General features: G+C 69.6%; 39 protein-coding genes. 20 read left to right on the top strand and 19 right to left on the bottom strand.

Annotation, left to right across the window (positions count from 1 at the left end; all coding sequences use genetic code 11):
* Positions 1 to 468: 468 nt before the first annotated feature.
* Both VLK66_RS17455 and VLK66_RS17450 read right to left on the bottom strand, forming a co-directional pair.
* Complete coding sequence (locus tag VLK66_RS17455; RefSeq protein WP_325310737.1) at positions 469 to 4,053, bottom strand: hypothetical protein; 3,585 nt, start codon at positions 4,051 to 4,053, stop codon at positions 469 to 471.
* Positions 4,053 to 4,928 carry an ABC transporter ATP-binding protein gene (locus tag VLK66_RS17450; protein ID WP_325310736.1) on the bottom strand — a complete coding sequence of 292 codons (876 nt, stop codon included), beginning with the start codon at positions 4,926 to 4,928 and terminating at the stop codon, positions 4,053 to 4,055. The genes VLK66_RS17455 and VLK66_RS17450 overlap by 1 nt, the downstream gene beginning before the upstream one ends.
* A gap of 186 nt (positions 4,929 to 5,114) precedes the next feature.
* Here VLK66_RS17450 and VLK66_RS17445 point away from each other — a divergent pair, with 186 nt between their 5' ends.
* The gene (locus VLK66_RS17445) at positions 5,115 to 5,321 is read left to right on the top strand and encodes a hypothetical protein (RefSeq protein ID WP_325310735.1); all 207 of its coding nucleotides are present in this window, start codon (positions 5,115 to 5,117) and stop codon (positions 5,319 to 5,321) included.
* A gap of 85 nt (positions 5,322 to 5,406) precedes the next feature.
* On the opposite strand, the gene VLK66_RS17440 is transcribed toward VLK66_RS17445, so the two are convergent.
* Entirely contained in the window at positions 5,407 to 5,730 is a 324-nt protein-coding gene (locus VLK66_RS17440; RefSeq protein ID WP_325310734.1) for a hypothetical protein, read from the bottom strand.
* A gap of 591 nt (positions 5,731 to 6,321) precedes the next feature.
* Positions 6,322 to 7,641 (bottom strand): DUF5723 family protein, encoded by a 1,320-nt coding sequence (locus VLK66_RS17435; RefSeq protein WP_325310733.1) that lies wholly within the window; start codon positions 7,639 to 7,641, stop codon positions 6,322 to 6,324.
* Positions 7,642 to 7,885: 244 nt separating this feature from the next.
* Between VLK66_RS17435 and lepA the strand changes: the two genes are divergently transcribed.
* The 5 genes from lepA to VLK66_RS17410 all read left to right on the top strand — a co-directional run bounded on the left by lepA (position 7,886) and on the right by VLK66_RS17410 (position 13,375).
* Entirely contained in the window at positions 7,886 to 9,685 is a 1,800-nt protein-coding gene (lepA, locus tag VLK66_RS17430) for a translation elongation factor 4 (protein WP_325310732.1), read from the top strand.
* Positions 9,686 to 10,097: 412 nt separating this feature from the next.
* Complete coding sequence (locus VLK66_RS17425) at positions 10,098 to 10,604, top strand: zinc-ribbon domain-containing protein (protein WP_325310731.1); 507 nt, start codon at positions 10,098 to 10,100, stop codon at positions 10,602 to 10,604.
* A 229-nt stretch (positions 10,605 to 10,833) separates the two neighbouring features.
* Positions 10,834 to 11,508 (top strand): FkbM family methyltransferase, encoded by a 675-nt coding sequence (locus VLK66_RS17420; RefSeq protein WP_325310730.1) that lies wholly within the window; start codon positions 10,834 to 10,836, stop codon positions 11,506 to 11,508.
* The gene (locus VLK66_RS17415; RefSeq protein WP_325310729.1) at positions 11,508 to 12,374 is read left to right on the top strand and encodes a glycosyltransferase; all 867 of its coding nucleotides are present in this window, start codon (positions 11,508 to 11,510) and stop codon (positions 12,372 to 12,374) included. Before VLK66_RS17420 ends, VLK66_RS17415 begins: the two co-directional genes overlap by 1 nt.
* A complete protein-coding gene (locus VLK66_RS17410; RefSeq protein ID WP_325310728.1) occupies positions 12,371 to 13,375 on the top strand; it encodes an ROK family protein in 1,005 nt (334 codons plus the stop codon). Before VLK66_RS17415 ends, VLK66_RS17410 begins: the two co-directional genes overlap by 4 nt.
* Positions 13,376 to 13,725: 350 nt before the next feature.
* Here VLK66_RS17410 and VLK66_RS17405 read toward each other — a convergent pair whose 3' ends face one another.
* Entirely contained in the window at positions 13,726 to 13,896 is a 171-nt protein-coding gene (locus tag VLK66_RS17405; RefSeq protein ID WP_325310727.1) for a hypothetical protein, read from the bottom strand.
* 324 nt (positions 13,897 to 14,220) lie between these two features.
* On the opposite strand from VLK66_RS17405, the gene VLK66_RS17400 reads away from it, so the two are divergent.
* On the top strand, positions 14,221 to 15,186 hold the full coding sequence (locus VLK66_RS17400) for a carbohydrate kinase family protein (protein WP_325310726.1): 966 nt from the start codon (positions 14,221 to 14,223) through the stop codon (positions 15,184 to 15,186).
* Positions 15,187 to 15,241: 55 nt separating this feature from the next.
* Here VLK66_RS17400 and VLK66_RS17395 read toward each other — a convergent pair whose 3' ends face one another.
* Positions 15,242 to 15,478, bottom strand: coding sequence for a hypothetical protein (locus VLK66_RS17395; protein WP_325310725.1), 237 nt, complete (start codon positions 15,476 to 15,478; stop codon positions 15,242 to 15,244).
* Positions 15,479 to 15,727: 249 nt separating this feature from the next.
* Here VLK66_RS17395 and VLK66_RS17390 point away from each other — a divergent pair, with 249 nt between their 5' ends.
* From VLK66_RS17390 to VLK66_RS17345, 10 genes are all read left to right on the top strand, one after another.
* Positions 15,728 to 16,684, top strand: a complete 957-nt coding sequence (locus tag VLK66_RS17390) for an ATP-binding protein (RefSeq protein ID WP_325310724.1) — start codon at positions 15,728 to 15,730, stop codon at positions 16,682 to 16,684.
* Positions 16,685 to 16,764: 80 nt separating this feature from the next.
* Entirely contained in the window at positions 16,765 to 17,229 is a 465-nt protein-coding gene (locus VLK66_RS17385) for a peptidylprolyl isomerase (RefSeq protein ID WP_325310723.1), read from the top strand.
* A gap of 5 nt (positions 17,230 to 17,234) precedes the next feature.
* Complete coding sequence (locus VLK66_RS17380) at positions 17,235 to 17,828, top strand: hypothetical protein (RefSeq protein WP_325310722.1); 594 nt, start codon at positions 17,235 to 17,237, stop codon at positions 17,826 to 17,828.
* Entirely contained in the window at positions 17,821 to 19,023 is a 1,203-nt protein-coding gene (locus tag VLK66_RS17375) for a PLP-dependent aspartate aminotransferase family protein (protein WP_325310721.1), read from the top strand. Before VLK66_RS17380 ends, VLK66_RS17375 begins: the two co-directional genes overlap by 8 nt.
* Before the next feature lie 126 nt (positions 19,024 to 19,149).
* Positions 19,150 to 20,295 carry a Shedu immune nuclease family protein gene (locus VLK66_RS17370; RefSeq protein ID WP_325310720.1) on the top strand — a complete coding sequence of 382 codons (1,146 nt, stop codon included), beginning with the start codon at positions 19,150 to 19,152 and terminating at the stop codon, positions 20,293 to 20,295.
* A 139-nt stretch (positions 20,296 to 20,434) separates the two neighbouring features.
* Positions 20,435 to 21,478 (top strand): YpdA family putative bacillithiol disulfide reductase, encoded by a 1,044-nt coding sequence (locus tag VLK66_RS17365; RefSeq protein WP_325310719.1) that lies wholly within the window; start codon positions 20,435 to 20,437, stop codon positions 21,476 to 21,478.
* 334 nt (positions 21,479 to 21,812) lie between these two features.
* The gene (locus VLK66_RS17360) at positions 21,813 to 23,024 is read left to right on the top strand and encodes a hypothetical protein (RefSeq protein ID WP_325310718.1); all 1,212 of its coding nucleotides are present in this window, start codon (positions 21,813 to 21,815) and stop codon (positions 23,022 to 23,024) included.
* Between the two features lie 238 nt (positions 23,025 to 23,262).
* Positions 23,263 to 23,469: a hypothetical protein gene (locus VLK66_RS17355; protein ID WP_325310717.1), complete on the top strand. Its 207-nt coding sequence runs from the start codon at positions 23,263 to 23,265 to the stop codon at positions 23,467 to 23,469.
* 165 nt (positions 23,470 to 23,634) lie between these two features.
* Positions 23,635 to 24,576: a GNAT family N-acetyltransferase gene (locus VLK66_RS17350; RefSeq protein ID WP_325310716.1), complete on the top strand. Its 942-nt coding sequence runs from the start codon at positions 23,635 to 23,637 to the stop codon at positions 24,574 to 24,576.
* Between the two features lie 203 nt (positions 24,577 to 24,779).
* A complete protein-coding gene (locus VLK66_RS17345) occupies positions 24,780 to 25,616 on the top strand; it encodes a hypothetical protein (RefSeq protein WP_325310715.1) in 837 nt (278 codons plus the stop codon).
* Between the two features lie 114 nt (positions 25,617 to 25,730).
* On the opposite strand, the gene VLK66_RS17340 is transcribed toward VLK66_RS17345, so the two are convergent.
* From VLK66_RS17340 to acs, 6 genes are all read right to left on the bottom strand, one after another.
* The gene (locus tag VLK66_RS17340) at positions 25,731 to 25,856 is read right to left on the bottom strand and encodes a hypothetical protein (protein WP_325310714.1); all 126 of its coding nucleotides are present in this window, start codon (positions 25,854 to 25,856) and stop codon (positions 25,731 to 25,733) included.
* A gap of 72 nt (positions 25,857 to 25,928) precedes the next feature.
* A complete protein-coding gene (locus tag VLK66_RS17335) occupies positions 25,929 to 28,247 on the bottom strand; it encodes a UvrD-helicase domain-containing protein (protein WP_325310713.1) in 2,319 nt (772 codons plus the stop codon).
* The gene (locus tag VLK66_RS17330) at positions 28,244 to 29,113 is read right to left on the bottom strand and encodes a hypothetical protein (RefSeq protein WP_325310712.1); all 870 of its coding nucleotides are present in this window, start codon (positions 29,111 to 29,113) and stop codon (positions 28,244 to 28,246) included. Before VLK66_RS17330 ends, VLK66_RS17335 begins: the two co-directional genes overlap by 4 nt.
* A 99-nt stretch (positions 29,114 to 29,212) precedes the next feature.
* On the bottom strand, positions 29,213 to 30,709 hold the full coding sequence (locus tag VLK66_RS17325) for an AAA family ATPase (RefSeq protein ID WP_325310711.1): 1,497 nt from the start codon (positions 30,707 to 30,709) through the stop codon (positions 29,213 to 29,215).
* Between the two features lie 223 nt (positions 30,710 to 30,932).
* The gene (locus VLK66_RS17320; protein ID WP_325310738.1) at positions 30,933 to 33,833 is read right to left on the bottom strand and encodes an Ig-like domain-containing protein; all 2,901 of its coding nucleotides are present in this window, start codon (positions 33,831 to 33,833) and stop codon (positions 30,933 to 30,935) included.
* 326 nt (positions 33,834 to 34,159) lie between these two features.
* The gene (gene acs / locus VLK66_RS17315) at positions 34,160 to 36,259 is read right to left on the bottom strand and encodes an acetate--CoA ligase alpha subunit (protein ID WP_325310710.1); all 2,100 of its coding nucleotides are present in this window, start codon (positions 36,257 to 36,259) and stop codon (positions 34,160 to 34,162) included.
* Between the two features lie 272 nt (positions 36,260 to 36,531).
* Here acs and VLK66_RS17310 point away from each other — a divergent pair, with 272 nt between their 5' ends.
* Together VLK66_RS17310 and ahcY are read left to right on the top strand one after the other, a co-directional pair.
* Positions 36,532 to 37,443: a metalloregulator ArsR/SmtB family transcription factor gene (locus VLK66_RS17310; RefSeq protein WP_325310709.1), complete on the top strand. Its 912-nt coding sequence runs from the start codon at positions 36,532 to 36,534 to the stop codon at positions 37,441 to 37,443.
* Between the two features lie 488 nt (positions 37,444 to 37,931).
* Positions 37,932 to 39,401 (top strand): adenosylhomocysteinase, encoded by a 1,470-nt coding sequence (gene ahcY / locus VLK66_RS17305; RefSeq protein WP_349260516.1) that lies wholly within the window; start codon positions 37,932 to 37,934, stop codon positions 39,399 to 39,401.
* A 99-nt stretch (positions 39,402 to 39,500) separates the two neighbouring features.
* Here ahcY and VLK66_RS17300 read toward each other — a convergent pair whose 3' ends face one another.
* The 6 genes from VLK66_RS17300 to VLK66_RS17275 form a co-directional block, all read right to left on the bottom strand.
* Positions 39,501 to 40,319: a GSU2403 family nucleotidyltransferase fold protein gene (locus VLK66_RS17300; protein ID WP_325310707.1), complete on the bottom strand. Its 819-nt coding sequence runs from the start codon at positions 40,317 to 40,319 to the stop codon at positions 39,501 to 39,503.
* Positions 40,316 to 41,476, bottom strand: a complete 1,161-nt coding sequence (locus VLK66_RS17295; RefSeq protein WP_325310706.1) for a hypothetical protein — start codon at positions 41,474 to 41,476, stop codon at positions 40,316 to 40,318. The genes VLK66_RS17300 and VLK66_RS17295 overlap by 4 nt, the downstream gene beginning before the upstream one ends.
* A gap of 221 nt (positions 41,477 to 41,697) precedes the next feature.
* On the bottom strand, positions 41,698 to 42,435 hold the full coding sequence (locus tag VLK66_RS17290) for an SGNH/GDSL hydrolase family protein (RefSeq protein ID WP_325310705.1): 738 nt from the start codon (positions 42,433 to 42,435) through the stop codon (positions 41,698 to 41,700).
* A gap of 110 nt (positions 42,436 to 42,545) precedes the next feature.
* A complete protein-coding gene (locus VLK66_RS17285) occupies positions 42,546 to 43,211 on the bottom strand; it encodes a hypothetical protein (RefSeq protein ID WP_325310704.1) in 666 nt (221 codons plus the stop codon).
* A gap of 202 nt (positions 43,212 to 43,413) precedes the next feature.
* Positions 43,414 to 44,049 (bottom strand): DUF4337 domain-containing protein, encoded by a 636-nt coding sequence (locus VLK66_RS17280; RefSeq protein ID WP_325310703.1) that lies wholly within the window; start codon positions 44,047 to 44,049, stop codon positions 43,414 to 43,416.
* 202 nt (positions 44,050 to 44,251) lie between these two features.
* A complete protein-coding gene (locus tag VLK66_RS17275; protein ID WP_325310702.1) occupies positions 44,252 to 45,442 on the bottom strand; it encodes a P1 family peptidase in 1,191 nt (396 codons plus the stop codon).
* A 163-nt stretch (positions 45,443 to 45,605) separates the two neighbouring features.
* Here VLK66_RS17275 and VLK66_RS17270 point away from each other — a divergent pair, with 163 nt between their 5' ends.
* A complete protein-coding gene (locus VLK66_RS17270) occupies positions 45,606 to 46,313 on the top strand; it encodes a hypothetical protein (RefSeq protein WP_325310701.1) in 708 nt (235 codons plus the stop codon).
* 174 nt (positions 46,314 to 46,487) lie between these two features.
* On the opposite strand, the gene VLK66_RS17265 is transcribed toward VLK66_RS17270, so the two are convergent.
* Positions 46,488 to 47,810 carry a hypothetical protein gene (locus VLK66_RS17265; protein WP_325310700.1) on the bottom strand — a complete coding sequence of 441 codons (1,323 nt, stop codon included), beginning with the start codon at positions 47,808 to 47,810 and terminating at the stop codon, positions 46,488 to 46,490.
* Positions 47,811 to 47,973: the final 163 nt, after the last annotated feature.

Here is a 47,973-nt window from a genome sequence, read left to right as displayed (position 1 = left end):
AGGGGGAGGCGTCCTCCAGAGCGGAACCGGCTGCCGAGCCGAACAGCCTCGCGCAGTTTGCGAGGCTTCCCGTAGTTGTTGCTGCGACTTTAGTCGCCGGTGACCGGCTGCACGCGGAACTTTCCATTCAGGCCGGCCACGTTGAACCTGGGCGTTCACCAAAGATTGCAGGCCGAAGAATCCATAGCTGGCCGCCGCACGTGCGCTGCCGGACCGCACGGTCGATCCCCGAGTCCGGCATGATGGAAGACGAGCACCCCCGCGGCCCGATCAGCCGCGTGGGTGCTCGTTCTCGCTGATGATATCGAATCCGGGAGCAGTCTCGATGTGCCCGGCGAACGTGCTGAACGGGTTATGGATCCTTCGGCCTGCAACCTTCTGCGCGGAAATCGCTTGCGGAGTGGCCGGCCTCAGGATGACGTCGGAAGGGAGGTCCCCGGAACGGCCACACTCCGCGCGGATTCGGGATCAGAAGCGCTTGCGGTTGTCCGTGCGGTCGCGGTCGATGCGGCGCACGAACGGGTCGGCGACGGCGTACGCGGGGCGGGCGGGGAGATCCACGTCCAGGGTGATGCGGCCCCCGGCGACGGGCCGCTTCCCCGCGTACAGGACGCGGCCGGTGGATGGATCGCCATCGAAGATCGCCACGTCGATCGTCTCGCCGTCGATGGGGCGGCGCACCTCGCGATCGCCGGCCGTCTCCGCGGCGGAGGCGGTGATGCGGACGGAGGCGCGGAAGCGGCCGCCGGCCAGGGGTGAGACCGCCGCGCTGTCCACGCGCAGGTCGTAGACGACACGGCGGGCGAGCCACGCGTCCACCAGCGCGCGCTGCCGAGCTGTCCGCGCCTCGGCGAGGAGGGCGTCGCGCAGGTCCAGCGTGGTCGCGGCGCCGCGCGGGCCCGAATCCCGGGCGATCAGCCGCGCGAGCGCCCGGTCGACCGCCGCGCCGCCCAGCAGGTCGCGCAGGCCGCTCATCACCACCGCGCCCTTGCCGTAGTACAGGTACGCCTGGCCGCCGGTCTCCATCAGCGTGGGCTCGCCGTGCGGGTCCTGCGCGCGGCCGGCCAGGTAGCGGTCCTCGTCGAACGCCAGCATCGGCGCCAGCGCGCGCGGGCCGTGCATCTCCTCCACCACAAGCTGTTCGGAGTGCTTGGCCAGCGTCTCCACCAGCGTGGTCGCGCCCGCGACCGGCGCCGGGTCCAGCGTGTGCCCCCACCACTGGTGCGCCACCTCGTGCGCCACGCGGCGTGTCACCAGGTCCACGTCCCCATCCCGCTCGTCCGACAGGAAGCCGCGGTCCTCGGTGAAGAGGACGATGCCGGGGAGGGCGAACCCGCCGAAGCCGGACCACGACGGCACCTCGACGATGCGCAGCGCGTCGTGGGGATACGCGCCGTAGCGCGCGCCCAGCACGTCCAGCGAGCGCGTGGCCGCAGCCAGGATGCGCCCCACGGTGGCCGCGTGCGCGGGGTGATGCCACACCTCCACCTCCACGCCGCCGTGCCGCTCGCGACGGACCGAGTAGCGCGCCGAGACGAAGGCGAAGAGCGGCGTCACCGGTCCCTCGGTGATGTAGCGGAAATGCCGCCGCCCGCCCGACGACCACGCGCGCACGAGCCGCCCCGGCGCGAGCGCCGTCTGGTCGGCGGAGGTGGAGACGGTCGCGTCGAGCGTGATCCACGCCGGGTCCGGCCCCGCCGCGCGGACGGCGGCGCGCGCGGAGTCGGTCGCCGGGAGCGGGGCCTGCTCCGTCCCCGCGCCCGCCAGGCCGAAGCGGCGGCGCGCGGCGGGGTCGCCCAGCTCGTAGCCGGCGCGGTAGCCCAGGGTGGGGAAGGCGGCCGGGCTGGTCAGCAGCGTCCCGTTCGCCGTCACGTCGTAGTCGAAGCCGCCTGCCCGCACGCCGCCGCGGTCCAGCGTCAGCGCGAAGCTCATCTCCCCGCGCGCGCCCGGCGCCAGCGGCCGGTCCAGCCGGAACGCGCGCACGCCGAAGCGCCCGTCCCGCCGCGCCAGGCGGGCGCCGGGGACCGTCACGCGCACATCGATGGCCTCGCGGGGGACGACGACCCAGACGGTGTCGATCGGGCGCGCGGTGCGGTTCTCCAGCACGTACGTTCCTTCGATCCGCGCGCGGCGGGCGGAGGGGTACAGCTCCACCGACGTGCGCACGGCGACGATGGCCGGCTGCGGGACGTCCCGCAGCCGGCGGTACGCGCGCTCGTAGTCCGCGCTCCACCGGGCCCGCGCGCCGCTGTCCTCCCAGGCGTGGGCGACGTTGGTCTGCCAGAAGAGCGCGCCGCCGGTGAGCATCGTCGCCGCCGCGGAGGCGAGGGCGATGCGCGTTCCCGTGCGCCCCCAGCGGCGCGGGAGGTCGACGAGGCGCGAGGCGATCCCCGTCTCCATCCCCCGCCGCCAGACGCCCCAGCCCACGCAGGCCAGGAGGGCCGCCGCGGCGCCCCAGTACAGCATGAACGCCGCGAACGACGCGGGGACGGGGCCGAAGCCGTCCATGGCCGAGTGCGGCGCGGGCGGCGCGGCGCCGAAGCGCAGCATGGGGTGCTCCAGCCCCAGCGCCGCGCCCTGCCGCGCCACCAGCGCCAGCGCCAGCCCGCACAGCATCCCGATCCACCGGTTGGGCGTGAGCGCCTGCACGGCCAGCGCGCCCAGGGCGAAGAGCGCCAGCGGCACCCCGGCGAACCAGAGCAGGGTGAGGTACAGCCCCGGCTCGATCCGCGTGTACCCGTGCGCCAGCTGCACGGCAATGCCGACGGCGATCGCCACCAGCGTCATGGCCAGCGGGAGCGCGCAGAGGGCGGCGGCCCTGGCCAGGTAGAAGACCGCGGTGGGCGCGGGCGTGGCGTCGGCCAGCGGGTCGAAGCCCACCATCCGCTCGCGCCACGCGACCTCGGCGGCGTAGTAGACGATGGCGATGGTGCCGACCAGGAGGAGCGGGAGCTGCACCGCGTCCAGCATCAGCCCGGTCGTGGGCAGCACGCGCGTGCCGTACTCGCCGCCGCCCAGCTCGGCAACGGCCTGCATCGCCGCGACGAAGGCCCACAGCGCGATCAGCGCCGCGAAGGTCCATCCCCGGAGAAGATGGCGCGTCTCCAGCCGCGCGGCCGAGCGCAGCGCCGTCCACGCCGCCCGCGCGCCGCCCGCCGCGGGGGTGACGGCGCGGTAGGCGGCGGACGGCGCGGCTTCGTCCGTCGCCTCGCGGCGGGGACGGCGCGTCCGTCCGCCGGCGGCGACGCGGAAGGCAAAGCGGTGATGCACGAGCGCCAGCACCGCGAGGGCGATCCCCATCCACAGAACGCGGTTGAGCAGGAGATGCCCGCTCAGCGCGACGAGGCGGACGTTGCGCTCGGCGGGGGTCCAGTAGCGCGTCTGCTCGAAGAAGGCGGAGAGGCCGAACGGGTCCAGCAGGGCCGCGCGGGCGAGGCCTTCCGGCGTCGGCGGGGCGGCGCCGGCCATCAGCGGCGAGTCGACCGCCAGCGCGCACACCAGGTACAGCGCGTAGATGGCGACGCCGCCGACGTAGGTGGCCAGCGTGCTGCGCGTCAGCGTGGCGACGGCGAAGAGGAGCGTTCCCGCGAGCAGGAGGTTGGGGATTGCCACCACCACCATCGCCCAGACGTAGGCCAGCGGCCGGACGGGACCGATGCGGGCCGCGTCGAGGGGGACGGCGAGCGGGGCGATCATCATCACCCCCGCCGCGATCGCCATCACCGTGACGGCGGCCAGGATGGAGCCCCCGAAGCGGCCCAGCAGGAAGCGCGTCTTCCCCACCGGCGTGGCGAAGACGATCTCCGTCATCCCGTGCTCCACGTCGCGCAGCGCCGAGCCCGCGCAGAAGAGGGTGAGCACGAAGACCGAGAGGAGCGAGAGCAGCCCCAGCGACTGCGTGACCGAGTACGGCGAGTTGACGGTCACCCCCGGCGGGCCGTAGCCGGAGGCCACCAGCATGGCCGCCATCAGCGCGAGCGCCGCCGCGGCCGCGGCGAAGGTGGCGCGGCGGGTGTGCCAGCGCCATTCGAAGCGCAGGATGTCGCGCAGCATCAGGCCGCCTTCCGCTCGCCCAGCGCGTGGAAGTACACGTCTTCAAGGTCCGGCGCCACCGGCTCGAACGACGCATCCGGCGCGTCGTCGGCCAGCACGCGGAGCCGCGTGCGCCCGGCGTGCAGCTGGGCGGAAAGCACGTGCATCGACTCGCGCGCGCCGGCGACGGCGTGCTTCTCGACCGTCTTCGCCCACACGCGCCCGGCCAGGCCGCCGACCAGCTCGTCGGGCGCGCCCTGGCAGAGCACGCGGCCGCCGGCCAGGATGGCCATGCGCGCGCAGAGCTGGCGCACGTCCTCGACGATGTGGGTGGAGAGGATGACCACCACCTGCTCGCCGATCTCGCTGAGCAGGTTGTGGAAGCGGTTGCGCTCCTCGGGGTCCAGCCCGGCGGTGGGCTCGTCGACCACCACCAGCCGCGGATCGCCCAGCAGCGCCTGCGCGATCCCGAAGCGCTGCCGCATTCCGCCCGAGAAGCCGCTCACCGCGCGCTTGCGGTGCTCCCACAGGTTGGTCTGCGCCAGCAGCGCCTCCACCTGCTCGCGGCGCGCGCGGCGGTCGGCGATCCCCTTCAGCACCGCCAGGTGGTCCAGCAGCTCCAGCGCGGAGACGCCCGGGTACACGCCGAAGTCCTGCGGCAGGTACCCCAGCCGGCGGCGGTGCGCCTGCGGATCGTCGAGAACGGAGGCACCGTCGAAGGTGATGGAGCCGGCGTCCGGCGCCTGCAGCGTGGCCAGCGTGCGCATCAGCGACGACTTGCCCGCGCCGTTGGGCCCCAGCAGCCCGAACAGCCCGCGGGGGATGGAAAGCGAAACGCCGCGCAGCGCCTGCACGCCGTTGGGATAGGTCCGGGTGATGCCGGAAACTTCGAGCATGGGGAGGGGCGGGCGGGGGAGAGGCTCGGAAAGCGCGGCGCGACCGCGAGATGCGGAGAGCTGCGCCGCCGGATGTTTCCTCCCGTACGAGCCGGTTCGGCCCACGGTTTCGGAAGATGGGAATCGGAGAGCGCGTGCCCGTCGAACTTCCGACCGTGGAGATGTCCCCCGGAAAAGGAGCGAGAGATGGCCGCGTACTACGTCAACAAGGTCGCGCAGGCGAATGGCGACCACGAGGTGCACACCTCCTCGTGCAACTGGTTGCCATCCGACGGCAACCGGCTGTACCTCGGCTATTTCAGCACCTGCGGCGAAGCGGTACGCGCGGCGCGGCTGCATTACAACCAGGTGAACGGCTGCTACTATTGTTCGCGGCCGTGCCACACCCAGTGACTGCTTGAATTCCCCGGATTCCCGGAACGAAGCAGGGGCGGCGCCGATGCGCCGCCCCTGCTTCCGTCTCTGCCGCTTCGCCCGGCTACACCGCGTCGCCGCAGTAGAACGAGGTCGACTGGGTGACGCTGGAGGTGCCGTCGTTCACGGTCACGGTGGCGCTGCTCACGCGGTAGGGGTTGCAGTAGCTGCCCCAGTCCACGTAGCCGCCGCTCTGCGACACGTAGAACGTGGACGGGGTGAAGCTGAAGGTGTAGCTCCCCGTGCCGCCGCTGGCCTGCGCCTGGCACTCCATGCGCCCGTGGCCCAGCGAGATGCAGTAGAAGTAGTCGATGCTGAGGGGCGTGGTGGCCGCGGCACCCGGCGCGGGCGCGGCGCCCAGCAGCCCCGCGGCAGCAATGGCACCCACGACGAAACTGCGGATCCGGCGAACAGCCATGGTGATCCTCCTCGGATGGGGTGTGTGAAAACAGGCGTATATAGATTAGGTAAGGAGATGCGTTCCGTCAAATCGCGACTGCGATTCATAGTTTGCGCGCCGGTGCTCTGCACGCGAAGGCCGCTACGGTGATGGTGCTCGCAACGAAGAAGGGGCAACGCCGAAGCGCCGCCCCTACCCTCTCACCGGAGATTTCCTCGCGCCCGGTGCCGGTCACGCGAGAAGTCCGCGAAGGCGGACTGTGTGCCGTTGTAGCCGCGAGTTCACTCGCATTTTCCACGACGACATCTCCGCGCCCACCCCCCGTCTGCTCCTCCCGCCCCGCCGCCCCTCGCGCACCGCCTGCTCCTCCCCGCGCTGCCCGCCCCGATGCATCTCCCCAACTGACGTGCTGGACCGGCTATGGATCCTTCGGCCTGCGAGCACCTGTGCGGAGGCGGGTTCGGCGTGGCCGGCCTCAGGATGACGTCTTTGGGGCGTGAATGGGCATGGATGCGGCGTGTGTGGTTGTTCGGGATGTGGCGGAGGACTCGAACTCCGGATCCCCCGCCGCTCTCACCCTTACCGCGAGCGCCAGTTGCCGCGCGCGCTGAAGCCCACGCTGGCGACCCAGCCGCTGCGGTCCGCGTCGGCGGGCGAGCCGTCGGTGATGTGCGCGAGGGCCACGTTCAGCGGCCCCAGCGAGAGGCCGCCGCTCAGCAGCGTGCCGCTGTCCAGGTTGGTGGACGCGCCCACGCGGGCCGAGATGAACGCCAGCCGCTGCTGCACGCCCACGCCCAGGCTCTTCTCCCACAGCCCCGAGAGCCGCGACTCGCCCAGCGTGCCCTGGTACGCGGCCGAGAGCGTGGTGCGCGAGGGCAGCTCGAGCGCGGCCCCGGCGCGCAGGGTGCGCGGCAGGTCGGTGTCCACGCCCAGGTCCGCCGCCAGCGCGCGCACGTTGGCCGACGCGCTCGCCTCGTTGTACTCGGCCTCGCTGGCGTCGTAGCGGTCCAGCACGCCCTGCAGGTCGCCGGTGCGGTAGTCGGCGCTGGTGAGCGTCACCTGCTTCTGGCTGCGCCCGCCGCCGAAGTTGAAGGTGTTCACCACGTTGCTGACCGCGGCGGAGAGCGTGAGCTGCGGCACCGGCTGGTACGCGGCGCCCAGGTCCAGCCCCACGCCCGCGCCGCCGCGGTCCTTCACCCCCGCGTACGTCACCTGCAGGTCCTGCGGGACGCCCACGTTGTTGCGCACCGTGTCCACCCGCACGATCCCCGTGCGCAGCAGCGCGGTGCCCATGTACACGTGCGCGGTGGCGCCCACCGTCAGCGGGCCGGGAAGAGGCACGGGAAGGCGGCGCCCGTAGCCCACCGCGAAGTCCCACCAGCTGGCGCGGAAGCCCTGCGTTTCCTGCGGGGTGATGTTGTAGCGCCCCGGCTGCGCCTGGAAGCCGAAGAGGAGCAGGTCCACGAAGTCGCGGTCGATGGTGTGGCTGGCCACCGTGTTGAACGAGAACCCGGCCGCGAACGGCCCGATCTGCCCCGACACGGCGGGAAGGCGAACGTCGGCCCGCGCCTCGGTGCCGCCCGGGGGCACGTCGGCCAGGATCTGCTGCTTGCGCTCGTCCGTCTGCTTGCGGTACTGCGCGATGTCCACCACCTCGCCCAGGTCCAGCCCCAGCACGTCGGCGCCGGCGGAAAGGGTGGGGATGGTGAAGCTCCACCCCAGCGTGCCGGGGAGCGCCAGGTTCGCGGGGTTCTGCCAGAGCGACTCGGAGCCGCGGGCGGTGGCCACGTACGCGTTGGCCATCCCCAGCGCGCGCGGCGTCAGCGGCACCTGCGCCGCGGCGGGCACGGCGGCCAGCGCGGCCGCGGCGGACAGCGTTCCGACGACGGATCTCTTCATCTTCCTATGCCTTCCGAAGTTCTCGACCGGGTTCGTGAAGCCGCGGTGGACTTTTCCGCGGCAGCGGTGTATCAGCGGCCGCCCCGTCTCGATCGACGAGACGGTGGCGGCCCGTGAGCGTGCGCCAAAAATACCAGCGCGCGGCAGGTCGCGGTAGCGCGCCCGCTTTTCGGAAAGCGGGCGCGCGGCTATTTTCCACGGCTTGCCACCCGCACGCTTCCCAGCACTGACAGGCAGTCGCCCGTTGCGCATCGACCATATCCGTAACTTCTGCATCGTCGCCCACATCGACCACGGCAAGAGCACGCTGGCCGACCGGCTGATCGAGTCCACGCGCACCCTACAGATGCGCGAGATGAAGGACCAGGTGCTCGACTCGATGGACATCGAGCGCGAGCGCGGGATCACCATCAAGCTGAACGCGGTGCGGATGGAGTACGCCGCCCGCGACGGGCGGAAGTACGAGCTGAACCTGATCGACACCCCCGGGCACGTGGACTTCACCTACGAGGTCTCGCGCTCGCTGGCCGCGTGCGAGGGCGCCATCCTGGTGGTCGACGCCAGCCAGGGGGTGCAGGCGCAGACGCTCTCCAACCTGTTCCTGGCCATGGACGCGGGGCTGGAGATCATCCCCGTGCTGAACAAGATCGACCTCCCCGGCGCCGAGCCGGAGCGCCGCCGCGAGGAGATCGTGGACCTGCTGGGCGTGCACCCCGACGAGGTGATCCTGGCCAGCGCCAAGGCGGGGATCGGGATCGGCGACATCCTGGAGGCCATCATCGCGCGCGTCCCCCCGCCCGAGGGCGACGCCGACGCGCCGCCGCGGGCGCTGATCTTCGACAGCTACTACGACAAGTACGTGGGCGCCGTCCCCTCCATCCGCGTGGTGGACGGGGTGTTCCGGCCGGGGATGCGCATCGCCTTCGGCAGCAACGACTCCGTCTATCCCGTGGACGAGGTCGGCTACCTGCAGCTGGGCCGCTATCCGCTGCAGGAGCTGCGGCCGGGCGAGGTGGGCTACGTGATCGCGGGGATCAAGCGCGTGCAGGACACCCGCTCGGGCGACACCATCCTTGACGCCGCCAACCGCGCCACCGAGCTCCTCCCGGGCTACCAGGAGGTGAAGCCGATGGTGTTCGCGGGGATCTACCCCACCGACACCGAGCAGTACGAGGAGCTGCGCGACGCGCTGGCCAAGCTGCAGCTGAACGACGCCTCGCTGAGCTACGAGCCCGAGACCTCGCTGGCGCTGGGGTTCGGCTTCCGCTGCGGCTTCCTGGGGCTGCTGCACATGGAGATCATCCAGGAGCGGCTGGAGCGCGAGCACGACCTGGACCTGATCACCACCGTTCCCAACGTGAAGTACAACGTGGTGATGACGGACGGGAGCGACCTGTGGATCGAGAGCCCCAGCGCGCTTCCCGACCCCACCAAGATCGACCACATCGACGAGCCGTACGTCCGCGCGCGGATCATGACGCCGGCCGACTACATCGGCGCGGTCCAGAAGCTGTGCCACGAGCGCCGCGGCGAGTTCAAGGGGATGACCTATCCCGACCCGCAGCGCGTGGAACTGGCGTACGACCTGCCGCTCGCCGAGATCGTGCTGGACTTCTACGACCGGCTGAAGTCTGCCACGCGCGGCTACGCGTCGCTGGACTACGAGTTCGCCGAGTACAAGGCCAACCCGCTGGTGAAGCTGGACATGCTGATCAACGGCGACCCGGTGGACGCCTTCAGCGTGATCATCCACCGCGACAAGGCGTACGAATACGGGCGCAACGTGAGCGAGAAGCTGCGCGAGCTGATCCCGCGGCAGATGTTCGAGGTGGCCATCCAGGCGGCCATCGGCAACAAGATCATCGCCCGCGAGAGCATCAAGGCCATGCGGAAGAACGTGACCGCCAAGTGCTACGGCGGCGACATCTCCCGCAAGCGCAAGCTCCTGGAGAAGCAGAAGGAAGGGAAGAAGCGGATGAAGCAGGTGGGAACGGTGGAGATTCCGCAGGAGGCTTTCCTGGCGGTGCTGCAGGTGGGGGATTGAGGGGAAGTGCGGGAGTGCGGGAGTGCGGGAGTGCGGGAGTGCGTGCGGTGCGCGTCCGCTGCCTCGCGCCCTCTCCGGCCGGCCTAGGCCGTCCACCTCTCCCGTACCGGGAGAGGTAGCTTTCCGGCATCGGTGCGGGTGGGACGCACTGCCGCTTTCCACGCGCCGGTGGAGTCCGCGAAGGCGGACTGTGTGCCGTTGTAGCCGCGAGTTCACTCGCATTTTCGCGCACACAAACCTGACGTACCGTCACCAATCCGACCGACTCGAGTCGCTCCAACCCGACGCGGGTCCGGCGCCATCCATCCATCATCGTTGACACTCGCCGGCCTCCGCGCGCGTATGGGCGTGTGCGGGCGCGGAAGCCGGCCCGCGGCGAATTCGATCCATCCTCCGTTGCAAGGCGGTTCCCATGACCATGATCGCGTGCGTGGACTGCGGGCACTCGGTGTCCGACGCGGCGCCGTTCTGTCCCGCGTGCGGGCGGCCCATCTCGGCGGCGCGGACGTACGGCCCGCCCGCGCCGTACGCCGGCGCGCCGGTGCCCGACCGGCTGGCCGCCGAGCGGAACAACGTGCAGATCGGCTACGTCATGATGGCCGTGGCGTTCGCCGTGTGGCCCACGATGATCGTGGCCGGCATCATCGGGATGACCAAGCGCGACGCGCTGCGCGGCACCTGGCTGGAATCCCACGCCGAGTGGCTGATGAACACCCTGCTCGTCTCGGTCGGGCTGATCGTGGCCGGGTTCTTCGCCTTCCTCATGGGAATGGTCCTGTTCTTCCCCTTCGGCTTCATGATGATCTTCGCCGCCGGGCTGGGCTCGCTCGCCTGGCACGTCTACCGCCTGATCCGCGGCTGGACGCTGCTGAGCGAGGGCAAGCCCGCCGTCGGCATCCTCTCCCCCCCGAAGTGGTAGGGGAGCACGCGACTGAACGCAGCCCGTCCGCTCCGCATGCTTGCCCGCATCGGGACCATCTCCCGCTGCGGGCAAGCTTCGTTTCCGGGCAGGGCGATGGAATCTTCTCCGTTCCCCTGTCCCCCTGTCCCCTGCGGTTTGGAGGATCGGGCCGCCGGGCGTTAGAATGTCGGTCGCGCGGATGCCGGTGGCGGCCGCGCCCCATCCATCCCACGACCGAACGAGAGCGTTGCGACTGCCGATCTTCGCGGGGCCGCTGCGGGGGCGCCGGTGGCTGCCGGCCAGCCGCGGCAAGGTCCTCCGCATCCTGCTGGGCACCTACGAGCCCGAGCAGACCCGCCTTTTCCTGCAGCACGTCCGCCGCGGCGGCACCGTGCTGGACGTGGGCGCGCACGTGGGGTACTACACCCTGCTCTCGGGCGTCCTGGTGGGCCCCGGCGGCGCGGTGTGGGCCTTTGAGCCGAACCCGGCCAACGCCCGCTTCCTGCGCGAGCACGTGCGCGTGAACGCGCTCCGCCACGTGCACGTGGAGCAGGCCGCGGTGAGCGACGAGGAGGGCACCGCGCGCTTCGACTTCGGCACCGGGAGCGGTACCGGGCACCTGGCCGCGGAGGGGGAGATCGAGGTGCGCACGCTGCGCCTGGACGACTTCTGCCGCCAGCGAGGGATCCGTCCCGACGCGGTGAAGATCGACGTCGAAGGGGCCGAGGGGGCGGTGCTGGACGGATTCGCGGAGACGGTCGCAGCCGCGCGGCCGGTCATCTTTCTCTCCACCCACGGGCCGGAGCCGCACCGCCGCTGCGTGGAGTGGCTGCGGGCGCGCGGCTACACGCTGGAGCCCATTGTCGGCGATTCGGTGGAGAGCGCGTCCGAGCTCCTCTGCACGCCCGGCCCCAAGGGGTGATGCGTATCTCCGTCGTCCTTTCCACCTACAACCGCCCGCGGGACCTGGAGCGCGTCCTCTGGGGATACGCCGTCCAGACCGACCGCGCCTTCCAGCTCGTCGTCGCCGACGACGGCTCGGGGGCGGAGACGGCGGCGCTGGTGGATCGGATGCGGGGGGAGGCGAATCTCGACCTCCTCCACGTCTGGCACGAGGACCGGGGCTTCCGGAAGACGGAGATCCTGAACCGCGCCATCGCCGCGGCGGCGGGGGACTACCTCGTCTTCAGCGACGGCGACTGCATCCCCCGCCGCGACCTGGTGGCGACGCACCGGGCGCTGGCGGCGCCGGGGCGATTCATCGCCGGCGGCTACCTGAAGCTTCCCGCCGCGGTGAGCGACCGCATCACCGTGGACGACGTGACGAGCGGGCGCGTCTCCGATCTCGCCTGGCTGCGCGCGCAGGGATGGCGGCCGGGGCGGCGGGCGCTGCGGCTCACCGGCTCGCGGCGCATCGGCCGCATCTTCGACGCGCTGACGCCGACCAGCACCGAGTTCCACGGCAACAACGCCTCGGTGTGGCGTGAGGCGCTGGAGCGGGTGAACGGCTTCGAGGGGGAGATGGGGTACGGCGGGCTGGACAAGGCGCTGGGCTACCGTCTCCGGAACGCCGGGGTGCGCGGCGTGCAGGCGCGCCACCGGGCCGTCTGCCTGCACCTGCACCACGAGCGCCCGTACCGCGACCCCCAGATGCTGCGCCGCAACCGCGAGCTCCTGGCCCGCTTGCGCGCCGGCGGCGAGCACCGCGCACGGCGCGGGCTGGCCGAGCTGGCGCCCGACCCCACCCTTCGCCTGAACGGCGAACCCGCATACCAGGAGAGCGTATGACCCCCGGCACCGCCGAGAAGCGCTGGATCGTGGGCGTGGACCTGGGCGGCACCAACATCGTCGTCGGCCTGATCCCCATCGAGGGCGGCGAGGTGATGGGGCTGCGCACGCACCCCACCGACGCCACCCGCGGCGCCAAGTTCGTGGTGGACCGCATGGTGGCCATGGTCGAGGAGGCGATCGAGTCCGTGACCTCCGGGCACGGCACCACCCGCGACGCCGTGGCCGGCGTGGGGATCGGCTCGCCCGGGCCGCTGGACCGCAAGACGGGAACGGTGATCAACACGCCCAACCTGGGGTGGCGCAACTTTCCGCTGCGCGACCTGATGGCCAACGCGCTGCACCTGCCCTGCACGCTGGACAACGACGCCAACTGCGCCACCTACGGCGAGTGGTGGACCGGCGCCGGGCGCGGAACGCAGACGCTGGTCGGCCTCACGCTGGGGACGGGGATCGGCGGCGGGATCGTGCTGAACGGCGAGATCTACCACGGCTGCAGCGACGTGGCCGGCGAGATCGGGCACATGACCATCGACAGCAACGGGCGGCGCTGCAAGTGCGGCAACTACGGGTGCCTGGAGCAGTACGCCAGCGGCCCGGCCATCGCCACGCGCGCCATCGAGGGGCTGGAGGCGGGCGCGCCCTCGCTGCTGGTGGACATGGTGGATGGCAGGCTGGACGACATCACCGCCGCCACGGTGTACGAGGCGGTGGTGGAGGGCGATCCGTACGCCAACGAGGTGATGAAGGACACGGCCAAGTTCCTGGGCGCGGGGATCGCCAGCATCATCAACATCCTGAACCCGGAGATGGTGGTGATCGCGGGCGGCGTGACCCGCGCGGGCGAGCACCTGTTCGAGCCGCTGCGCGCCGAGGTGCGCCGCCGCGCCTTCCGCAGCGCGCAGGAATGCTGCCGCATCGTCTCGGGCCAGCTCCCCGGCACCGCCGGCGTGGTCGGCGCCGCGGCGGTGTTCAAGAAGGAGAACTACGGGCACGTCTGAACGGAAGTGCGGGAGTGCGGGAGTGCGGAAGGCGGCTGAAGCCGCGGCAACAACTACGGGAAGCCTCGCAAACTGCGCGAGGCTGTTCGGCTCGGCATCGGGGGCGGGGAAGGGAACCGGAGGAGTTCTGCCGGCTCGAATCGAGCGGAGATGCCGAGGCGGGGAGTCCGCGAAGGCGGACTTCGGGCCGTTGTTGCCGCGATTTCAATCGCCCTTCTCCGGGGGGCCTTCGAGTTGAATTCCGGTCGCGAGCCCGGGGATCCGCCCCTCCGGCGTGGTTCCCCGGGCTCGCGATCAGGCCCGCTCCGGTACGAGCGGCGGTCGACTTCCCGATCCGCCTGCCGCCCGGCTCAGTTGCAGTACAGCGGCCGGCACGCGGTGCAGGCGGCCGTCTGCCCCGGGCAGGTTCCCTCCTGGGAGACGAGCTCGTTCGCCCGCACCGTTCCGCTCGCGTCCTCTCCCTCGCCGAGCTCGAACGACTCGACCTCGACCTCTTCCAGCTTCAATTTGGACGTCCGCATGATGCGCCTCCGTGTGAAGTGCGGTGAATGTCAGCGGCCTGCGCCCGGTAAGCCCGTATGCCGTGACGTCCTTTACCGGCGCAACAATCACGCCGCGAGAGGGTGCGACGGCGTGTTCGGAGCGTAGCGCCGGGCCCGGTGGACGATTCTGGTGGTGATCCGGTGTTGGCTCGCGGTTGAAGCCTGGCGCAGTTTGTCAGGCTTTCCGTGGTTGTTGCTGCGGCTTCAGCCGCCCCTGGAACAGGAACCGCGCCGGTCCACACCGGAGTTCGTGCAGCACCGAACCCAACGCACTCCCGCACTCACGCACTTCCGCACTATCCAGTGAAGCGCCTCGGCATCCTCGGCACGTTCGTTTGGGACACAGTGTGGACGCTGGCCGACCAGGCGGCGGGGCGGCCGCTGGAGACGTGGGGCGGGATGTCGTTCTCGCTCGCGTCCGCGGCGGCCATGCGGCCGGAGGGGTGGGAGATCGTCCCCATCGCCCACGTCGGCGCGGACCTGCTCGGGCGCGCGCACGAACTCCTCGACACGCTGGGCGGCATCGTCACGCGCGACGCGGTCGTCTCCGTCCCCCAGCCCAACAACCGCGTGGAGCTGGTCTACACCGACGCCGCCAGCCGCGGGGAAAAGATGAGCGGCGGCGTGCCGGGGTGGACGTGGGATGAGCTGGCGCCGCACCTGGACGGGCTCGACGCGCTCTACGTGAACTTCCTCTCCGGCTGGGAGCTGGATCTCGCGGCGGCGAAGATGCTCCGCCACTTCCCGCATCCCGTCTACGCCGACCTGCACTCGCTCTTCCTCGGCCCGCCGCTCCCCGGCGGCCCCCGCGAGCCGCGCCGCCTGCCGCGCCCGGCCGAGTGGCTGGGCTCGTTCGATGTGGTGCAGATGAACGCGGAGGAGTTCGAGCTGCTCACCGACACCCGCCCTGACGCGCCGGAGGCGCTGGAAGGTGTGTATTGCCTCGGGCCGCGCGCCGTGTTCGTGACGCAGGGGAGCGACGGCGCGCGGTACATGGCGCGTCGCGGTCTGCTGCAGCCCGGCGAGTCGCCATCGACGGTCGCCCACGGCCAGGTGCCCGCCGTTCCGCACGCGCCCGGCGGCGACCCCACCGGCTGCGGCGACGTCTGGGGCGCATCGCTGTTCTGCGGCCTCCTCGGGGGACTGGACGTGGAGCGTGCCGTCCGCCGCGCGAACGCCGTCGCCGCCGCGAAGCTGGAGCACCGCGGCGGCAGCGGATTGTACGAGCATCTGACGGCGCGCCGCGGCGCATGGGACGCGGAGGGGTGAAAAGAAAACCGGCCGCCGGAATCTCCGGCGGCCGGTTTCGCTGTGGATCGCCGCGTCAGCCGCAGCAGGCCTGCCAGTCGGTGGCCTGGCTGTACTCCACGCACGGAAGCGTGCAGTGCGGTCCGGCCGAGCAGTCGCACTGCGTCGCGTAGTCCAGCGAGTTGCAGTTGACCTCGCTGCCGCCGCAATAGGGAAGCGTTTCCGCCCGGCTTTCCACGCCACCGCGGGACTTCTCCTTCACCGCGAAGGTTTCGACGCTGAGATCCTCGATCTTGAGCGAGAGCTTCTTCATGCGGGCCTCCGATGGGGTAGGTTGGCCAGATCGAGCCGGCGGCCCGATCGCTACATTAACGCCGCTGTCCCGCGAACTACGACAGCATGAGACAAAGCGAGAGGATCTCGGGGTCCCGTGGATGCTGTCCCGCGCGGACGAAGGTTCGTAACGCACTGGGGTTCGCACCGTCCTTCCACACCGAACACTTTCCGATTCCCGCCCGGCGGAGTAGTTTGCCCCCATGCCGATGAACGGAGGCGCGCGCCCGTGACGCGCGTGGTGACGGTCCCCCAGACGCTGAACGGCGAGGCCTTCGAGGGGCTTCTCGCCGAGGCGGCCGACGCGGGCGACGAGAAGCTGCTCTTCGACGCGCGCCACGTGCGCTTCGCCGATCCGTACGGCATGCTGGGGCTGCTGGCGATCGGCACCTACATCGGCGAAACGGGCGGCCGGCCGATGCTGGACCTCCCCCAATCTCCCGAGGTGGTGCGCTACTTCGGGGGGATGGGCTTCCTCTCCGCCGCGGCCATCGCCTTCGAGATGGCGCCGCCGCGCGGCCGCAACCCCGAGTCCGGCGCGCTGCTGCCCATCACCGTCATCAACTCCGCCGACGACGTGCACGCGGTGGTCAACGAACTGAACGAGGGGCGGGTGAGCGCGCTGCTGACCGAGCAGCTGGGCCACTCGAAGGTGGACGCCATCGGCTTCAGCGTCCTCCTCTCCGAGGTGTCGCAGAACATCATCGAGCACGCCGCCGCGCCCGGCTGGGTGGGGATCCAGACCTACCGGCGGTGGAAGGGGATCGACCGGCGCGTGGCGGTGATCGCGGTGATGGACCTGGGGGTGGGCTTCAAGGGCTCGCTGGAGCGCGAGCACGCCGCCCGCTTCGGTGACCGCTGGGGCGACGCCACGGCGCTCGAGGCGGCGTTCATCCACGGCGTCACCCGCTTCCGCGAGCCGGGGCGCGGGCAGGGATTGAAGCAGATCCGCAAGCGCGTGGGCAAGTGGGGCGGCAAGATCTCCATCCGCTCCGGCACCAGCCGCATCGCCGACGTGCCCGAGTGGGACGACGCGCTCCCGCTGGCGAAGGACCTCCCGTACTTCCCCGGCGCGCAGATCGAGATCATCCTCCCCGCGCGCGAGGCCGCGCCCGCGCCGCCGCCCGCCGCGCCGGCACCGGCCACCCGCGCCGCCGCCCCGCCGCGCCGCCCGCCCCCGGGCTGAGGGCGCGCGGGGACGCACCGCATCCCCAATCGTACTCCCGTACTTCTCGTAACTTTCGTACTTCTTTTCCGAGGAAAGACATGAAGACCGCGACCTTCGAGACCAACAAGGGCACCTTCACCGCCGAGCTGTACGACGACGCGGCGCCGGGAACGGTGGCCAACTTCGAGAAGCTGGCCCAGAGCGGCTTCTACGACGGCATCATCTTCCACCGCGTGATCCCCGACTTCGTGGTGCAGGGCGGCGACCCCATCACGAAGGAGAAGGGGCTGAACCACCCCACGGTCGGCACCGGCGGGCCGGGGTGGAAGATCAAGTGCGAGACGCAGGGCAATCCCCATCGCCACGAGGACGGGTCGCTGTCGATGGCGCACGCGGGGAAGGACACCGGCGGGAGCCAGTTCTTCATCGTGCTGAGCGAGGCCAACACCCGGCACCTGAACGGGGTGCACACCGTGTTCGGCAAGGTGACGCAGGGGCTGGACGTGGTGCACCAGCTGGCGCGGGGCGACCGCATGGACCGGGTGACCGTCGCCGACGCCTGAGCCCGGTGCACGCCGCCTTCGTCACCCGCGCCCCTTTTCGCCTCATGGCCGTGCAGCGCCGCTCGGTGACCTCGCTGTTCAGCAACCTGGTGACGCGGCCCACCGGCCGCGCCATCCGCACCGGCGTGGAAAGCCAGATCGCGGAGATGGAGGGCCCGGCCGCCACGCCCTGCCTGTCCGTCCTGGACTTCTCGCAGGTGCGCGTGCTGGACTACTCGTGCGCCGACGAGATCGTGGCCCGGCTCCTCCTGCGCTTCGTGGGCGACGACCGGCCCTCCGAGGCGTTCTTCGTGCTGGTGGGGATGCAGGAGCACCACGAGGACGCCATCGAGGCGGTGCTCGAGCGGCACTCGCTTCTGCTGGTGGCGCGCGACGAGGAGGGCGTGGTGAAGCTGATGGGCGCCGCCAACCCGCTGCACCGGGCCGCGTGGGACGCGCTGGTGCGCCGCGGCCGCGCCGGCGCCGCCCAGGTGGCCGACGACGTGGGGCTGCCGCGCGAGGTGGTCGACGCGGTGATGGCCACCCTCGTCAGCCAGCGCGTGGTGACGCCCAACGCCGACGGCACCGTGACCCCTCTCTCCCTGCTGCTCGATGAGTGACTCCGACCGCACCGGCCCGTCCACCCGCGCGGTGCACGCCGGCGAGGGCGCGCGCGACCTGAACGCGCCGGTGGTGAACCCCATCGTCCTGTCGACCACGTTCTACAACGCGCCCGACGGCGAGGGGCCGGTCCTGTACCAGCGCTACGGCAACGCGCCCAACCACGTGCTGGCCGAGGAGCGCGTCGCCGCGCTGGAGGGCGCGGAGGACGCCGTCATCCTGGCCAGCGGGATGGCGGCGATGGCGTGCGCGGTCCTTTCCGTGGTCCAGGCGGGCGACCACATCGTGGCGACCGAGGCCATCTACGGCGGCACGCGCGCGCTGCTGGAGACGGAGCTGCCGCGGCTGGGGATCACGGCGACATTCGTGGACATGTTCCAGCCCGGGTGGACGGACGCCTTCCGCCCGAACACGAAGCTGGTGATGGGCGAGAGCCCGTCGAACCCGCTGCTGCGGGTGATGGACCTGGCCGCGCTGGCGCACGAGTCGCACGCGCGCGGGGCGACGGTGATCGTCGATTCCACCTTCGCGTCGCCGCTGAACTGCCGGCCGCTGGAGCACGGCGTGGACCTGGTGATGCACAGCGCCACCAAGTACCTGGGCGGCCACAGCGACGTGACCGCGGGCGTGATCGCCGGGAGCCGCGCGCGGGTGAAGGCGGTGCGCGACCGCGCGAAGGTGTGGGGCCCGGCGCTGGATCCGCACGCCGTGTGGCTGCTGGAGCGGGGGATGAAGACGCTGGCGCTCAGGATGGAGCGCCACAACGCGAACGGGCTGGCGGTGGCCGCGTGGGCCGAGACGCACCCCGGGATCGCGCGGGTGCACTACCCGGGACTCGTGTCGCACCCCGACCACGAGACCGCGCGGCGCGTGCTGCACGGCTTCGGGGGGATGATCGGACTGGAGATCGCGGGCGGCGGGCCGGCGGCCGCGAAGTTCGTGCGCGCGCTGAAGCTGGCGAAGCTGGCCCCGTCTCTGGGCGGCGTGGAGACGCTGATGAGCGAGCCGCGCTACACCAGCCACGCGGCCATGACGCCCGCCCAGCGCGAGGCCAACGGCATCCGCGACGGCTTCATCCGCGTCTCCCTCGGCATCGAGGACGCCGCCGACATCATTGCCGACCTGGAGCAGGCGCTGGCGGTGGTCGCGGCGGGTGCGGGGGCGGAGGAGCGCACGGGGGTGGCGGCGGATTAAAGCCGAGCACCGGTAACTCATCAAAGCTGTCGTTCGGGTTCACTCGGAATCCATGATGACGGTAGTGAGTTTTGCGCTGGTGTAAATGGCATCGCAGGATACAGATCTCTAATTGGATGGAGCCCGATGTCGCACTCGTACCGTGTTGAGAGCACGTCGTCGCGAACGGCCAGAGTTGAGGACATTTGGCTTCACCTACCAGAGAATCAAGACACTGCGAGGACTCGACGAATTCTTCGCGTGGAAATCATCGACAATCCCAAGAACAACGAGGCGCGAGTAAAAGCCTGTATTCTGCATCAGAGGCGACATTCAAGTTCCTCGCCGTGGCACGACGTTGATGCATTTAATCTGACTCAGTTAAAGGCGGGACAAGAGGTTCGGATACAGTTGGATTCGGCCGAGACGTTGGACCTGTACCGCGAGCTTGAGCGGCTTTATAGACTAGGGGAAGATGGTGTCCCACGCGGGAAGCGGCGACTAGTTGTCGCTGACGAGGATGAGGCGCTCATTGTGAAGGGCCCAGCGAGGGAGATCCTAGAAGAATTGCATGGAAGTGCCGGCGACCAGCTTTGGGAACTGTTGAGTGATTTAAATCCAAACCTATTCCGCGCAGTTGCGCTTGCAAAACTTCACGAGATACGAGAACAAGCAGTTGTCGAGTTCGAGGTGCACCTTACTGCAGGCGATTGGTCAGAAAGCGAGTGGCAGAATTTTTTCGAAAACAATACTTGGATTTTCGGTTACGGTCTTTCTTATCGCTTTTTATCACCTGTTGAAACTCAGCCGCATTACGGAGGTACTCTCGTAACAGGTACAGGAGGTCAGCAGGGGGATTTCCTTGCTGCGACGGAAGCGGAAATTCGCTTCACGGTACTTGTTGAGATCAAAACACCTGATAGTACATTGGTGGGAAATCAGCCGTATCGAAATAAGGTTCATCTGATCGGTAGAGAACTGGCTGGCGGAGTTGCACAACTTCAGTCCAATTGTCGCACGTGGGAAATCTACGGCGCCACGAACGAAGAAAATCGGGGGCGTCTTGAGACGACTCATAGCTACACGGTAATGCCTAAAGGTATTTTGATCATCGGTCACACTCGTCAACTCGACACGATCACGAAACGCACCTCGTTCGAATTATTTCGGCGAAACCTCGTGAACCCGGAAGTTATCACTTTCGACGAACTGTTACAGCGTGCTCGGCACCTACTCCTTACTGAAGAGAAGCGATTGGATCGTGTTGAGCCGGAGGATGATCTACCGTTCTAAGGCTGTCTCCGTCCTGACGCGTATTACAAGGTCTGGTGTTCCCTGCATACTGTTGGCCTGCGATTGACGCACGGGTTATTCTGTCACGTCCCGACGGCGCGGTGCCGGCGGGACGCGCTGTATCCAGAGCAGACGGGGCATGATGGCGGAGCAGCAGGTTTTCGACATCGCGGTGGTGGGGGCGGGGCCGTGCGGGCTGGCCGTGGGCGTGGCGGCCAAGGAGCGCGGGCTCTCCTGCGTGATCTTCGACCAGGGGCCGGTGACCTGGTCGATGTACCGCTATCCGACCTACACCACCTTCTTCAGCGGTCCGGAAAAGCTGGAGATCGCCAACATTCCGTTCACCACCTCCGGAGACAAGCCCACCCGCCGCGAGGGGCTGCGCTACTATCGCAAGCTGGTGCAGTACTTCGGGCTGAACGTGCACCAGTACGAGGGCGTCACCGGCATCGAGCGGGCGGGCGGCGAGTTCGTGGTGCGCACCCGCATCCGCGAGGTGGACGATGCGCAGTACCGCGCCCGCAACATCGTGATCGCCACCGGCTACTTCGACACGCCGCGGCGGCTGGACGTGCCCGGCGGAGAGCTGCCCAAGGTGGTGCACTACTTCACCGAGCCCTTCATCTACTTCGACCAGGACGTGATCGTGATCGGCGCGGGGAACAGCGCGGCCGACGCGGCGCTCACCACCTGGCGCGAGGGCGCGCGGGTGACGATGGTGCACCTGTTCGAGGGGCTGGACCGCGGGGTGAAGCCGTGGGTGCGCCCCGACATCGAGAACCGCATCACCGAGGGCTCCATCCCCGCGCTCTGGCGCCACCGCGTGGTGGCCATCCGCCCGCGCGAGGTGGACGTGGAGAGCCTGGACACCGGCCGGGTGCGCACGATCCCCAACGACTGGGTGCTGGCGATGACGGGGTACGTGCCCGACCCCGGCCTGCTGCGCGAGCTGGGCGTGAGCATCGACGCGCAGACCGGCATCCCCGCGCACGACCGCAACACGATGCTGACGGACGTGCCGGGCGTGTACATCGCGGGCGTGGTGGCGGCGGGGTACGACGCGAACAAGATCTTCATCGAGAACGGCAAGTTCCACGGGCCGCTGATCGCCGACGCCATCCTGGGCCGCGAGCCGGACCCGGAGACGGTGAAGAAGGCCAGGTCGCTGGCCGTGGCGACCTGAGCCTGCCGGGCGCGGCCCGGCCACCCCTCTCCCCGCCAATGAATTGGCGGGCAACAAGGGCACAAAGTCCCTGCGGGACTGCTCGGCGGTATCCGGGCGATGGGGATGGCATCGCGCCGAGATCCTTCTCGCTGGCAGTTGCAGTCGAAGCCTGACGCAGTTTGTCAGGTTTTCCGTGGTTGTTGCTGCGGCTTCAGCCGCCGGTGCCGGAAGCGATGTGGTAGCACTTCCGCCGGAGTGTGCGGTCGCGCTACCTTGTCGGAACACGGCCTGCTGCAATTCTCCTCCGCCCCAAGCACGCGATCCATCCACCACCGCCACACCGTTCTCACCCATGCGAGCGAGCATCGCGCTGACCGGCCTGGCTACGCTGGCCGTGCTTTCTTCGACCGCTTTCCTCATGCGCGCCCAGGCGCCCGCCGCCGCGCCGGCCATGATGGCCGCGCCGGCCGCGAACGCGCCCGGGCTGCGCGTGGGCGTGGACGCCGAGCACCGGGACCTGGTGCTGGAGGTCGGCCCCGTCGACCTCCCCGCCAACGGCGGCCACCGGCAGCTTCCCGCGTACCACGCCGCCCTCCCCGTGGATGGCTGGCTGCACGGCTACCGCGTGGAGATGGTGGACGCAGACGGACGCCCCGTTCCGCGGCGCACGCTGCACCACGTGAACGTGATCGTGCCCGGGCAGCGCGAGCTGTTCAGCCCCATCATGCTGCGCATGGCCGCCGCCGGGCAGGAGACGGCGCCGGTGGCGCTCCCGCGGATGCTGGGCTACCGCGTCCGCAGCGGGCAGGAGCTCATCGTCACGGTGATGATGCACAACCCCACGCCCACCGCCTACCGCGGCGTGAAGCTGCGCCTGCACTTCGGCTACACGCCGGGGAGCGCGGTGCTGAAGCCGGTGTCGGTGTTCCCCTTCTACATGGACGTGATGCCGCCGGCCAGCCTGCATTCGTGGGACCTGCCGCCGGGGCGCAGCCGCCGCAGCTGGGAGGCGCGGCCGGCGGTGGCGGGGCGCATCCTGGGCGTGAGCGGGCACCTGCACCAGTACGGCACCGCGCTGCGCCTGGAGGACGTCACCGCGGGAAAGGTGATCTGGAACGGGCGCCCGCAGGTGGACGGCGAGGGCGAGGTGGTGGGGATGCCGGCGTCGTACTTCGTGTGGCAGCTCGGCATTCCGGTGCGGGCGGACCACGTGTACCGGATCACGGCCGAGTACGACAACCCCACCGGCCAGACCATCCCCGGCGGCGCGATGGGCGCGCTGGGCGGCGCGATCGTCCCCGAGGGCGGGGCGCGGTGGCCGGGCGTGGACCCGAACAACCCCGAGCTGAAGCTGGACTGGCACCTGGTGCACACCGGCAACCAGGGCGGCCACATGCACATGCGGATGCAGGGCGCCGCTCCGCCTGCCTCGGGCCACGACCACGGCGCGATGCCGGGGATGAGCCACGGCGCCGCCGCCAGGCCCGCCGCGCAGGCCGATGCGATGGCCGGGACGGGCGGGATGGATCACGCGCACGCGCACGACCACCAGTCGCACCGGTGATCGCGGCAGGATCGCGATTCGCCGCGCGCCCGTGACGGTAGAACGGACAGCCAGCGCCCGCCGGACCCCCGGCGGGCGCTCCTCGTTCCAGGAATGCCGGCGTGTCGCAGAAGCCTCCCCGCCCCGCGATTGCGGACAATGTTTCCGCTGATCCGCTATTGTCGAAAGAAGCCGGACGATGGTAGGATAGACGCACCGCAACGTCGCGGCCCGTCTCTCCCGCTCCAAGGAGGCCCACGTGAAGAAGCTGAAGCTGAACCTCGACCAGATCGCGGTGCACTCGTTCGACGCGGGGGCGAACGGCCGCGGGGGGACCGTGCACGCCCACACCTACACCTACCAGAGCGGCGACCAGTGCCACACGGGCCTCCAGGACTCCTGCTACTCGTGCCCCGCGCCGCCGTACTGCAACCCCCAGCCGATCTCGTGGGACAACAACTGCTGAGGCACGGCACGATCGCGGCCGGATGAAGCAAGGGGGCGCTCCGGATGGGGCGCCCCTGCACGCTCCTGCGTTCGACCGCGATTTCAGCCGCCTTTGTGGGTATCGCGGGCGTCGGTAGATTGGATGCCGTCCACGCCGCGCCGTTCCCGCCCCGCCGCATCCTCCGTGACCGACGCACCGTCCGCCGACGACATCCTGGCCCGGCTCAACGCCGCGGATGGGGATGCGCTCGTGTGGCTGCCGGTGAACGGCCGCACCTTCTCACCGCTCCTGCGCCCCGGCGACCAGATCGGCGTGGCGCGCTGCGCGGTGGATGATCTGCAACGGGGCGACCTGGCGCTCGTCCGCCGCGACGGCGCGTGGGCGGTGCGCGTCGTCGCCGCCACGCTGCCGCTGCGGGTGGGGACGCCGCGCGGGCGGGTGGACGACGCGCCCGGCGAGGTGCACGGCCGCGTCGCGGCGATCCGGCGCGGCGGGCGCACGCTGGGCTTCGGCGCGGGGTGGCGGGCGGCCGCGTGGGCGATGCAGCGCGCCGCGGCGGCCGCGCGGATGGTGCTCGGCCCGGCGGCGCGGCTCGCCAGGACGTCCGCGGCGGGGCGGCGGATCCGCGGGCGGCGCGTGGGGCCGGTGCACGTCCGCCCCGTCCGCCCGGAAGACGCGGACGCGCTGGACGCATTCTGCGCCGGGAACCTGCCGCGGATGCGCCCGTACATCGTCACGCAGGCGCGTACGCGCTGGGCGACGGCGGGCGCCGCCGTGGCCGCGTTCGACGCACGGGGTGGCGTGCGCGGCTTCGTCTTCGTGGACGAGTATCGGGCGGAGGGGACGGACCTGCCCGGCGTGTGGCTGCGCGCGCTCGCGGTCGATCCCTCCGCGCGGCGGCTGGGGCTGGGGCGCGAGCTGGTGCGCGAGGTGATCGCGGAAGCGCATCGCCGCGGCGCGCGCGAGATCTTCGTCGACGTGCTGGAGACGAACCGCGCGTCCATCGCGCTGATGCGCGGCGCGGGCTTCATCGACTCGCCGCCGGAGCTCGTCGCGGAGGCCAACCGCGTCCTCGCCGCCTCCGGCGAGGGCCCGCGCGTGATCCTCCGTATCGCCCGCGAATGACATCAACTCGCGTCCGGAAACCGAGCCGATCGAGCGGGCGACTGCTCCCGAGCCGAACAGCCTCGCGCAGTTTGCGAGGCTTCCCGTGGTTGTTGCTGCGGCTTCAGCCGCCGGTGGGTCTGGCCTGCGAAGGCTCCATCCCCATCCGCGAAGATGATCGACATCTCCATCTCCTTCTCCATCCCCATCTCCCGATGACGCGCATGCTCGCGAAGATGATCCGCATCTCCCTGCTGCTGTTGCCGTTGCTGTCCCTGGCCGCGTCCCGCTCTACCGCGCAGCGGACGATCTGGCGCGGGCGCTCGGGCGGATTCGACGTGGCGTGGACGGACCGCGACATCACCGCGCGGCGGGCCAGCGACGGCGCGCTCGTCTTTTCCGCGCGCCGGATCGCCGACGCGGAGTGGGCGGAGATGGAGGACGTCAGCGACGAGGAAGCGACGGTGAAGGAGTACGAGCGGACGGTGCGGCTGCTGTCGGTGGTGGGCTCGATCGTGAGCCTGGAGGAGGCGACCTACTGCGACTGCGGCGGCGTGCACCCCATCATGTGGACGCGCTTCGTGGCGTACGACCTGGCGCGCGGCACCGCCGCCCATCCGCACCCGGCGCGCATCACCGACCTGGTGCCCGAGCGCGAGGTGCTGCGCGCGCTGGCCGGCGACGCCCTCGTGCGGCAGGCGATGGATTCGGCGCACGTGCGCGCCTCCGCCTCGCCGGCGGCGATGACGGAGGCGCTGAAGCGGGTGGAGGTGCAGCCGCCGGGCGACGAGTGCACCTACGGCTTCGGCGAGTTCCCCGCCGAGTTCGCGCTGCACCACCTGGAGGGCGGGCGCGTGGCCGTGCGCTTCAGCCTGGGGCACTGGGTGGAGATCTGCCGCGGGAGGTACATCCAGGTCGGCGTGCTCGTCCCCCCGCCCGCGCGCCTCGTCCCCGACCTGAGCGCCGCAGGCGCGCGCCGCGCCGGCTTCCTGATGAAGGACCAGCGCGCCATCGCCGGCGACCGCAAGACGACGTTCAACTACACGCCGCGGCGGCGGTGAAACGCGAACCGGCGCCCGCGTTTGTCGCGGGCGCCGGCTCATGGATGCCAGCGATCCGGCGCTCGCAATCGGGCGCCGGATCGTATTTCCATCTGCGCCGCTCCGGGCGTGCGCTCAGGAGTTGCGCCGCTGCCGGGCCGCCTCGCGCCGGTCCTCCATCCGCACGAACGCCATGCAGACGAGGTACACGAGGAAGGTGACGATCGCGAAGACGCCGGCGTGCCAGAAGAGCTTGAACATCGAGGTGTCGGTCCGGTTCAGGTGATTGATTATCGAAAAGTAGAGGCTCCGCTGTCGGGCCGCCAGAGCGGATCAACGTTCGTCAGATTGTATCACCGAGACCAAGCGGTGACGAATGGCGTCTTTCAATATCGGGCTCGGACCTTCTGCGGCTAATGCCAAGAATTCTAATCTATACTTGGCACGAGTGATCGCGACGTACAGCCGATTGTGCGACCGGAAGTCTTGAAAGTGCCTGCTATCTGCCGTTCTGGAGAGCTTCGTAGGAGGAACCCGGCCTTCATCGACGCCAAGAAGAATCGCGCCCTGAAACTCCAATCCACCGACGTAATCAGCAGTCGAAAGCACAAATCGTCCATGCTGTTTTGCTCTAAGAACGCCGTCGAGGTCGGCACGCTGTTGCAGTAACTCTACCGGTTTGTTCGTGCGCTCAAATTCCCTACGTGAGAGTTCAAAAAGTGCCTCACCGAAAACAGCGACGAGAACCTCCGCTTTTTTGCAGCCCAATTCGGCTACCATTCTTTCGGCACGAACGATGGCGACCCTAACCATCTCCTCGTCTGTTGGACAAAGCAGTAAGAGGGGAGGAGATGCGAGCCTTTCTTCAGCCGCGGTAAAGGTGCTTGCCGCGGACGAGAGTGGGTTATCAAAAGTAGTGAATAGCGTCGCCCCTGATGCAGTGACCGAAAGGGCAACAGCAGTGATATCAGGAGAGCAGCGGAAGATAGCACGCATTGGAACTGCAAGCGTATCGTTCAAATGCGGGGCGATTGTTTCGTCCAAAAGTGCATTCGTGAGGCCGCGGTCTCCTGGCGCCTGTGAGCGATCGGCAGAAAAGATGATAGGGAACGTACCAGGCTCTCTTGTCAAATGGTGAAAGACTGAAAGTTCATTCAAGTTGAACAGATGCGTTTCATCGATAAAGATGGAGTCGAACCCCTCGCGGGATCTGCGCCGACGCCAAATCGGTGTGTGAAGTTGTCCGATCGTCGTGAGGACTACATCGTCAGTGTCAAATTGCGCTATGGCTTCAAGCTTGTCGCGATATCGACGAAAAACAGCAAACACTAAACCTTTGTCACCATCGAAATGCAGCGGAAGGTTGTAGTCGATCCGGGCCAGAGCGAGATAACTCTCGTAGTTTTCGTCAGCTCGTCCCTTAATCACGATAGAAATTTCGTGCTGGATCATCTCTGCAACATTAAATTCATCCTCCCTGTCGATAAAGTTCGCGAACTCAGGCGATAGAAAAGGGCGGTGGGTTTCTAACTCGGTCTGTTTTACCTCTTGTAAGGACTCGAGAATGTACATTAATCGCAGTTCCTTCGACTCCAATGCATCGCGGTCGAGGAATTGATTTTCACTGACCTGGCGCTCTCCCAAAAACGAGGCACACCATGATTGAAGGGTCGTAATCATTACTGATTGGTCGGCGTGAGCGCGCTCGCGGGAGGAGAAATCGGCTCCGGCGGGCTCGATCTCAGAAAAGAGACCTCGAATGGTTTTTTCAGTCGCTTGACTATGGGCAACAAAAATACTGTGGTGCACGATGTTCGCACGCTGCGCTTCAAGCAACGTCCCGATGCATCGAAGGACCAATGAAAGAGTCTTTCCTGTACCAGCAGGGCCCTCGATTCGCTCTGCCCGAGAGATCGGGCGGCGGACAAACGCCCGTTGAGCTTCGGTTAGGTACGGAAGCCATTCGTTAAAGCCTAGCCCGCTCAGAGATGTGGCAGATTCTCCGGTTTGTAACTGTGTCACACGCAGTGCTGCCGCACTATTTGCATCAGGCTGATTTCCGCCAACTTGGGTGCGAAGGAGTGCGCTGCGTGCTGACTGTACTGTTCGGAGTGCGTTACGGAAATTTTTAATTTCCGCTACTTCTAATGCACCACCCCCTTCATCGTAACCCCCTCGGTAGACAAGCAGATGATTACCAGCGAATCGCTTCTCACCACGTTTCTCATCGGGTTTACGCTCGACTGTAACCCGGTACTCGTTCGGAAGTCGAAAAGGAAAGATTGCCGCCTTGGTGGAGTCAGCGATCATCCGCTCGCTTGAACTAAGTTTTAGATTATCCCATATCCTTACAGCAAATCGACATACCCTCTGGAACACAATTAATGCATCCGATGCAGTGAATTCACGGAAGAGGTGAGTATTCTCCAAATCGAAGACAAGAAAATGGCCCCGGGACTTTTCTCCGAGGAAGAACAAACCGTCGTCGAAAACACCGGATCGAACCCTCGGCGAGAACGGTTCGGATGAAGCGTTGCGGCTCCTTAGCATCTCTGCGAGTATACGGCCTTGCAGGAACTCTGTCGATTGCAGAGAGCGCTCTGCAATGATTTCGGCTGCTGCGCCGTCATCCACCACAATTACGTTAATCATGCGGGCTCCCTGGTGACGAGATACCGGGCCGGAAATCGATCGAGAAGGGTGGGATCCGGATCCGCAATTCCCACGCGAGTGAATAGAAGTGCGAAAGCTTGCATGAGATGTTCTATTTCGGGTGATCGCACACGTCCGAGGGGCAAACAGAAATCAGCTGATGTAAATTCGAGCTTCCCTCGCGCAAGTTCAGTGATATTGCAAACCTCTTCGTAGGCATTCTGATCGATCCCCCCCGGAACTTCTCCGGCTAATTCTTTTGGTAAGTGGTGGATCTCGCGCAATAGTACCACGAACCCTGCCGCATCCTTATCGTTCGGCGAGATCGATTCTAAGAAATAGTACCCACTTAGCTGTTGAGTAATGCACTCCCGAAGAACCGCCATGTGAGTGCCTGAGAACTGCTGATGGAGCTTAGGGAGATCGACCGTAGCCGGCGTCGACGACAATGCATCTTCCAGCAGCTCGAATTGAGCCACAGATTTTTCGAAAGATTTTCGTGCTTTCCGAATCGCCATCTGATGGTGATCGATGGGAAAGAGGGTGTCGAGGACGGCTCTCGGCCGATGGATGTCCAAGATTGCTGGGGTGTAACCTGCGGACTTCAATACCTGTCGAAGATTACCATGGACATTTTTCTGCTCGCGCTCACAGGTGATGATCCGGAAATCCCGTCGCAGCCAATCTTCAAGTCGCACAACAGGTACATAGTTGTAGATCGCCGTTTTGTCCTGAGCCGCGTCACATCTAGCAGTTATTATGAGACCGGATACCTCACACCCTTCATATCCTTCAGCTTTTGCACAGGTGAAGATCACCCCTTGCGTGAGCCGGGCGTTTGAGAATGCTTCGATAACGTTCGGCATGGGCCTAAGATGGTCTCTTAAGTGTCAGAGTCGCGACTTCAGAATACCATATCATATGTTCCCGTGCTGCCGCTAGCCACCCGAGCCGATTGTTACCGATCAGGCGAACGCGACCGGGTTCATCCCCGCGCCGGAGTCGTCCCCCGCGTCGCCGGACGGGTCGCCGGCGTCGGAGGCGGCGCCGCGCTCGGCTTCTTCCTGCTCCAGCTGCTCGTGCGCGAGCTTCAGGTCGTCTTCCTCGATCAGGCAGAGCGCCTCGCGCGTGCAGTTCTCCAGCTTCGCCACGCGGTTGGCCTGCTGCGCCAGCGCGCGCTCGAACAGGTTCCGCACCGCGCGGCCGTTGGCGAAGTTGCGGTCGCGGGTGTCGTGCATCTGCTTGAACAGCCGGTCGGCCAGCTTCGACGCGGCCTCGCCCAGCGTGTACTCGCCCTCCTTGCACAGCTTGTCGAAGATCGCGAGCAGCTCCTCGGGCGTGTAGTCGGGGAAGTCGACGTAGCGGTTGAAGCGGCTTTCCAGCCCGGGGTTGGAGCCCACGAACTTGCGCATCGGCGCGGGATAGCCGGCCACGATCACCACCAGCTCCTCGCGGTGGTCCTCCATCAGCTTCACCAGCGTGTCCACCGCCTCGTAGCCGAAGTCGGTCTGCCCGCGGCCGGTGGTCAGCGCGTACGCCTCGTCGATGAACAGCACGCCGCCCAGCGAGCGCTCCACCACCTCGGTCACCTTCGTGGCCGTCTGCCCCACGTAGCCGGCCACCAGCGCCGCGCGGTCGACCTCCACCAGCTGCCCGCGCGCCAGCACGTTCAGCGCGTGGAAGATCTCGGCCAGGATGCGCGCGACGGTGGTCTTCCCCGTTCCCGGGTTGCCGGCGAACACCATGTGCAGCGAGAGCGGCGACAGCGGCAGCCCCTGGTCGCGCCGCATCTGCCGCACGCGGATGATGTTGGTGAGCGTCTCCACCTCGCTCTTCACGCGCGCCAGCCCGATCAGCGCGCGCAGCCGGTTCAGCAGCTGGTCCAGGGTGGCGGCGTCGGGCGGGGCGTTCTCGCCGCGCGTGCCCGAGGCGGCGCGCGCCGCGTCACTGGCCACGCCGCCCGAGGGCTCGGCCCACTGCACCTTCACCCCCTGCTGCTCGGCGAAGCCGCGGAGGGCATCGAGATGCTGGGTCAGCTGCTCCACCTCGCGCGGGTCGCTGGCCTTGTCGGCGGCGATCATCCCCAGCCCCAGCTCGCGCAGGCACCAGAGCACGTCGCTGCTCTGGCGCGAGTTGGTGGCGCGGTCCATCTGCACGATGGCGCGGAACCAGTCCGGCGCGGCGGCCAGGTTCAGCCCGCGCGCGGCCTTGCGCACCACCCCCGCCGTCTCCGAAGCGGTGGGCTCCTGCGGCTGGAACGGCCGCGCCATCTCCATCACGTACGCGACCTCCTCGTCGCTCGCGGTGCCGTCGGCGCCGCTCAGCACGCCCATCAGCCCCAGCACGTGCTGCGTCAGGTTCTCGTAGCGGTCGTCCTTCGCGGGCCAGAAGCCGCGGTCGGCGGCGGCGTCCACCGCGTCGAAGATGCGCTCGGCGAGCTTGGCGGGCGTGCGTTCGATCATGGGAGATGGCGGAGGTCGGAGATCCGGAAGGGCGGCCGAGGCCGGGCAGCAACGACGGGAAGCCTCGCAAACTACGCGAGGCTTCGGGTCCGGTGCAACGATCGGTTCCGGCGCCGCCCGGCCCACGTCCGGCGCTACGCGCCAGAAGAGGTGGCGCGCGCCTCGGCCGGCTCGCTGGACGCAGGACGTAGCCACTCGCCGTCACGCCGGTGGTGCCGGGGGGTTACGCCGCCGGATAGCGCGTCGCGTTCGACTGCGCCCACCCGGAGCATCCCGCGTTGTTGCACACGCGGATCCGGTACACGTAGATCGCACCGGGAGTCGCCTGGCCGTCGGTGAACCCCGTGGTGTTCGCGCCCAGCACGCCGGCACGCGCCCACGTGGTGGGATTGCCGTCGGCATCGGCCACGCTGCGGTCGATCTCCGTGCGCAGCTCGTTCGAGTTGATGTCGCGCCAGGAGACGCGCACCGACCCGCCGCTCGGGGCGGACGTGGGCGTGTCGGCCCAGGGGACCACGTCGGGCGCGTCCGAGCCGATCGTCTGGAGCCCGAAGCACTCGAAGTAGCCGTCCCGCCGCAACCCGCAGGTGTGATACGTCCCGGCGGTGAGACGTGCCCACGTCCGCGGCGTCACGCTGCCCTCATCCGGCCCCGTCACGCTGCGCTCGCCCGGCCCCTGCCACGATGGGGCGTAGCCCGCGCAGTTCGCGTGTCCGTCGGGCCGGAGGACGCATACCTGATTTCCACCCACCGTCAGATCCACGAACGGTCCCGAGCCGAGGTTCACCTGCTGGTCGCCCCAGCACTCCTCCTCACCCGTATTCCGCTGCAGGCAGAAGCTGGTGCCGGTCGACGTCCCCAGCATCACGTACCAGCCGCCCGGGAGGATCCTGATGGACGGGTCTCCCAGGCGGAAGCCCCGGCACTCCCCCACTCCGTCGTTCCGCAGCGCGCACGTGCGGTTCGCGTTCGCCGTCACCACCACGAATCGCCCGCTCTGCGCGGTCCAGAGCGGCGGTGCCTCGCCGTGTGAATCGTTCCCCCAGCATTCCATCGCGCCATCGCCGCGAATCGCGCAGCTGTGGTTCAGGCCGGCGCTCACCTGGGTGAACGATCCGGTGGCGGCGCGCTTCTGCGCCGGAGCCTCGCCGTACTGGCTGGACCCGAAGCATTCCACCACGCCGTCGCTGCGCAGCCCGCAGGCGTGCGTTTGCCCGGCGGTCAGCTGAACGAAGCTGCCGCTCGCGGCGTGGTGCTCGCCGATGGGCTGGCCCTCGTCATCGTCGCCGTAGCACTGGATGATGCCCGAGCGCAGCCGGCAGACGTAGTCATACCCGGCACGGAGATCGGGCGTCGTGTTGGTTGGCGCGGAGGCGCTTCCCACCGGCTGCTCGATCACCCGCACCGTCGCGGAGCCACTCACGCCCTCCACCGTGGCGGTGACGCGCGCCGTCCCGGCGGCGAGCGCGGTCACCAGGCCATACTGGCCGATGCGCGCCACGGTCGGTTCGGAGATGCTCCAGGTGACGGCGAGACCACTGACGATGTGATTCGTGGCGTCGTAGGCGAAGGCGCTGAAGTCGGCCGTGTGCCCGATCACCACCACCTGCGAGTCGGGCACGACCTCCACCCGCACGATGGCCGGCACCGGGGTGTGCACGATCACCATCGCCGAGCCGCTGACGCCCTCGACGGTGGCCGAGATGCGCGCGTTCCCCGGTGATCGCGCCGTCACCGCGCCGCCGACGCCGATCACGGCCACGGTGCTGTCGCTCGAAGTCCAGGCAACCGCGCGGCCGGTGAGGACGTGCCCCTCGGCGTCGTAGGCGACCGCGTCGAAGTCGCCCTTGCCGCCCACGTCCAGCACCAGCGAGTCGGGGACGATGGCGACGCGCGCGACGGCCGCGGGCGGCGGCGCGACGACGATCACCTTCGCGGTGCCGCCGACGCCCTCGACGGTGGCGGTGGCCCGCGCCGTGCCGGCCGCGACCGCCGTCACCATGCCGTCCGCGCCGACGCGCGCGATGGTGGAATCCGACGTCGTCCAGGTGACCGCGCGGCCGGTGAGGACGTGCCCCTCGGCGTCGTACGCCGCGGCGTCCAGGTCGGCGGTGTGGCCCGGCTGCAGCACGACCGAGTCGGGCGACACGACCACCCGCGCGACGGTCGCGGGAGGCGGCGGGGAAACGATCACCTTCGCCGTGCCGCTGACGCCCTCCACGGTCGCGGTCGCCCGCGCCGTGCCCGCGGACAGCGCCGTCACCGCGCCCTCACCGGAAATGTGCGCCACCGTGGAGTCGGAGATCGTCCACGAGACGGCGCGGCCGGTGAGCACGTTCCCGGCGGAGTCGTACCCGACGGCGTTGAAGTCGCCCGTCTGCCCGGGCTGGAGCGCGAGCGAGTCGGGCTCCACCTTCACCCTCGCGACGCGCACGCGCGGCGGTGAGGAGACGATCACCTTCGCCGTGCCGCCGACGCCCTCCACCGTCGCCGTCACGGTCGCGGCGCCGGGCGACACGGCGGTCACCGAGCCCGTGGAGCTCACCGTGGCGACCACGCTGTCGGATGAGGCCCAGGTGATGGCGCGGCCGGTCAGCGCGTTTCCAGTGGAGTCGTACGCGACAGCGGAGAAGCCGCCTGTCGCGCCTTGGGACAGCACCAGCGAGTCGGGGATCACCTGCACCCGCGCCACCTTCGCCGGCGCGACGGCCGTCGCACCGACGACGAGGGTGGTTCCGCCGGTGCCGGAGACGCGCAGCTCCTGCGTGCCGGCGGCGGTGCCCAGCGTCCAGGTGGTTCGCGCGTAGCCGTCCGCGTCGGTGCTGGCCTGCGTCGGGTCCGCCGAGCCGTCTCTGGCGATGAAGTTGACCGTGGCGCCGGACACCGGCCTCGAGGTGGCGTCGAGCACGCGCACCGCGACCGGGTTGGGCAGTGGCTGGCCCGCGACGCCGGTCTGGTTGCCGCCGCTCGCCAGCACGAGCTGCGTGCTGTTCGGGCGCGTCTGGCTGCCGGGCGAGGCGTTGGGGCCGGAGCTGGTCGGCGAGCCGCCGTCGCCGGCGCACGAGGCGACGGCCGAGATCACGAAGGCGGCGAGCGCGAGGGAGAGGGCGCGATGGAGGTTCATGGCCAACCCCACTGATCGGGATCGAGCGCGGAGTGCCGCCGCTGCCTGGAGCAGCGGCGGTCCGGAGCGCGCGTGGAAGCAAGCGCCGCGCCAGCATCCGCCTCGACACCGCGGCGCGGATCACGCCCGGTCAACGGGTGCGGTGGTTGCCGCGAAACGGGCGTTCGACGCAGGCGCGAATCGAGGTGAGCCGTCGCTGGCCGGCGTACCGGCACGCAGAGGCTACGATTGCGAGAAAATCGGCGCGTTTGCGCGAGCCGCCGTTCGGGGCAGGATGCCGGCGCCCGCGGGTGGGCAAGAACGTCGTGAGGGAGCGGGCGGAACGGCTATGGGCGGATGGAGATCCGCCCGTCCACCGCCACGCCGCCTTTGGGGAAGGCGAGCCACGGGTTCACGTCCATCTCCCGGATCTGCGGGTGGTCGCCGACGAGCTGCGAGACGCGGGCGATGACCTCTTCCACGGCGGCCAGGTCGCTCGCCGGCTCGCCGCGCACGCCCTGCAGCAGCTTCACGCCGCGGATGGAGCGCACCATGTCGCGCGCGTCCACGTCGGTCACCGGCTGCACGCGGAAGACGACGTCGCCCAGCGCCTCGACGTAGATCCCGCCCAGGCCGAACATCAGCACCGGCCCGAACTGCGGGTCGCTGGTCATCCCCACGATGGTCTCCTTCCCCCCGCCCACCATCTTCTGCACCAGCACGCCGTCCACCTCGCCGGCCGGGATCCCCGCGAGGCGCGGCGCCTCGACCGCCACCTGCGTCCACGCGCGCCGCAGCTCGTCTTCGTCCTCCACCCCCACCACCACCCCGCCCACGTCGGATTTGTGGATGATGCGCGGCGACAGGACCTTCAGCACCACCGGCCATCCGATCTCCCCCGCCGCCGCGGCCGCGTCCTCCACCGTCCGCGCCACGTGGTGCGGGGCGGTGGGGATGCCGTACGCCTCCAGCACCGTCATCACCTCCGTCTCCGACAGCTTCTCGCGCCCCTCGCCGCGCGCGGCGGCAACGATGCGCTCCACCCGGGCGCGGTCCGCGGGGAACTCGCGCACCTCGCCGACGGGGCGCTGCCGCCACACGCCCTGACGGTGCATCGCGGCCAGCGCGCGCACGGCGGACTCGGGGAAGCGGTAGCCGGGGATCCCCGCCGCGTTCAGCTCGGCAAGGCCCTGCGGCAGCCCGTCGCGCCCCATCAGCACCGCCAGCACGGGCTTGCCGCTCCCGCGCGCCACGTCCACGATCGCCTCGGCCACGTCCTCCTGCCGCACGCCCAGCGGGGGGACGAAGGTGGCGATGACGGCATCGACATTCGGATCTTCCAGCACCGCCTCGACGGCCAGGCGGTACGACTGCGCGGTGGCGGAGGCGATCATGTCCACCGGGTTGTTCACCGACGCCTCCTCGGGAAGCTGCGTGGCCAGCCGCGCGCGCGTGGCCTCCGTCAGCTCCGTCACCGCCAGCCCGTGCGCCTCGCACGCGTCGGCGATGATGATCCCCGGCCCGCCCGCGTTGGTGACGATGGCCACGCGGTTGCCGCGCGGGATGGGCTGGTGCGAGAAGGCCATCGCCAGGTCGAACATCTCCTCCACCGTTTCCGCGCGCAGCACGCCGCACTGGCGCAGGAGCGCGTCGATGGCGCTGTCCGCGCCCGCCAGCGCGCCCGTGTGCGAGCTCGCCGCGCGCGCGCCGGCGGACGAGCGGCCGCTCTTCACCACGATGATGGGCTTGGTCCTGGTGATCTCGCGCGCCAGCCGGGTGAAGGTGCGCGGGTTCCCGAAGTTCTCCAGGTACATGAGGATGACGCGCGTGCGCTCGTCGCCCGCCCAGTACTCGATCAGGTCGTTGCCGCTGACGTCGGCCTTGTTGCCCACCGAGACGAACTGCGAGATGCCGATGCCGTACTCGGCCGCGTAGTCCAGGATGGTGACGCCCATCGCGCCGGACTGGCTGAGGAAGGCGACCGGGCCGGCGGGCGGCATGTTGGGCGCGAAGGTGGCGTTCATCGCCACCTCGGCCGCGGTGTTCAGCACCCCCATGCAGTTGGGGCCGACGAGGCGCATCCCGTACCGCCGCACGGTGTCGCGCAGCGCCGCCTCGCGCTCCACGCCCGCGCCGCCGACCTCCTTGAAGCCGGCGGAGATGACGACCAGCGCCTTCACCCCCTTCCGCCCGCACGCCTCGGCCACGGCGCACACGTGCTGCTTGGGGACGACGACCACCGCCATCTCCACCTCGTCGGGAATCGCCTCGACGGACGGGTACGCGCGGATGGAGTGCACCGCCTCGGCCGTCGGGTTCACCGGGTAGACGGCGCCGGTGAAGCCGTGGATCAGCAGGTTGTCGAGGATCTGGTACCCGATGGTGTTCGGCGTCCGCGACGCGCCGACGACGGCGATGGACTTCGGGCGGAGCAGGCTGTCGAGCATCGGAACCGAGTGCGAGAGTGCGAAAATGCGAAGGTGCGAGAGTGGTCCGGCGCGGTGACCGGTTTCGTCGCGACGGCCGGGAAGCTACGGAGGCGCGGGCGGATGCACCAAGGGGAGGATGCTGACGCGCGTCGGGAGGATGACTACCGCGGCGGAGCGGCGCCTCCCGGTGCGGGTCTGTTTTCCGCCCTTGCCGCGGCGGGAAGGATGATGTATCCTTCCATCCGGTTATACGGATGAATACTCTCGCGCCTCCCCCGATCTTCGAGCGCATGTCGGCACTGGCCGACAGCACGCGCTCCCGGCTGCTCCTGGTCCTGGAGCGGCACGAGCTCACCGTGGGCGAGCTTTGCGCGGTGGTGCAGCTTCCCCAGTCCACCGTCAGCCGGCACCTGAAGACGCTGGGCGACGAGGACTGGGTCTCCAGCCGCGCGGAGGGAACGAGCCGCCGTTACCGGATGAGCCTGGACCGGCTGGAGCCGTCTGCGAAGCGCCTGTGGACGCTGGTGCGCGAGCAGGTGGCGTCGCTTCCGGCGGCGGAGCAGGACGTGCTGCGCCTCGGCAGCGTCCTGGCCCAGCGCAGCACGCGCTCGCAGGAGTTCTTCAGCACCGCGGCGGGGCAGTGGGACCGCCTGCGCGCGGAGCTCTTCGGCCGGCGCGCGGACCTGCTGGGGCTGCTGGGGATGCTGGACCCGGCGTGGACGGTGGGCGACCTGGGGTGCGGGACGGGGCAGGTGAGCGAGTCGCTCGCGCCCTTCGTCCGCCGCGTGGTGGCCGTCGACGGATCGCCGGCCATGCTGGGGGCGGCGCACGGGCGGCTGGACGGCATCGCCAACGTGGAGGTGCGCGCGGGAGAATTGGAGGCGCTGCCCATCGCCGACGGCGAGCTGGACGCGGCGCTGCTCTTCCTGGTGCTGCACTACGTGGCCGAGCCCGCCGCCGCGCTCGCCGAGGCCCGCCGTGTGCTGCGCCCCGGGGGCGTGCTGCTGGTGGTGGACATGACGCCGCACGACCGCGAGGAGTACCGCCAGGCCATGGGTCACGTGTGGCTGGGCTTCGCGCCCGACGAGCTGCAGGGGTGGATGACGGACGCGGACCTCGGCGGCTTCCGCTACGTCGCGCTCCCCGCGGACCCCGCGGCGAAGGGGCCGGCGCTCTTCGCGGCGCGGGCGACGGCGGGGTAGGGCGGGCAGGGGACAGGGGACAGGGGACAGGGCGAGGAGATGGCGATCAGGGCGCGTGCATCACCTTCTACGCGCATCGTCCGGCATCGCGCCCTCTCCGGCCGGCCTAGGCCGTCCACCTCTCCCGTACCGGGAGAGGTAGCTCGGCGGGATCCGCGCTTCAAGCCAGCATGGGCATGAGCGAGGGTTCTTGCTGGCGCTGATGCTGGATGGCCACCCTCTCCCGGGACGGGAGAGGGTCGCGCCCTCCGGCGCGGGGTGAGGGTGGCGCGAGGCCCGCGGAATCGCACCCGAATCAGGGATGCGCCGCCAGACCGGCCCGGAGCGTAGCGGAGAAACATGCCCGCAATCGAAGTACGGAAGTGCGAGAGTGCGTGGGGATCGCCGCGGGACCGGCGAGGCCGCGTGCTCCAGAGGCTGCAGATAGAGCAGAAGATCCACATCATCAACCCGAGCACAGGAGATTGCCCGTGAGTGCCGTTGCCGAGATGAACCCCTTCCTTGCCGCCGCCGAGGCCGGGCGCGAGCCGTTCAAGGTGGCCGACATCTCCCTGGCCGACTTCGGCCGCAAGGAGATCCGCCTGGCCGAGCAGGAGATGCCCGGCCTGATGGCGCTGCGCGAGGAGTACGGCGCGCAGAAGCCGCTCACCGGCGCCAAGATCATGGGCAGCCTGCACATGACCGTGCAGACCGCCGTGCTGATCGAGACGCTGGTGGAGCTGGGCGCCGACGTGCGCTGGGTGAGCTGCAACATCTTCAGCACCCAGGACCACGCCGCCGCGGCGGTGGTGGTCGGCAAGCACGGCACCGCCGACGAGCCGCAGGGCACCCCCGTGTTCGCCTGGAAGGGCGAGACGCTGGAGGAGTACTGGTGGTGCACCGAGCAGGCGCTGATGTGGCCCGACGGCACCGGCCCCAACCTGCTGCTGGACGACGGCGGCGACGCCACCCTGCTCATCCACAAGGGCGTGGAGTTCGAGAAGACCGGGCGCGTGCCCGACTTCGACCCCGAGAACGACGCCGAGGAGTGGGGCGTGATCCTCGACGTGCTGCGCCGCAACCTGGGCGAGGACCCGCAGCTGTGGACGCGCGTGGCGGCCGAGATCCGCGGCGTGAGCGAGGAGACCACCACCGGCGTGCACCGCCTGTACGAGATGATGAACGCCGGGACGCTGCTCTTCCCCGCGATCAACGTCAACGACAGCGTCACGAAGTCGAAGTTCGACAACCTGTACGGCTGCCGGCACTCGCTGACCGACGGCATCCTGCGCGCGAGCGACGTGATGCTGGCCGGCAAGGTGGCGGTGATCTGCGGCTACGGCGACGTGGGCAAGGGGTGCGCGCAGGCGCTGCGCGGCCAGGGCGCCCGCGTGATCATCACCGAGATCGATCCCATCTGCGCGCTGCAGGCCGCGATGGAAGGCTACCAGGTGACGGTGCTGGAGGACGTGGTGGAGACGGCCGACCTGTTCATCACCGCCACGGGGAACAAGAACATCATCACCGTGGAGCACATGGCCCGCATGAAGGACAAGGCCATCGTGGGCAACATCGGCCACTTCGACAACGAGATCGACATGGCCGGGCTGAAGAGGTACGCCGGGATCGAGCGGATCAACATCAAGCCGCAGTACGACGAGTGGGTGTTCCCCGACGGGCACAGCGTGATGATCCTGGCCGAGGGGCGCCTGCTGAACCTGGGCTGCGCCACCGGCCACCCCAGCTTCGTGATGAGCAACTCGTTCAGCAACCAGGTGATCGCGCAGATGGAGCTGCACCTGAACGCCGAGAAGTACGAGCGCAAGGTGTACACGCTGCCCAAGCACCTCGACGAGAAGGTGGCCCGCCTGCACCTGGACAAGCTGGGCGTGAAGCTGACCAGGCTGTCGCCCGACCAGGCCGCGTACATCGGCGTGCCCGAACACGGGCCCTACAAGCCGGACCACTACCGGTACTAGGAAGTACGAGAGCACGGAAGTACGGAAGTACGATGAAACGGCGGCGCCGGGCGAGGATTCTCGCCCGGCGCCGCTGTTTGTCGGGAGATGCGGATCGTGTTACGCAGTGCCGTAGATGGTCTCCAGGCCGTAGGCGCACACGGCCCGGACGCGCTCGGGAGTGAGCGCGCGGTCCTGCGGGATGCGGGCAGCGGTCCGGATCACGTCGTCGACGGCGGTGAAGCGTTGGCGGGCAAGCCGCTCGACGCGATCGACGGTGGAAGCCGCGAGCGACGGGCGCAGCTGGTCTCTCCACATCGATTGGAGCGCGTCGAGATGGTTGCCGAACAGCTCGACGGTGTCGTGGATGTACAGCACGTCCTGCGGCCGCTTGCCGGGCGCGCGCTCCTTCTGGATGAGCAGCTTCTGTGCGATGAAGCTGGCGGGATTGGCCAGGTTCACTTCCGCGGGCTTCTCCAGCGGCATCCCCACCTCCCGTCCGAGCCGGACCGCGAGCGGGTGCAGCAGAAGCAGGTCCATGTACCGCAGCCGTTGCGCGGTGACGCCCGCCCTGACGAGCGTCGCGTCCGGCTGTCCGTCGCGGCGGACGCCGCTTCCACGCAGCGGCGCCAGGAACTCGGTGTAGAAACCGTGCTGCGCTTCGCCAAGCCAGTACTGGCTGACCGGCGGCGTGTGCTCTCCCGACAGCTCTTCGTGGAATCCCGCCGCCTTCAGCGCCGCCGCCATGTCACCCTGCAGCGCCGCCGTGGGGGAGAACGCGACATCGGCGTCTCTCGTGAGGAGCGGCAGGTACGATGGCGGATCCGCGAGCGGATGGCTCCGGTGCAGCCGGTGCGCCCATCCCCCGACGATCACCAGCTGTGCGAGCCACGGCCGGAGTGCTTCCACCAGCCGCGAGATGGCTTCGAGATCGTTCATGCCGGCTGCGCGTCGTTGTGGATGACCGGGTCCAGGATCTTCCTCCGAATCAGGTCCGCCTGTTCCACTCCTCGCGCCGGATGCGAGCCGACGTCCAGCCAGACCTGCACGATGTCGCACACCGGCATGGAATCGCGCATCACCATGCCGCGAAAGACCGAGCCCGGCGCGGGGGCTTCCCGGACGATCAGGTCCGGCTGCTCGCCCGGTTCGGTGGGGACCACGGTGTTCCATGCGGGTCCGGCGGCGTCACGCAGCCGCTCCACGTAGACGTGCGGCGGAACCCCGTGCACGAACCCCACGTCCAGCGCGTCCGCCGCGGCGAACAGCGCCAGGCAGGAGCGGCTGCCCCGCAGCAGCCGCGCGAGCTGGGACTGAGCGTTCCCGCGGACGAGAAAGCGAAAGCTCGTTTCCTTCACCCGCCGCGCGCCGGCGCTCTGCCAGTGGCGGAACAGCTCCTCCCGCCGCACCAGATCCAGGTACGGCTTCGATTCATGAAGGTAACCTTCGCGCTGGAGCTGGCGCACGAGCCGCGACGCGCTCATCACCGACACTTCCGCCGCCCGGGCGAGCTGGGCGGCATTCCGGTAGCGGCTCCGCGGCGCTGCGAGCATCGCCCCGGGGATCTCGGGCGCGAGGAGGACCTTGAGCATCCACTGGTTCAGGTCGGAGAAGATGTTGGCGGGTTCGGGGGATGCCGCTCTACGCGTCGCGGGAGCATGGGTCGGCTCGCTGTTCAGCTCCTCCACCCCCGCACCCCGGAACCTGCGGAGACCGGCGGAGTCGATCACCCCCGCCGCCACCTGCGGGGCGAACTCCGCCGCGAACTCCAGCACCTGTTCCGCCACGCGCGGCGGGATCCTCGGGGCTGCCACGACGGCGAGTGATGAATCGTGGTCCCTCGCCGCGCGGATCGCCTGAAGACACGCCTGCGACCACAGAGGAATCAACCGATCGCTGCGCCCTTCCGATGCAGACTTGACCTCGACCACGTAATCGGCATTGCCCCGTCGCATCCGCAGATCGGGATCCGACGGCTTGTGTGGCAGGGGGTCGCTGACGACTTCCCATCCCGCCTTCATGAAGAGCTGAGACAGGAGGCGTTCGGCCCAACGACCGTTCTTCGCCGCCGGCGTCGACGCATGCTCCGAAACCATAGGTCAACCAGCGTATTGGAATGATCTGTTTCTAACACGGCCATGTTATATAACACGGCCTTGTTAATGTCCGCAACGATCCGATGCACGACGGCGCCTCTTCGCGGGGAGATGCCCCCAGGGAATCTGGGTTGGAGAGGAGAGCTTTGTTGAACATAATCTATTTATCTGCAATAAATTAGACAGGATGCGCGAGCAGGAGGTCTTCCGCGGATCGCGGATCATCTCCCCTCGATGAGCCGCGCCAGCCCGGCCGCGAGGTGCTCGCCGATGACGGTGTAGCCGGCCTCCGACGGGTGGAATCCGTCCTCGCAGAACAGGCCCGGCGCGGGCTCCACCCACAGCGCCACGTGCGCCGTCGTAGGGAGGCGCGCCGCCAAGCGCGCGAGCGCCGCGTCCAGCCGCCGCGCGCGGGCGCCGAGGATGGCGCGGAGCGGCTGCGGCAGGGCGGGGAAGGCGTGCATCGGCGGCACGGGCGCGAGCACGACGGGCGCGGGGCCGGCGCGCGCGCGGACCGCCTCCACCAGCCGGGCGACGTCGCGCGCCCAGAGCGCGGGCGGGCGGAAGCGCAGCGTGTCGTTCACCCCCAGCGAGATCACCACCGCGTCCGCCCGCTCGTCCGGCAGCGTGGCCACGAGCCCCGCCGCCTCGCGCGCGTTGGCGCCGCTGCGGCCCGCCGCGCGCCACCGCACCGCGCGTTCCGTGCGCTCGGCCAGCGCGGCCGCCACGCGCCCGGTGAGCGCCTGCTCGTGCGCCGCCGCGCCGATCCCCGCGACGGTCGATTCGCCGAGCACCAGCAGGCGCAGCGGCTCGCCGGCGCCGGGGACGAAGCCCTCCACCGGGCCCGCGGCGTCGGGGAGGCGCGGGGTGCGGCGGCGGACGCCCTTCCCCTGCACGAGCAGGACGGGGAGAAGCGGAAACGCCGCCGCGGCGACGATCCGGGTCTTCAGATCGGTCATGCCGCGGCGGCGTTTCAGGATGCGGACCAGCGCATCAGGCGGGTCGAGCGGATGCGCCTTCTCGTTCGCTCGTCCGTCTCCGTCCCCTGTCCCCTATCTCCTACTAGCCCCTATCCCCTGTCAACGCCGAAGCCGGAGACGTGCACGTCCAGGTTGTGGTTGATGCGCAGCCCCACCTGGCCGTCGGTCTTCAGGTACGGCGCGTCGCGCGTGAGCCACTCGCCCACCTTCGTGCCGTTGATCAGGTAGCGCACGCCCCACGGACCGCCCTCCACCGTCAGCGCGTTGGTGGCCTTGCCGTCGGCGTCCTGCCGGTGGATGGCCGCGCTCTCGGTCCAGTCGGTGATGGTGTGCAGGTCGCCGTTGGCGGCGCGGTGGCGCACCATGTACTTCCCGTCGCCGCGGACCAGGAAGTACATGTAGTTGGCCCCGCTGCCCGACAGGTCGCCGCCGTTGATGAACAGCCCGTACGCCTCCGGGTGCATCGGCGCCTTCGTCTGCGTGAAGGTGGCGTGCGCGCTGAACTCGCCGGTGACGGTGTTGCGCGGGTCCCAGAGGATGGCCGCCGGGCCGGTGGTGGCATGGAAGCCGTCGCCCATGGCGGCGAAGCGCAGGTCGGCCAGCTTCGCGTCGGCGCGGTCCAGGCGCGCCTGCCACCCGGCCGGGAGCGTGCCGCCGCCGGCCACGTGCTGGTCCATGTCCGCGTGGTCGTGCCCCTGCGCCGCCAGCGGCTGCGCGGCCGCCACGAGCGCCAGGGTGAGCATCAGCTTGCGCATCATTACCTCGCGATGGTGGATTGCGGGTGGGATTCGGGACGAAGGTACGGCGGAGCAGGGAAGCGCGGAAGGGCGGGAAGTTCCGCGGCAACAGCGATGGGAGGCGGTTGAAGCCTCGCGCCGTTTGCGAGGCTTTCCGTAGTCATCGCCACGGCTGCGGCTTCAGCCGCCTTCCCGTGTGCAGGCCGATTCGTGCGCTTCGTCAGAACGGCAGCGGAAACAGCAGTGCGTACCCGTTGATCATCAGCACCGTGCCGATGGCGCCGAGCACGAACGACATCGTCAGCACCTTGCGCGAGCTGGCCAGGATGGCGACCGAGCCCAGCACGATCGCGAGCTGCAGGAACACCTCGGACCAGTCGAAGTTGCCGTCCCGGTCCGACGCGCGGTCGCGCACGGCCTCGTGGCTGCGCGCCTGGGCGGCCAGCTGCTTCTTTCCCTCGCCCCTCAGCGAGTCGCCGGGCGCGTTCGGGTCCGGCTCGTCGTCGTAGCGCGCGATGGTCTCGCGGTACTTCGCCAGCTGCGCCTCGGCGGCCCGGCGCGCCTCGGGCGAGATGGTGGGGTCCGCCAGCTCCATCTGCAGGCGGTCGGCTGCGATCCGGTACTCGGTCTGGCGGACGTTCTTGGCCTGGTAGAAGGCCCAGGTGTCGCTCGCCTTGATGTTGCCGTAGATCATGTCGTCGGTGGCGTTTCCGCCGCCCAGGCTGCCGATGGCCAGCAGCATGGCCATGATCGCGATCGCCATCGCCGCCGTGTTGCGGAACCGCTCGGCCGCCTTCTCCTCGGCGCGCTCTTCCTGGATCTCCTGGATCAGCTCTGCCGCGTCGGTCGCTTCCATTTCGGAGTGCCGGTGGATCGGGTGGGCGAACGGGGTGAGACGCGCGGGGCTCCCGGCCGCGAAGGGCGGCTGAAGCCGCGGCAACAACTACGGAAAGCCTCGCAAACAGCGCGGGGCTTCAACCGCAACGCTTGCGGAGGGGCGGGAAGATCATCGTCTCCCCGCCCCTCCGCAAGCGTGTGGCGATCGCGTTCGGGCGCGGCTACGGCCGCCCCGGCGGGAGCGTGCGGTCCTGATTCAGCGCGCCGTGGCGGCGCAGCACCTCGAGCGTGCGGTCGATGGGGAGCGCCTCGATAGTCGTCCCCCGGCCGCGCACCGTGGTCGCCCGGAAGAGCGAGTTGAGGATGGCCTCCTCCGTCGCCTCGGCCGCGGCCTGGAAGAGCGGCGACATCGCGTCGTTCGGCAGGTCGGCGACGGTGACGGGCGCCGTTCCCGCGCGGCGGCGCACCTGGGGATTTGTGGAGAAAGCGATGACGTAGTCGCCCGAGCCGTTGGTCATCGCCGCCCCCGTGCGCGCGAGGCCGGAGAGCGCGCGGGCGGCGACGCGATCGAGATTCCGCGCGTCAAGCGGCGCGTCGGTGGCCAGGACGATCATGATGCTCCCGTCGCCCCCGTCCCCCGGCCCCTGGCGCGGCGGGGCGAGCTGCTCCTGGAAGAGGTATCGCCCCAGCTCGCGGCCCACGGGGGCGCCGTTCACCGTCAGCACGCCGCCGAAGTTGGTCTGCACCAGCACGCCCACCGTCCATCCGCCGAGCGACGCGGGGAGGCGGCGCGAGCTGGTGCCGATCCCGCCCTTCCACCCGAACGCCACCGTCCCCGCGCCGGCGCCCACCGAGCCCTCCTCCACCGCGCCGGGCGACGCGGACTCCAGCGCGCGCACCACGTCCGCCGGGGTGATGGGGCGGCCGCGGATGTCGTTGAGCGCGCCGTCGTTGGTCTCGCCAACCACCGGGTTGATGGAGCGTACCTCCTCCATCCCCGGGCGCGCGAGAAGCCAGCCCACCATCGCGTCCGCGGCCTTCCAGACGCAGAGGGTGCAGGTGAGCAGCACCGGCGTCTCCATCTCCCCCAGTTCCCGCACCTGCGTCACCCCCAGCAGCTTGCCGAAGCCGTTGCCCACGCGGATCGCCGCGGGAACGCGCTCGCGGAAGAGGTTGCCTTCGTGAGGGAGGATGGCGGTGACGCCGGTGTGCACCGAATCCCCCTCGTGCCGCGTCACCTGCCCGACGCGGACGCCGGCCACGTCGGTGATGGCGTTCAGCGGCCCCGGCGGCAGGATGCCGACGATCACGCCGGCCTCGCGCGCACGGGGCCGCGCCTGCGAGCTCGCGGGTTCGGGCGCGCTCACGGCCGCGAGCACGAGCAGGGGGACGAGGAGTGGATGGGCGCGCACGCGTGCATCCGCGGGAGGGGTGAAGGGGCCGGACGAAGCGGAGCGGTGAAGATGATCGAGGGTGCGGGGGGATGCAACGTGTCTTGAAACAGAGCGGCAGGACGCGGTGTCACACTGGCATCCATCCCACGCACAACCCGATGGTCACGGCAGGAATTCGACGATGAAGATCCGCATCTCCCTTGCCTTTGCCGCGCTGGCGCTGGCGGCGTGCGGCGGCCCGCAGCCGCAGGACGGCCCGCAGCCCGCCGGCTCCGGGCGCGTGCCCACCGCGCGCGACTCGCTGCAGCGCGAGCTGTTCACCGCCTACCGCGCCGCGCAGATGCCGTCCGTCTACGCGCTGATCGGCGCGCGCGAGCGGCTGAAGCTCACCTCGCCGCAGGTCACCGCGCTCGACTCCATCGCCGACGCGGTGCGCGAGCAGAACCGCCCGCTCACCGACTCGCTGCGGCGCTTCTCGCGCTCGGGGAACGGTGGCCCCATTCGCCTGCCGGGCAACGACGCGCAGCGCCGCGACTTCATCGTCTACCTGCGCCAGATCGGCGACAACAACCGCCGCGGGCTGGACGCCATCCAGGCGCGCCTCACCCCCGAGCAGCGCACCGCGGTCTGCGCGATGGCGGCGGAAGAGCGCGGATTCGGGGGGATGGACCGCCGCGGCGACTACGGCGGGCGTGGCGGCGGCCGGGGCCGCGGCGGTGGCGGGATGTACGGCGGCGGCAGGGGGATGCGGGGGGACGTGCTCGGCGACAGCATCGGCACGCGGCAGGGGCTGGGCGGCTGGCCCTGGTGCGGCCCGCTGCGCAGGCCGGGCGGCCCGCGGATGCAGCGCGACTCGGCGCGCGCGGACACGATGCGCGTGCGGCCGTAGCCATCGCCGGAATCGCACGGAGGCACGGAGGCACGGAGACACGGAGGCCCAGAGAACTCGTCGCGGTTCTCTGGGCCTCCGTATCTCCGTGTGCCTGCTGTTTCTCAGCCTGCTCCGATGTGTGGACGCAGCGAGTGCACGGACTCCTTCCCGTCCCGGATCGATGCCGCGCGGTCACTCCATCCCGGGGTCGTGCTGGGGGCCGCTGCCGGAGAGGATCACCACGGCATCGAAGCCGTACAGCACCTGGAGCGTCTCGGCCGGCAGGGTGCCCAGCCGCGGGATCCGGGCGCGGATGGGGCGCAGGTCCAGCACCGTCCACTGCCGCGCGTCGGCCGCATCGTAGAACGGCTGCGCCCACGGCTCCACCTCCACCGGCGCCTCCACCGAGCGAAAGACGCGGGGGTCCACGGCCGCGTGCATGGTCCCCGCGCCGCCCAGCATCAGCACGCCGAACGAGCGGCTGCCGTTCACGTCGGCGATCTCCGATGCCAGCGTGCCCAGGTCGAAGACGTTGGTGAAGCTGCGCCCGCGCATCATGTGGTTCGCGCCGAACTTCATCATCACCCGCGGCATTCGCCCGTCCCTGGCCGTCGCGGCATCGAGGAAGCGCATGAACTGCCACTTGTTCAGCCGCGCGCGCTGCAGGTTGGACAGATACCCCTCGCCCCGCCCGAAGTAAGCGTTGATCTGGCGCGTGGTCTCCATCAGCCCGATGATGCGGTCCGCCTCGGAGCCCGGCTCCGGCGCGTACGCCTGGCGCAGCGGCGCGTACACGTCGTCGGGGCCGCCGAACATCATCAGCAGCCCGGGGTTCCGCGTGGCGAGCGCCTGCCGCAGGGCGCTGTCCGCGCGCGCGATCACGGCGTCCGCGGCCGCGCGGGCACGCGGCGTGGGGGCGATGTCGCGCAGCCGGCGCAGGGTGTAGCGATCGGCCACGACGTCGTAGTCCAGCCCCCACAGCACGTCCTGGCGCCCGCCCGCCGCCTGGACGGCGGTGCGCAGCAGCGCCGCGTCCTCGCGCCAGTTGTAGAAGAGCGCGCCGGGAAAGTGCTCGCGCCCGAACGCGGCGTACGCGGCGCCGTTCGTATCGGCCAGCACCCGCCGGTTGAGCTCCGCCGCCAGGAACTCGCCCGTTTCGATGGCCAGGTGTCGGTACCCGGCCGGCGCGAGCTCGCGGAAGAGACCCGCCGCCACCCGCGGGACCTCGGCGACCCCGTGCTCCTCGCCGATGAGGAAGAACTGCGCGTCGCGTCCCGCCGCCAGCAGCAGCTCGGCGCCGGCGCCGGTCAGGCGCCCGTCGGCGTTCGCCTGCATGGGGTGCGCGTTCGCCCGCAGCAGCGCCGCCAGCGAGTCCTGCGCGGCGAGCGGCGCCGCGAACAGCGCCAGCGCCGGCACGGCCGCCGCCCGCCAGCGCCGCCGCGAGCGAATCCGGATGTTCGTCGGACGAGCGAGATGGGCGCCGGAGGGGAGGGAGCGGGCGGGGAGCAGGGTCATGGGACGGCGAGGAAGAGAGGATTCGGTGGACGAGGAACGGCTCACCGCGCCGGCGGGTGCAGGATGATTACGCGGGCGGGGCGGGGAATGCCAGCGTTTCGGCGCGTCCACGCTTCGCCCGGGTCGTCCCGGAATGATGGACGGCCGCGCGGATCCGGATCCG

It is taken from the genome of Longimicrobium sp., assembly GCF_035474595.1.
GTDB lineage: Bacteria > Gemmatimonadota > Gemmatimonadetes > Longimicrobiales > Longimicrobiaceae > Longimicrobium.
The sequence above is the reverse complement of the archived record's forward strand: the minus strand, read 5'-3'. Positions and strand labels throughout refer to the sequence as shown.

Excerpts from the sequence above, each read along its gene's own strand:
- VLK66_RS17455 (WP_325310737.1), bottom strand. The coding sequence starts at position 4,053 with ATGCTGCGCGACATCCTGCGCTTCGAATGGCGCTGGCACACCCGCCGC.
- VLK66_RS17450 (WP_325310736.1), bottom strand. The coding sequence starts at position 4,928 with ATGCTCGAAGTTTCCGGCATCACCCGGACCTATCCCAACGGCGTGCAG.
- VLK66_RS17445 (WP_325310735.1), top strand. The coding sequence starts at position 5,115 with ATGGCCGCGTACTACGTCAACAAGGTCGCGCAGGCGAATGGCGACCAC.
- VLK66_RS17435 (WP_325310733.1), bottom strand. The coding sequence starts at position 7,641 with ATGAAGAGATCCGTCGTCGGAACGCTGTCCGCCGCGGCCGCGCTGGCC.
- VLK66_RS17425 (WP_325310731.1), top strand. The coding sequence starts at position 10,098 with ATGACCATGATCGCGTGCGTGGACTGCGGGCACTCGGTGTCCGACGCG.
- VLK66_RS17415 (WP_325310729.1), top strand. The coding sequence starts at position 11,508 with ATGCGTATCTCCGTCGTCCTTTCCACCTACAACCGCCCGCGGGACCTG.
- VLK66_RS17410 (WP_325310728.1), top strand. The coding sequence starts at position 12,371 with ATGACCCCCGGCACCGCCGAGAAGCGCTGGATCGTGGGCGTGGACCTG.
- VLK66_RS17405 (WP_325310727.1), bottom strand. The coding sequence starts at position 13,896 with ATGCGGACGTCCAAATTGAAGCTGGAAGAGGTCGAGGTCGAGTCGTTC.
- VLK66_RS17395 (WP_325310725.1), bottom strand. The coding sequence starts at position 15,478 with ATGAAGAAGCTCTCGCTCAAGATCGAGGATCTCAGCGTCGAAACCTTC.
- VLK66_RS17385 (WP_325310723.1), top strand. The coding sequence starts at position 16,765 with ATGAAGACCGCGACCTTCGAGACCAACAAGGGCACCTTCACCGCCGAG.
- VLK66_RS17375 (WP_325310721.1), top strand. The coding sequence starts at position 17,821 with ATGAGTGACTCCGACCGCACCGGCCCGTCCACCCGCGCGGTGCACGCC.
- VLK66_RS17370 (WP_325310720.1), top strand. The coding sequence starts at position 19,150 with ATGTCGCACTCGTACCGTGTTGAGAGCACGTCGTCGCGAACGGCCAGA.
- VLK66_RS17365 (WP_325310719.1), top strand. The coding sequence starts at position 20,435 with ATGATGGCGGAGCAGCAGGTTTTCGACATCGCGGTGGTGGGGGCGGGG.
- VLK66_RS17360 (WP_325310718.1), top strand. The coding sequence starts at position 21,813 with ATGCGAGCGAGCATCGCGCTGACCGGCCTGGCTACGCTGGCCGTGCTT.
- VLK66_RS17345 (WP_325310715.1), top strand. The coding sequence starts at position 24,780 with ATGCTCGCGAAGATGATCCGCATCTCCCTGCTGCTGTTGCCGTTGCTG.
- VLK66_RS17340 (WP_325310714.1), bottom strand. The coding sequence starts at position 25,856 with ATGTTCAAGCTCTTCTGGCACGCCGGCGTCTTCGCGATCGTCACCTTC.
- VLK66_RS17335 (WP_325310713.1), bottom strand. The coding sequence starts at position 28,247 with ATGATTAACGTAATTGTGGTGGATGACGGCGCAGCAGCCGAAATCATT.
- VLK66_RS17330 (WP_325310712.1), bottom strand. The coding sequence starts at position 29,113 with ATGCCGAACGTTATCGAAGCATTCTCAAACGCCCGGCTCACGCAAGGG.
- VLK66_RS17325 (WP_325310711.1), bottom strand. The coding sequence starts at position 30,709 with ATGATCGAACGCACGCCCGCCAAGCTCGCCGAGCGCATCTTCGACGCG.
- VLK66_RS17320 (WP_325310738.1), bottom strand. The coding sequence starts at position 33,833 with ATGAACCTCCATCGCGCCCTCTCCCTCGCGCTCGCCGCCTTCGTGATC.
- acs (WP_325310710.1), bottom strand. The coding sequence starts at position 36,259 with ATGCTCGACAGCCTGCTCCGCCCGAAGTCCATCGCCGTCGTCGGCGCG.
- VLK66_RS17310 (WP_325310709.1), top strand. The coding sequence starts at position 36,532 with ATGTCGGCACTGGCCGACAGCACGCGCTCCCGGCTGCTCCTGGTCCTG.
- ahcY (WP_349260516.1), top strand. The coding sequence starts at position 37,932 with ATGAACCCCTTCCTTGCCGCCGCCGAGGCCGGGCGCGAGCCGTTCAAG.
- VLK66_RS17300 (WP_325310707.1), bottom strand. The coding sequence starts at position 40,319 with ATGAACGATCTCGAAGCCATCTCGCGGCTGGTGGAAGCACTCCGGCCG.
- VLK66_RS17295 (WP_325310706.1), bottom strand. The coding sequence starts at position 41,476 with ATGGTTTCGGAGCATGCGTCGACGCCGGCGGCGAAGAACGGTCGTTGG.
- VLK66_RS17290 (WP_325310705.1), bottom strand. The coding sequence starts at position 42,435 with ATGACCGATCTGAAGACCCGGATCGTCGCCGCGGCGGCGTTTCCGCTT.
- VLK66_RS17285 (WP_325310704.1), bottom strand. The coding sequence starts at position 43,211 with ATGCGCAAGCTGATGCTCACCCTGGCGCTCGTGGCGGCCGCGCAGCCG.
- VLK66_RS17280 (WP_325310703.1), bottom strand. The coding sequence starts at position 44,049 with ATGGAAGCGACCGACGCGGCAGAGCTGATCCAGGAGATCCAGGAAGAG.
- VLK66_RS17270 (WP_325310701.1), top strand. The coding sequence starts at position 45,606 with ATGAAGATCCGCATCTCCCTTGCCTTTGCCGCGCTGGCGCTGGCGGCG.
- VLK66_RS17265 (WP_325310700.1), bottom strand. The coding sequence starts at position 47,810 with ATGACCCTGCTCCCCGCCCGCTCCCTCCCCTCCGGCGCCCATCTCGCT.